Annotated in this window: 57 protein-coding genes and 1 tRNA gene (1 of these 58 running past the window's edge); 28 read left to right on the forward strand and 30 right to left on the reverse strand. The window is 72.5% G+C overall.

The features are described from left to right. Positions 1–144: 144 nt before the first annotated feature. From DRV84_RS07455 to DRV84_RS07505, 11 genes are all read right to left on the reverse strand, one after another. Positions 145–810 carry a hypothetical protein gene (locus DRV84_RS07455; protein ID WP_115979266.1) on the reverse strand — a complete coding sequence of 222 codons (666 nt, stop codon included), beginning with the start codon at positions 808–810 and terminating at the stop codon, positions 145–147. A gap of 348 nt (positions 811–1,158) precedes the next feature. Next, positions 1,159–1,476 carry a DUF6538 domain-containing protein gene (locus DRV84_RS16230; protein WP_420852969.1) on the reverse strand — a complete coding sequence of 106 codons (318 nt, stop codon included), beginning with the start codon at positions 1,474–1,476 and terminating at the stop codon, positions 1,159–1,161. Between the two features lie 65 nt (positions 1,477–1,541). Then, a tRNA-Thr gene (locus tag DRV84_RS07465) sits at positions 1,542–1,617 on the reverse strand. Between the two features lie 122 nt (positions 1,618–1,739). After that, positions 1,740–1,868: a cytochrome bd-I oxidase subunit CydX gene (gene cydX, locus DRV84_RS07470; protein WP_115979268.1), complete on the reverse strand. Its 129-nt coding sequence runs from the start codon at positions 1,866–1,868 to the stop codon at positions 1,740–1,742. 12 nt (positions 1,869–1,880) lie between these two features. Continuing rightward, positions 1,881–3,041 carry a cytochrome d ubiquinol oxidase subunit II gene (cydB, locus tag DRV84_RS07475; protein WP_115979269.1) on the reverse strand — a complete coding sequence of 387 codons (1,161 nt, stop codon included), beginning with the start codon at positions 3,039–3,041 and terminating at the stop codon, positions 1,881–1,883. A gap of 5 nt (positions 3,042–3,046) precedes the next feature. Next, the gene (locus DRV84_RS07480) at positions 3,047–4,657 is read right to left on the reverse strand and encodes a cytochrome ubiquinol oxidase subunit I (protein WP_115979270.1); all 1,611 of its coding nucleotides are present in this window, start codon (positions 4,655–4,657) and stop codon (positions 3,047–3,049) included. A 59-nt stretch (positions 4,658–4,716) separates the two neighbouring features. Next, complete coding sequence (locus DRV84_RS07485) at positions 4,717–6,426, reverse strand: amino acid ABC transporter ATP-binding/permease protein (RefSeq protein WP_115979271.1); 1,710 nt, start codon at positions 6,424–6,426, stop codon at positions 4,717–4,719. After that, positions 6,423–8,078 carry an ABC transporter ATP-binding protein/permease gene (locus DRV84_RS07490; protein WP_115979272.1) on the reverse strand — a complete coding sequence of 552 codons (1,656 nt, stop codon included), beginning with the start codon at positions 8,076–8,078 and terminating at the stop codon, positions 6,423–6,425. The genes DRV84_RS07485 and DRV84_RS07490 overlap by 4 nt, the downstream gene beginning before the upstream one ends. Before the next feature lie 229 nt (positions 8,079–8,307). Further along, complete coding sequence (locus tag DRV84_RS07495) at positions 8,308–9,102, reverse strand: metal ABC transporter permease (protein ID WP_115979273.1); 795 nt, start codon at positions 9,100–9,102, stop codon at positions 8,308–8,310. Continuing rightward, positions 9,084–9,842: an ATP-binding cassette domain-containing protein gene (locus DRV84_RS07500; RefSeq protein WP_115979274.1), complete on the reverse strand. Its 759-nt coding sequence runs from the start codon at positions 9,840–9,842 to the stop codon at positions 9,084–9,086. Before DRV84_RS07500 ends, DRV84_RS07495 begins: the two co-directional genes overlap by 19 nt. Next, the gene (locus DRV84_RS07505; RefSeq protein WP_115979275.1) at positions 9,839–10,315 is read right to left on the reverse strand and encodes a transcriptional repressor; all 477 of its coding nucleotides are present in this window, start codon (positions 10,313–10,315) and stop codon (positions 9,839–9,841) included. Before DRV84_RS07505 ends, DRV84_RS07500 begins: the two co-directional genes overlap by 4 nt. Positions 10,316–10,410: 95 nt before the next feature. Between DRV84_RS07505 and DRV84_RS07510 the strand changes: the two genes are divergently transcribed. The 3 genes from DRV84_RS07510 to DRV84_RS07520 all read left to right on the forward strand — a co-directional run bounded on the left by DRV84_RS07510 (position 10,411) and on the right by DRV84_RS07520 (position 12,905). Continuing rightward, the gene (locus tag DRV84_RS07510) at positions 10,411–11,547 is read left to right on the forward strand and encodes a zinc ABC transporter substrate-binding protein (protein ID WP_115979276.1); all 1,137 of its coding nucleotides are present in this window, start codon (positions 10,411–10,413) and stop codon (positions 11,545–11,547) included. Positions 11,548–11,850: 303 nt separating this feature from the next. After that, positions 11,851–12,336 carry a hypothetical protein gene (locus DRV84_RS07515; protein WP_115979277.1) on the forward strand — a complete coding sequence of 162 codons (486 nt, stop codon included), beginning with the start codon at positions 11,851–11,853 and terminating at the stop codon, positions 12,334–12,336. 23 nt (positions 12,337–12,359) lie between these two features. Continuing rightward, on the forward strand, positions 12,360–12,905 hold the full coding sequence (locus DRV84_RS07520; protein WP_115979278.1) for a hypothetical protein: 546 nt from the start codon (positions 12,360–12,362) through the stop codon (positions 12,903–12,905). 12 nt (positions 12,906–12,917) lie between these two features. Here the strand turns inward: DRV84_RS07520 and DRV84_RS07525 are convergent, their stop codons facing one another. Together DRV84_RS07525 and DRV84_RS07530 are read right to left on the reverse strand one after the other, a co-directional pair. After that, the gene (locus DRV84_RS07525; protein ID WP_239995017.1) at positions 12,918–13,607 is read right to left on the reverse strand and encodes a vWA domain-containing protein; all 690 of its coding nucleotides are present in this window, start codon (positions 13,605–13,607) and stop codon (positions 12,918–12,920) included. A gap of 46 nt (positions 13,608–13,653) precedes the next feature. Then, the gene (locus tag DRV84_RS07530; RefSeq protein WP_239995018.1) at positions 13,654–15,270 is read right to left on the reverse strand and encodes an ABC transporter substrate-binding protein; all 1,617 of its coding nucleotides are present in this window, start codon (positions 15,268–15,270) and stop codon (positions 13,654–13,656) included. 288 nt (positions 15,271–15,558) lie between these two features. Between DRV84_RS07530 and DRV84_RS07535 the strand changes: the two genes are divergently transcribed. The 3 genes from DRV84_RS07535 (at position 15,559) to DRV84_RS07545 (ending at position 18,325) form a co-directional block, all read left to right on the forward strand. Further along, positions 15,559–16,029 carry a c-type cytochrome gene (locus DRV84_RS07535; RefSeq protein WP_115979280.1) on the forward strand — a complete coding sequence of 157 codons (471 nt, stop codon included), beginning with the start codon at positions 15,559–15,561 and terminating at the stop codon, positions 16,027–16,029. 61 nt (positions 16,030–16,090) lie between these two features. After that, a complete protein-coding gene (locus DRV84_RS07540; RefSeq protein WP_115979281.1) occupies positions 16,091–17,410 on the forward strand; it encodes a glycine cleavage T C-terminal barrel domain-containing protein in 1,320 nt (439 codons plus the stop codon). Between the two features lie 3 nt (positions 17,411–17,413). Next, entirely contained in the window at positions 17,414–18,325 is a 912-nt protein-coding gene (locus tag DRV84_RS07545) for a methylenetetrahydrofolate reductase (RefSeq protein ID WP_115979282.1), read from the forward strand. A gap of 18 nt (positions 18,326–18,343) precedes the next feature. Here the strand turns inward: DRV84_RS07545 and DRV84_RS07550 are convergent, their stop codons facing one another. The 9 genes from DRV84_RS07550 to DRV84_RS07590 form a co-directional block, all read right to left on the reverse strand. Next, positions 18,344–19,138: a creatininase family protein gene (locus DRV84_RS07550; protein ID WP_115979283.1), complete on the reverse strand. Its 795-nt coding sequence runs from the start codon at positions 19,136–19,138 to the stop codon at positions 18,344–18,346. After that, positions 19,135–20,058 (reverse strand): isopenicillin N synthase family dioxygenase, encoded by a 924-nt coding sequence (locus DRV84_RS07555; protein WP_115979284.1) that lies wholly within the window; start codon positions 20,056–20,058, stop codon positions 19,135–19,137. The genes DRV84_RS07550 and DRV84_RS07555 overlap by 4 nt, the downstream gene beginning before the upstream one ends. Next, complete coding sequence (locus DRV84_RS07560) at positions 20,055–20,684, reverse strand: NAD(P)H-dependent oxidoreductase (RefSeq protein WP_115979285.1); 630 nt, start codon at positions 20,682–20,684, stop codon at positions 20,055–20,057. The genes DRV84_RS07555 and DRV84_RS07560 overlap by 4 nt, the downstream gene beginning before the upstream one ends. Continuing rightward, positions 20,685–21,266 (reverse strand): NAD(P)H-dependent oxidoreductase, encoded by a 582-nt coding sequence (locus tag DRV84_RS07565; protein WP_115979286.1) that lies wholly within the window; start codon positions 21,264–21,266, stop codon positions 20,685–20,687. A gap of 358 nt (positions 21,267–21,624) precedes the next feature. After that, positions 21,625–23,025: an FAD-binding oxidoreductase gene (locus DRV84_RS07570; protein WP_115979287.1), complete on the reverse strand. Its 1,401-nt coding sequence runs from the start codon at positions 23,023–23,025 to the stop codon at positions 21,625–21,627. Further along, entirely contained in the window at positions 23,022–24,287 is a 1,266-nt protein-coding gene (locus tag DRV84_RS07575) for a cytosine deaminase (RefSeq protein ID WP_115979288.1), read from the reverse strand. The genes DRV84_RS07570 and DRV84_RS07575 overlap by 4 nt, the downstream gene beginning before the upstream one ends. Then, positions 24,288–25,154 carry an ABC transporter permease gene (locus tag DRV84_RS07580; protein ID WP_115979289.1) on the reverse strand — a complete coding sequence of 289 codons (867 nt, stop codon included), beginning with the start codon at positions 25,152–25,154 and terminating at the stop codon, positions 24,288–24,290. Next, positions 25,151–25,888, reverse strand: a complete 738-nt coding sequence (locus DRV84_RS07585; RefSeq protein WP_115979290.1) for an ABC transporter ATP-binding protein — start codon at positions 25,886–25,888, stop codon at positions 25,151–25,153. Before DRV84_RS07585 ends, DRV84_RS07580 begins: the two co-directional genes overlap by 4 nt. 124 nt (positions 25,889–26,012) lie before the next feature. Then, positions 26,013–27,014 carry an ABC transporter substrate-binding protein gene (locus tag DRV84_RS07590; RefSeq protein ID WP_115979291.1) on the reverse strand — a complete coding sequence of 334 codons (1,002 nt, stop codon included), beginning with the start codon at positions 27,012–27,014 and terminating at the stop codon, positions 26,013–26,015. A gap of 206 nt (positions 27,015–27,220) precedes the next feature. On the opposite strand from DRV84_RS07590, the gene DRV84_RS07595 reads away from it, so the two are divergent. After that, the gene (locus DRV84_RS07595) at positions 27,221–27,613 is read left to right on the forward strand and encodes a RidA family protein (RefSeq protein WP_115979292.1); all 393 of its coding nucleotides are present in this window, start codon (positions 27,221–27,223) and stop codon (positions 27,611–27,613) included. Positions 27,614–27,640: 27 nt separating this feature from the next. Here DRV84_RS07595 and DRV84_RS07600 read toward each other — a convergent pair whose 3' ends face one another. Next, positions 27,641–28,363: an endonuclease/exonuclease/phosphatase family protein gene (locus DRV84_RS07600; RefSeq protein ID WP_115979293.1), complete on the reverse strand. Its 723-nt coding sequence runs from the start codon at positions 28,361–28,363 to the stop codon at positions 27,641–27,643. An 89-nt stretch (positions 28,364–28,452) separates the two neighbouring features. Between DRV84_RS07600 and DRV84_RS07605 the strand changes: the two genes are divergently transcribed. Further along, positions 28,453–29,895, forward strand: a complete 1,443-nt coding sequence (locus DRV84_RS07605) for an alkaline phosphatase D family protein (RefSeq protein ID WP_239995019.1) — start codon at positions 28,453–28,455, stop codon at positions 29,893–29,895. A gap of 8 nt (positions 29,896–29,903) precedes the next feature. Here DRV84_RS07605 and DRV84_RS07610 read toward each other — a convergent pair whose 3' ends face one another. Together DRV84_RS07610 and DRV84_RS16150 are read right to left on the reverse strand one after the other, a co-directional pair. Beyond that, entirely contained in the window at positions 29,904–30,128 is a 225-nt protein-coding gene (locus tag DRV84_RS07610; RefSeq protein WP_115979294.1) for a DUF1127 domain-containing protein, read from the reverse strand. Positions 30,129–30,279: 151 nt separating this feature from the next. Next, positions 30,280–30,654 carry a hypothetical protein gene (locus DRV84_RS16150; protein ID WP_192881406.1) on the reverse strand — a complete coding sequence of 125 codons (375 nt, stop codon included), beginning with the start codon at positions 30,652–30,654 and terminating at the stop codon, positions 30,280–30,282. Positions 30,655–30,995: 341 nt separating this feature from the next. On the opposite strand from DRV84_RS16150, the gene DRV84_RS07620 reads away from it, so the two are divergent. Then, on the forward strand, positions 30,996–32,318 hold the full coding sequence (locus tag DRV84_RS07620) for an NAD(P)-dependent oxidoreductase (protein ID WP_115979295.1): 1,323 nt from the start codon (positions 30,996–30,998) through the stop codon (positions 32,316–32,318). Positions 32,319–32,350: 32 nt separating this feature from the next. After that, positions 32,351–33,652, forward strand: coding sequence for an NAD-dependent dihydropyrimidine dehydrogenase subunit PreA (gene preA / locus DRV84_RS07625; RefSeq protein WP_115979296.1), 1,302 nt, complete (start codon positions 32,351–32,353; stop codon positions 33,650–33,652). Between the two features lie 111 nt (positions 33,653–33,763). Here the strand turns inward: preA and DRV84_RS07630 are convergent, their stop codons facing one another. After that, the gene (locus DRV84_RS07630) at positions 33,764–34,000 is read right to left on the reverse strand and encodes a hypothetical protein (protein WP_115979297.1); all 237 of its coding nucleotides are present in this window, start codon (positions 33,998–34,000) and stop codon (positions 33,764–33,766) included. A gap of 35 nt (positions 34,001–34,035) precedes the next feature. Next, positions 34,036–34,668: a TetR family transcriptional regulator C-terminal domain-containing protein gene (locus tag DRV84_RS07635; RefSeq protein WP_115979298.1), complete on the reverse strand. Its 633-nt coding sequence runs from the start codon at positions 34,666–34,668 to the stop codon at positions 34,036–34,038. 173 nt (positions 34,669–34,841) lie between these two features. Between DRV84_RS07635 and DRV84_RS07640 the strand changes: the two genes are divergently transcribed. From DRV84_RS07640 to DRV84_RS07690, 11 genes are all read left to right on the forward strand, one after another. Beyond that, positions 34,842–36,092, forward strand: coding sequence for a Zn-dependent hydrolase (locus DRV84_RS07640; RefSeq protein WP_115979299.1), 1,251 nt, complete (start codon positions 34,842–34,844; stop codon positions 36,090–36,092). 91 nt (positions 36,093–36,183) lie between these two features. Then, positions 36,184–37,635, forward strand: a complete 1,452-nt coding sequence (gene hydA / locus DRV84_RS07645) for a dihydropyrimidinase (RefSeq protein ID WP_115979300.1) — start codon at positions 36,184–36,186, stop codon at positions 37,633–37,635. A gap of 38 nt (positions 37,636–37,673) precedes the next feature. Then, positions 37,674–38,465, forward strand: coding sequence for an ABC transporter ATP-binding protein (locus tag DRV84_RS07650; RefSeq protein ID WP_115979301.1), 792 nt, complete (start codon positions 37,674–37,676; stop codon positions 38,463–38,465). A 148-nt stretch (positions 38,466–38,613) separates the two neighbouring features. Further along, complete coding sequence (locus tag DRV84_RS07655; RefSeq protein ID WP_115979302.1) at positions 38,614–39,606, forward strand: ABC transporter permease; 993 nt, start codon at positions 38,614–38,616, stop codon at positions 39,604–39,606. Then, the gene (locus tag DRV84_RS07660; protein WP_115979303.1) at positions 39,603–40,523 is read left to right on the forward strand and encodes an ABC transporter permease; all 921 of its coding nucleotides are present in this window, start codon (positions 39,603–39,605) and stop codon (positions 40,521–40,523) included. The genes DRV84_RS07655 and DRV84_RS07660 overlap by 4 nt, the downstream gene beginning before the upstream one ends. A 37-nt stretch (positions 40,524–40,560) precedes the next feature. After that, positions 40,561–41,559: an ABC transporter substrate-binding protein gene (locus DRV84_RS07665; RefSeq protein ID WP_115979367.1), complete on the forward strand. Its 999-nt coding sequence runs from the start codon at positions 40,561–40,563 to the stop codon at positions 41,557–41,559. A gap of 162 nt (positions 41,560–41,721) precedes the next feature. Next, positions 41,722–42,522: a phosphonate ABC transporter ATP-binding protein gene (gene phnC / locus DRV84_RS07670; protein ID WP_115979304.1), complete on the forward strand. Its 801-nt coding sequence runs from the start codon at positions 41,722–41,724 to the stop codon at positions 42,520–42,522. Between the two features lie 74 nt (positions 42,523–42,596). Beyond that, positions 42,597–43,499, forward strand: a complete 903-nt coding sequence (gene phnD / locus DRV84_RS07675; protein ID WP_115979305.1) for a phosphonate ABC transporter substrate-binding protein — start codon at positions 42,597–42,599, stop codon at positions 43,497–43,499. A gap of 67 nt (positions 43,500–43,566) precedes the next feature. Further along, on the forward strand, positions 43,567–44,442 hold the full coding sequence (phnE, locus tag DRV84_RS07680) for a phosphonate ABC transporter, permease protein PhnE (protein ID WP_115979306.1): 876 nt from the start codon (positions 43,567–43,569) through the stop codon (positions 44,440–44,442). Next, positions 44,439–45,773, forward strand: a complete 1,335-nt coding sequence (gene phnE / locus DRV84_RS07685) for a phosphonate ABC transporter, permease protein PhnE (RefSeq protein WP_115979307.1) — start codon at positions 44,439–44,441, stop codon at positions 45,771–45,773. The genes phnE (DRV84_RS07680) and phnE (DRV84_RS07685) overlap by 4 nt, the downstream gene beginning before the upstream one ends. A 50-nt stretch (positions 45,774–45,823) precedes the next feature. Beyond that, the gene (locus DRV84_RS07690; protein WP_115979308.1) at positions 45,824–46,441 is read left to right on the forward strand and encodes an LbetaH domain-containing protein; all 618 of its coding nucleotides are present in this window, start codon (positions 45,824–45,826) and stop codon (positions 46,439–46,441) included. A 128-nt stretch (positions 46,442–46,569) separates the two neighbouring features. On the opposite strand, the gene DRV84_RS07695 is transcribed toward DRV84_RS07690, so the two are convergent. Beyond that, positions 46,570–47,754 carry an alpha-D-ribose 1-methylphosphonate 5-triphosphate diphosphatase gene (locus tag DRV84_RS07695; RefSeq protein ID WP_115979309.1) on the reverse strand — a complete coding sequence of 395 codons (1,185 nt, stop codon included), beginning with the start codon at positions 47,752–47,754 and terminating at the stop codon, positions 46,570–46,572. 77 nt (positions 47,755–47,831) lie between these two features. After that, complete coding sequence (gene phnF, locus DRV84_RS07700) at positions 47,832–48,593, reverse strand: phosphonate metabolism transcriptional regulator PhnF (RefSeq protein ID WP_115979310.1); 762 nt, start codon at positions 48,591–48,593, stop codon at positions 47,832–47,834. Positions 48,594–48,693: 100 nt separating this feature from the next. On the opposite strand from phnF, the gene phnG reads away from it, so the two are divergent. Genes phnG through DRV84_RS07715 form a run of 3 tightly spaced genes read left to right on the forward strand, consistent with a single transcriptional unit; the run spans position 48,694 to position 50,797 of the window. Continuing rightward, positions 48,694–49,155 (forward strand): phosphonate C-P lyase system protein PhnG, encoded by a 462-nt coding sequence (gene phnG, locus DRV84_RS07705; RefSeq protein ID WP_115979311.1) that lies wholly within the window; start codon positions 48,694–48,696, stop codon positions 49,153–49,155. Beyond that, positions 49,152–49,709, forward strand: a complete 558-nt coding sequence (phnH, locus tag DRV84_RS07710; RefSeq protein ID WP_115979312.1) for a phosphonate C-P lyase system protein PhnH — start codon at positions 49,152–49,154, stop codon at positions 49,707–49,709. Before phnG ends, phnH begins: the two co-directional genes overlap by 4 nt. Then, positions 49,709–50,797 (forward strand): carbon-phosphorus lyase complex subunit, encoded by a 1,089-nt coding sequence (locus DRV84_RS07715; RefSeq protein WP_115979313.1) that lies wholly within the window; start codon positions 49,709–49,711, stop codon positions 50,795–50,797. The genes phnH and DRV84_RS07715 overlap by 1 nt, the downstream gene beginning before the upstream one ends. Before the next feature lie 2 nt (positions 50,798–50,799). Here DRV84_RS07715 and DRV84_RS16155 read toward each other — a convergent pair whose 3' ends face one another. After that, positions 50,800–50,925 carry a hypothetical protein gene (locus DRV84_RS16155; protein WP_275668737.1) on the reverse strand — a complete coding sequence of 42 codons (126 nt, stop codon included), beginning with the start codon at positions 50,923–50,925 and terminating at the stop codon, positions 50,800–50,802. Between the two features lie 137 nt (positions 50,926–51,062). Here DRV84_RS16155 and DRV84_RS07720 point away from each other — a divergent pair, with 137 nt between their 5' ends. The 4 genes in view from DRV84_RS07720 to phnL are tightly spaced (each overlapping or abutting the next) and all read left to right on the forward strand, a layout consistent with a single transcriptional unit that may run on beyond the window. Next, positions 51,063–51,914 carry an alpha-D-ribose 1-methylphosphonate 5-phosphate C-P-lyase PhnJ gene (locus tag DRV84_RS07720; protein ID WP_115979314.1) on the forward strand — a complete coding sequence of 284 codons (852 nt, stop codon included), beginning with the start codon at positions 51,063–51,065 and terminating at the stop codon, positions 51,912–51,914. Continuing rightward, the gene (phnK, locus tag DRV84_RS07725) at positions 51,911–52,738 is read left to right on the forward strand and encodes a phosphonate C-P lyase system protein PhnK (RefSeq protein ID WP_115979315.1); all 828 of its coding nucleotides are present in this window, start codon (positions 51,911–51,913) and stop codon (positions 52,736–52,738) included. The genes DRV84_RS07720 and phnK overlap by 4 nt, the downstream gene beginning before the upstream one ends. Beyond that, complete coding sequence (locus DRV84_RS07730) at positions 52,735–53,181, forward strand: hypothetical protein (protein ID WP_147298842.1); 447 nt, start codon at positions 52,735–52,737, stop codon at positions 53,179–53,181. Before phnK ends, DRV84_RS07730 begins: the two co-directional genes overlap by 4 nt. Continuing rightward, positions 53,181–53,543, forward strand: the 5' portion of a protein-coding gene (gene phnL / locus DRV84_RS07735) for a phosphonate C-P lyase system protein PhnL (protein ID WP_420852970.1). Its footprint extends 327 nt past the window's final position; only the first 363 of its 690 coding nucleotides appear in the window; it begins with the start codon at positions 53,181–53,183; its stop codon lies off the right edge, out of view. Before DRV84_RS07730 ends, phnL begins: the two co-directional genes overlap by 1 nt.

Here is a 53,543-nt window from a genome sequence, read left to right on the forward strand (position 1 = left end):
GCTGCGTTCGAACTTCGTCTTTGCCATCGCTTGTCAGGCGCCTCGCGGTTCGGGGGCCTCGGCCGGCCCGGGTTGCATATCGCGCGCTCCAATATTGAGTCGTCGCGGGAAAATCAAGCCGAAGAAACGGCCGGACGCGGCGTCTCAGCCCGCCGTCCCGGCGGCGCCCGGCGCCGCGCCGTCGAGCTCCGCTGGCCGGGCCTGCGGCGCGGCCTCCGCCGGCGCCCCGTCCCCCGACGCGGGGGCCTCCGGCCCGGGGCCGTTCGCGGCGCGCCCGCCGAACCAGCCCTCCCAGCGGTTCTGCCGGACAAGCCAGCGCTCGATCTCCTTCGCCGCCGAGATCGCGAGGTTCTCCATCTGCGTCTCGCGGTCCTGGGTGAGGCCCGATCCGATCACCGTCTGCGGCGAGGGCGCCTCCGTCACGGTCACGGTGCGCGGCTCGGGGTTGAGCTTCTCCCCCGCCGCGTCGTCCCAGACCGTCAGCCGCAGGATCAGCGCCGAGCGCGGGCTCGCCACCAGCGGCAGGCCCGGCTGCGCGAGGACGTAGCCCTCCACGCTGATGCCGAAGTGATAGTAGCGCGGGCCCTCGTAGCGCCCGAAGCGATCCTCGACCGCCGCGCGGACGACGGCGGTCCATTCGTCGACGTCGGCCTCGCGCGAGAGCGGCCCCTTCGTCAGGTTCGGCGCGACGACGACCGTGTGACCGAGGCGGAAGTCCCCGAGCGGCACCGGCGCCTCGTCGAGATCGGCCGCCGTGCCGCAGGCGGCGAGCAGGGCGCAGAGCGCGAGCGAGGCGACGAGACGGCGCATGAGACCCTCCGGACCGGCGTGTTCCGGAGCGATAGCCGCCCAGACGCGGCGGCGCAATCGCGGCGCGCGCCGAACGCGCTCGCAAGATGCGCCGGGACAGGCGAACACTCGCGCCGCGGCTCGCCCGCGGACGCGGCGAGCTCAACGAGGGTCCGCGCAATCTTCGACGTCGTCATCCCCCTCGGCAAGGATCACGCGGGCCGGGACGCCGCCATCGCCTCCGCGCTGGCGCAGGACCACCTCGTCTCGCCGCAGGCATCGATGACGTAGCCACACGACCGCTCTCCGGCCCTGTGGAAGGTCGCAGGTTGTTGCCCTTGAGCCGGAGGTACAGCGCAACAGCTTCACTCAGGGTGCGTACAGGCTCGTCTGCAGCTTGCGGCCGGGAAACCCCGATCGGCACCGCCGCTGGTGTCTGCGGCCCGATGCGGCGCATGTGCTGACCCGGCAAGTCCATGATCTCCATGCGCAGGACGTGCCAGCGTTCATCGAGTGGCTGCGGAAGCCCTGGCCGCCCTTGCCCGCGCCACGACCGACATCCCGTGTCCGCAGCGAGACCGAAATCCTGCCGCTCGTGTCGTGGTCACGGAGGTCGTTCGGGACCTTCCTCGCGAAGTCGTAGATCCCCTGCTCCACAAATGTGACGGCGACAGCGTGGTACTCCATCCGACACTACGCCTCTGCTCAGCCAAAGAAAAGCTGATGCAGAGCAGGAGGTTACCTGAGAGCGATGGTGCCGGCAGAGGGACTCGAACCCCCGGCCCTCTGATTACAAATCAGATGCTCTACCAGCTGAGCTATACCGGCGCGCCACGCGAGAAGGGGTAGTCGTTTCGCCGCGGGCAGGCAAGTCGTGCGCGACCGCGGCCAAGGGACGAGCGACCGCGGCCGGGTCCGGCCCGGCCGCGGCGCGCGTCCGCCGGGGAGGCTCAGGCGATGCCGTCCTCCTCGCCGTCCTCGGTGAGCTTCGAGTCCTCGCGGAGCTCGAGCCACATCGCGTTCAGCACGGCGAACATGGCGGCGAGCGGCAGGCCGAGGAGCCAGGCGAAATACCACATGGCGCGTCTCCTTCAGTAGCTGTGGCCGGGGCCGGTGACGTCCTCTTCGGTCACCTTGCCCCAGAGAACCTTGTAGACCCACGCCGTGTAGGCGAGGATCAGCGGCATGAAGATCGCCGTCGCCACCAGCATCACGAAAAGCGTCAGGTGCGACGACGAGCTGTCCCAGACGGTGAGCGAGCTCGACGGGTTCACGGTCGAGGGCAGGATGAAGGGAAACATCGTCAGCCCCACCGAGGCGATGATCCCGGTGATCGCCATCTTCGACCAGAGAAGCGTCGAGACCTCGCGCCCGGCGCGCAGCCCCGCGACGGCGAGGAGGATGCCGAGAAAGCCCATCACCGGCGCCACGACGATCCAGGGCCGCTCGGCATAGGCGGCGAGCCAGCTGCCCCCGCGCTCGACCTCGGAGAAGAGGGGATTGGAGGGGCCGTCGCGCACGACCTCGCCCACCATCCGGTAGCCCTCGACCCCGAAGGCGAGCCAGACGCCGGCGGCGGCGTAGCCCGCGAGCGCGACCAGCCCCGCGACCGTGCCGTAGCGCCGCGCTCGCGCCGCCACCGCGCCCTCGGCCTTGAGCGAGAGCCACGCCGCGCCGTGCATCAGGAGCATGGCGAGCGAGACCACCCCCGCGAGCAGCGCGAAGGGCCGCAGCAGGCCGAGGAACTTGCCGTAGAAGCTGCCGTCGTAGACCGAGAAGAGATCCTCGGTCAGGTAGAAGGGCACGCCGAGCAGCACGTTGCCCACGGCCACGCCGAAGAGAAGCGCCGGCACCGCGCCGCCCACGAAGAGCGCCCAGTCCCAGCCCCGGCGCCAGCGCGCGTCCGCGCGCTTGGAGCGGTACTTGAAGGCCACGGGCCGCAGGATGAGCGCGGCGAGCACCGCGAACATCGCCAGGTAGAAGCCCGAGAAGCTCACGGCGTAGAGCGGCGGCCAGGCGGCGAAGATCGCGCCGCCGCCGAGGATGAACCAGACCTGGTTGCCCTCCCAGACGGGGCCGACCGTGTTGATGGCGACGCGCCGCTCGGTGTCGGTCCGGGCGACGAAGGGCAGGAGCGCACCCACCCCCATGTCGAAGCCGTCGGTGAGCGCGAAGCCGATCAGCAGCACGCCGAGAAGCGCCCACCAGATCACGCGCAGGATCTCGAAATCGATCAGTTCATGCAGGATCATGGCCGTCACTCCGCAGGGGTCGCGAACGGGCCCTTGCCGTCATGCGTGCGCAGACGGTGGGTGTGCCGTTCCATCCATTTCTCGGTTTCCTCCACGTCCTCGACCGGGCCGCGGCGGATGTATTTCACCATCAGGGCCATCTCGATCACGAAGAGGACCGAGTAGAAGAGCACGAAGCCCGCGAGCGTGATGAGCAGGTCCTGAACGCTGAGGTGGCTGACCGAGAGCGCGGTGGGCAGCACCCCGTCCACGGTCCACGGCTGGCGGCCGTATTCCGCCACGAACCATCCGAGCTCCGCCGCGATCCAAGGAGTCGGGATGATCGCCACCGCGAGCCAGAGCGCCGGCCGCGGGAAGCGCATGCCGCGGAAGTTGGCCTGCACGAAGAAGTAGGCCATCACCCCGATGAAGGCGAAGCCGAGCGCGACCATCCCGCGGAACGCCCAGAAGAGCGGCGCGACGCCCGGGATCGTGTCCTCGGCGGCCATGGCGATCTGCGCGTCGGTCGCCTCGCGCGGGTCCTCGACGTATTGCTTCAGGAGGAAGGCGTAGCCGAGGTCGTCGGAATGCGCCTCGAACCGCTCGCGCAGCTCCGGAGTGACCGCGCCGCGGTTCTCGCGGATCTCCATCAGCGCGTCGTAGGCGATCAGCCCCTCGCGGATGCGGTCGGCGGATTCGGCCTCCAGCTCGTTGATGCCGGGGATCTCGTGCGTCAGCGAGCGCGTGCCGATCAGCCCCATCGCCCAGGGGATCTCGACCTTGTAGTGCGTCTCGCGCGCCTCCTGGTCGGGCAGGCCGACGGCGGTGAAGGGCGCGGGCGCCTCGTGGGTCTCCCACATCGCCTCCATCGCGGCGAGCTTCATCTTCTGGGTGTGGGTGGCCGAGTAGCCCGATTCGTCGCCGAGCACGACGACCGAGAGCGCCGCGGCGAGGCCGAAGGACGCCGCCACGGTGATCGAGCGCCGGGCGAGCTCCACGTGCCGGCCCTTCAGCAGATACCACGCCGAGACGCCGAGCACGAAAACCGCCGCGGTGACGTAGCCCGCCGAGACGGTGTGCACGAACTTCGCCTGCGCGACCTCGTTGAAGACGACGTCGAAGAAGCTCGTCATCTCCATGCGCATCGTCTCGGGGTTGAAGGCGGCGCCCACCGGGTTCTGCATCCAGCCGTTGGCGATCAGGATCCAGAGCGCCGAGAAGTTGGAGCCGAGCGCGACGAGCCACGCGACGACCATGTGCTGCACCTTCGACAGCTTGTCCCAGCCGAAGAAGAAGAGCCCCACGAAGGTCGCCTCGAGGAAGAAGGCCATCAGCCCCTCGACCGCGAGCGGCGCGCCGAAGATGTCGCCGACGTAGTGGCTGTAGTAGCTCCAGTTCATCCCGAACTGGAACTCCATCGTGATGCCCGTGGCCACGCCGAGCACGAAGTTGATGCCGAAGAGCGTGCCCCAGAACTTGGTCATCTGCCGCCAGATGGGACGGTTCGTCATCACGTAGACCGTCTCCATGATGGCCACGATGATCGACAGGCCCAGCGTCAGGGGCACGAAGAGAAAGTGGAACATGGCCGTCGCCGCGAACTGCAGGCGCGAAAGCTCCACCACATCGAGTTCCATCGCCGACTCCTCTTTGCTGTCGCGGGAAAGCTCTCCCGCAGATGCCGGTTACGGATGAGCTACACCCGGGCCGCGAGTCGCCGGTTTGATGTGGGGCAAACGGATGCTGTTTTTGAGATGTATATTCCAAGATCGAGGGTGCGGTGTGCTGTCGCAAGCTCCTCGGCGCGGTGCGAGGCGGTGAGGATCGCCGCCTCGGGCAGCATTGCGCGCAGGCCGCGCAGCGCCTCCTCCGCGCGCGGGCCGTCGAGCCCCTCGGTCGGCTCGTCGAGCAGCAGCACCGCGGGCCGGCGCAGCGCCGCCCGCGCCAGCGCCAGCCGCCGTGCCTCGCCGCCCGAAAGGCCCGCGCCCCCCTCCCCGAGCGTCGCGTCGAGCCCGCCCTTCGCCGCGATCACGGGCCAGAGGGCGACGGCCTCGAGCGCCGCGCGCATCTCGGCGTCCCCGGCCCCGGGGGCCGCGAGGGCGAGGTTGTCGCGGATCGTGCCCGCCACCAGCGCCGCGCGCTGCAGGACCAGCGTCAGCCGCGCGCGCAGCGCCGCCTCCGGCCAATCGTCCACCGGGTGCCCGTCGAGCAGGACGCGCCCCGCCTCCGGCGCCGCGAGTCCCGCCGCCACGGCGAGGAGCGTGGACTTGCCCGAGCCGGACGGTCCGGAGAGCGCCACCGTCTCTCCCGGCGCCACGCGCAGGTCGAGCCCGGCGAGAAGCGGCGCGCCGCCCCCCGGCCGCGCCACCGCGACGCCCTCGAAGGTGAGCCCCCGCGGCGCCTCCGGCCGGGGCGCCGGCCCGTCGCGGCGGCCCGCGGCAGGCTCGGTCGCCATCACGCGGCCCGCGGCGTCGTGCATCCGCCCGATCTCGGCCAGCCCCTTGCGCAGCGGCAGCACCGTTTCTGAAAGCGCGAGCGCCACGAAGAAGCCGATCGCTGCCGGCGCGGGCGCCACCGCGTCCCCCGCGACCAGCCAGCCGCCGAGGGCGAGCGCCGCGCCCGCCACCCCGGCCACGACCGCGGCGAGGGCGAAGCCCGACGCCCGGTCGATCCGGTCGAGCCGGTCCTCCGCCCGCCGCGCGCGGGTCTCGAGCGCCGCGAGCTCGGCGAGCCGCGCGCCCATGCGCCCCTGCACCAGCAGGTCGCGCTGCCCGCGGAAGGCGTCGATCACGCCGCGGCGCAGCTCCTGCGTCGCCGCCTCCGCCTCGGCCGAGGGCGCGCGGCTGACCGCCGCCACCCGCGCGAGGATCGCCGCCGCGCCCAGGAGGTAACCCGCCGCCACCGCCGCCGCGACCGCCGGCGCCACCAGCCACCAGAGCGCCGCGAAGGCCGCGGCGTGCGTCACGCCCCCCGCGAGCACCGGCAGCGCGAGGCGCAGCACCACCCCGTCGAGCGCGTCCACGTCCGCCGTGATCCGGGTGAGCTCCGGCCCACCGCGCAGCCGTTGCAGCGCCGCCACCGGCCGCGCCGCCAGCCGCCGCATCAGGTCGAGGCGCAGCGCCGCCAGCGCCCGCAGCGTCGCGTCGTGGGTGAGCAGCCGCTCGCCGTAGCGGCTCGCCGCGCGGCCGAGGGCGAGGAAGCGGATGCCGGCCGAGGGGCGGAACACGTCGAAGGCGATGCCGATCCCTGCGAGCCCGGCGAGGCCCGTCGCCACGATGAACCACCCCGAAAGGCCGAGGAGCGCGACCCCCATCGCGAGCACCGCGACCGAAAGCGCCGCGCCGCGCCACATCGCCCAGGGCGCCGCGCCCCAGGTCAGGCGAAGAACCGCGATCAGCCGCCTCATGCCGCGCCCTCCGCCGCCCGGCCGGGCATCTCCACGACCCGGTCCATCGCCGCGATCAGCCGCGGGTCGTGCGTCGCCACCAGAAGCGTCGCGCCGCGCGCGGCGAGCGCTTGAAGCCCCGCGATCACCTGCCGCGCCGTGTCCGTGTCGAGATCGGCCGTCGGCTCGTCGGCGAGCACCACGTCCGCGCCCGAGAGGATCGCCCGCGCGACGAGCAGCCGCCGCGCCTCGCCGCCCGAGACGCCGGCGCCGGTCTCGCCGAGGCGCGTGTCGAGCCCCTCGGGCAGGCGCGCAACCACGCCCTCGGCCCCCGCGGCGGCGAGCGCCGGGGCCGGGTCGCCCCCCTGCCCCGCCGGGTCGAGGAAGGCGCGCAGCGTCACGTCCGGCACATGCACCGCCTGCGGCACCAGCGCGACGCGCGCGCGCCAGGCGTCGGCGGTGGCGGCGTCGAGCGTCCGGCCCGCGACCTCGATCCGCCCGGCCTCGACCGGCAGGAGCCCCGCCGCCGCCATCAGGGCCGACGACTTCCCCGCGCCCGACGGCCCGGTGAGCGCCACTGCCTCGCCCGGCGCGACCGCGAGATCGGGCAGCGCCACCGGCGCGCCGCCGCGCGCCACCGCCGCGCCCTCGAGCCGCAGCGTCGCCGGCCCGTCGAGCGGCGCGGCCGCCTCGCCCCGGCCGAGGATCGCGGGGCGCGGATCCTCCTCCAGCGCGGCGAGTTCGCCCGCCACCGCCCGGGCCGAGGCGCGATCGTGCCAGGCGGCGGCCATGTCGCGCAGCGGCTGGAAGAACTCCGGCGCGAGCAGCAGCACGAAGAGCCCGCCCGCGAGCGTCAGATCGCCCCAGTGGCCGATCCCGATCTCGCCCAGCAGCGTGAAGCCGACGTAGACCGCGACCAGCGCGACGCCCAGCGCCGAGAAGAGCTCGAGGATCGTGGACGACAGGAAGGCCACGCGTAGCACGGCCATCGTCCGGGCGCGCAGCCCCTCGGCGCGGGCGGCGAAATCCGCCTCGGCCCGCGCCGTGGCGTCCAGCAGGCGGATGTCCGGCAGCGCGGCGATGCGGTCGATCAGGAGCGCGTTCATGTCGCCGATCTCGGCCATCTGCTTCTCGCTCGCCTCGCGCGCGGCCATGCCGACGAGCGCCATGAAGACCGGGATCAGCGGCCCCGCGACGAAGAGGACGAGCGCCACCGCCCAGGAGACCGAGAGGCTCGCGGCGAGGATCAGCGGCGGGATCAGCCGCACCCGCAGCATCGCGGGCTTGTAGCGCGTCAGATACGGCGTGAGCGCGGCGAGCTTCTGCGTGGCGAGCGCCGCCACCTCGGCCGAGGCCGGCCCGCCCTCGGGCCGCCGCGCCTCCCGCTCGAGAAGCGCGGCGCGCTCCGCGGCCACGGCGCGGTCGGCGGCGCGATGAACGAGCCCGCCGCCCGCGTGCTCGAGCCCCGCGCGCAGGAGCCCGGCGCCCACGAACCCCGCGGCCCAGCCGAGCCCGGCGCCGCCCGCGCCCCCGATCCACGCGGCGACGGCCTGCGCCGCGGCGAAGGCCTGCACCAACCAGAGCGCACCGGCCACGGCGAGGAGCCACCCCCCGCCCCTGAGCGGCGCGCCCGCCCGCACCTCCAGTCGCTGCAACCTGTCGCCGTCCGCCATCGTCCGCACCTGCCAGTCCGTCCCGCGCAGGTAGCGCCCCGGACCGGGGCTGTGCAATGCGACGGGCGCCCGCAAGGCGGCCCGATGGCGCGATCCGGGGACCGGCGTCCGGTCGGGGCGCCTCCCGCGCGCGACGCCGGCCGGACAGCGCGGGGCGCCCTGCGCCACTCGGCAGCATCGCATCCCCGCGCGCTTCGAAGCCGCCGAGGCGCCCGACCGCCGGCGCGCCTCACACCCGTCCGACGACCCGCGACACGCTCGTGGCGCCGACGAACATCGCCGCCGCCACGCTCACGATGGTCGGGCCGGTGGGCGTGTCGAGATGATAGGAGGCCGCGAGCCCGCCGAGCGCCGCGGTCGCGCCGATCCCGGCGGCGAGCGCCGCCATCCCCTCGGGCGTGCGGGCGAAGGGCCGGGCGGTCGCCGCCGGGATGATCAGGAGCGCCGTGATCAGCAGCACGCCGACCACCTTGATCGCCACCGCGACCACCACCGCGAGCGCGAGCGTCAGCACGAGTTCCTCCCGCCGCGGGTCGAGGCCCGCGGCCCGCGCCAGATCGGGGTTCAGCGTCGTGGTCAAAAGCGCCTGCCAGCGCCACGCCACCAGCGCCACCACGAGCGCCGCGCCGCCCCAGATCACCGCGAGATCGGCGCGCGACACGGCGAGGATGTCGCCGAAGAGATAGGCCATCAGGTCGAGCTGGATGCTCTCGAGGAACGACACCGCCACGAGCCCCACGGCGAGCGCCGCATGCGCCATCACGCCGAGCAGCGTGTCCATCGCGTAGCCCTGCCCCGAGAGCGCCGTCACCGCGCCCGCCATGACGAGCGCGACGACGAGCGCGCCGGCGAAGATCGGCAGCGCCAGCGCGAGCGAGAGCGCGACGCCGAGGATCGCGGCATGCGCCGTCGCGTCGCCGAAATAGGCCATGCGCCGCCAGACCACGAAACAGCCGAGCGGCGCGGCGGCGAGCGCCGTGCCCACGCCGCCGAGCGCCGCGCGGGTCAGGAAGTCGTCGAGCATGGCGCCGCCTCGTCGATGGTCTCGGGCTCGTGCCGGTGGTCGTGGTGGTGCTGATAAAGCGCGAGCGTGCCCGCCGTCCCCTCGCCGAAGAGCGCGCGATAGTCCGGCGCGGCGGCCACCACCTGCGGCGTGCCTTCGCAGCAGACGTGCCCGTTCAGGCAGACCACCCGGTCCGAGGCCGCCATCACCACGTGCAGGTCATGGCTCACCATCAGCACCGCGCAGCCCGTCTCGGCCCGGAGCGTCTCGATCCGGCGATAGAAGGCCGCCGCCCCCGGCTGGTCGAGGCCGGAGGTCGGCTCGTCGAGGATCAGGAGGTCGGGGTCCTCCAGAAGCGCGCGCGCCAGCAGCACGCGCTGGAACTGCCCGCCCGAGAGCGCGGCCATCTGCCGGCGCTCGAGCCCCGGCACGCCCGCCTGCTCGAGCGCGGCGCGCGTCGCCGCGGGCGCCACCCGGCGCGGCAGCGACAAAAAGCGCGCCACGGTCATCGGCAGCGTGGGGTCGAGGACGAGCTTCTGCGGCACGTAGCCGATGCGCAGCCCCGGCGCGCGGCGCACCCGCCCCGCGTCGGGCGCGAGCCCACCGATCAGCGCGCGCAGGAGCGTGGACTTGCCCGAGCCGTTCGGTCCGACCACGGTGACGATCTCGCCCCGGTCGATGTGGAAATCGACATGCTCGAGCACGCGCGTCGCGCCGTAGCCGACGCTCAGCCCCTCGGTGGAAAGGAGCGCCGCGCTCATGCCGGGCCGGCCCCGGCGCAGGCGGGGCAGAGGCCCACCGCCTCGCGCACCGTGCGCTCGATGGTGAAGCCGGCGGCCTCCGCCGCGCGGCCGAGCTCGCCGGCTGTGGGCGCGACCTCCGCCTCGGTCACCCGGTCGCAAGCGCGGCAGATCAGGAAGGCCGGCGCATGCCGGTCCTGCGCGTGCGTGCAGGCGACGAAGGCGTTCAGCCGCTCGATCCGGTGCGCGAAGCCGTGCGTCGTCAGGAACTCGAGAGCGCGATAGGCCACAGGGGGCTGCGCGCCGCGCCCCTCGGCGCGCAGGCGGTCGAGGATCTCGTAGGCGCCCATCGCGCGGTGCTCTTCGAGCAGGATCTCGAGCACGCGGCGCCGCGCCGGCGTGAGCCGCAGGCCCTGCGCCGCGCAATAGCGCTCCGCCTGCGCGAGGCCGCGCGCGATGCAGTCGCCGTGATCATGCGTCTCGAAGCCGGTCATGGGCGTGGTCCTCGCACGGTCCGATATCGGGTTGCAATGATATAGTGTTTCATTTATGTGCCTTTCAGAGTGTTACATAGTTACAGGAGTCACCCATGTCCATCCGTGCCGTGACGCTCGCCCTCGCGGGGGCCGCCTCCCTCGCCGCGCTGCCGGCGCGGGCCGAGCCGCCGAAGGTCGCCGCCGACATCGCGCCGGTCCACTCGCTCGTCGCGCAGGTGATGGCGGGCGTGGGCAAGCCCGAGCTGATCGTGCGCCCCGGCGCCTCGCCGCACGGCTACGCGCTGCGCCCCTCAGAGGCGGGGGCGCTGCAGGACGCCGATCTCGTCGTCTGGATCGGGCCGGAGCTGACGCCGTGGCTCGACCGCTCCCTCGACACGCTCGCGCCGGAGGCGGCGCGGCTCGCGCTCCTCGCGCAGGACGAGACGCGCACGCGCCCCTTCCGCACCGGCGCGACCTTCGCGGCCCATTACCACGGCACGGGGGAGGACGCGCACGGGCATGAGCACGAGGACCACGAGCAGGAGCACGAGAGCGGAGAGCACGGGCACGAGGATCACGCGGGCGGAGAGCACGCGCACGGAGACCACGAGGACGCGGACCACGGGCACGACGATGATGCCCATGACGACCATGCCCACGACGAGGACCATGCGCACGACGAGGAGCATGCCCACGACGAGGAGCATGCCCACGACGAGGGGCACGCCCACGATCACACCGGGACGGACCCGCACGCCTGGCTCGACCCGGCGAACGGCAAGGCGTGGCTCGACGTGATCGCGGCGGAGCTGTCGCGGGCCGATCCGGGGAACGCGGGCACCTATCTCTCCAACGCCGCCGACGCCAAGGCGGAGATCGACGCCACGGTGGCCGACATCGAGGCGCGGCTCGACGGCATGGGCGATCTCTCCTTCGTCGTCTTTCACGACGCCTACCAGTACTTCGAGGCGCGCTTCGGCCTGAGCGCCGCGGGGGCGATCTCGCTCAGCGACGCGACGGACCCGAGCCCCGCGCGAATCGCCGAGCTCCGCGAGATGGTCGCCGCGCGCGGCATCGACTGCGCCTTCGCCGAGCCGCAGTTCGCGCCTGGCGTCCTCGAGGCGGTGTTTTCCGGGACCGAGGCCGAGATCTCGGTGATCGACCCGATGGGCACCGAGATCGCCCCCGGCCCGGACTTCTACCCGGCGCTGCTGCGCTCTGTCGCGGACTCCGTCGCGCGCTGCGGGTGAGTGCGGCGCGGCGGGCGGGCCGTCCCGCCCGCCCGCGGACGCCGCGGCCTTCGCTCCGCGGGCCGGGCGACCGAAGGCCCAACGCCGTGTCGGCAGGGCCCCGCCGCGCGGTCCCTTCGGGGCTGCGCGGAGCGGCGCCCGGGGCGCGCGGGGCGCGCGGGAGCGCCCCGCCACATCGGGGTTGATTTTTTCGACTGAATTAGTCAGGAATGGTGTCAGGCCCAGCCGACGCCGTCTCGCCAGGTCGATCCCCCTCCGGCGCCGCATCGGCGCCCGGACCGCGACCGAGAGGAGACGCCGGCGATGCCGCACGACACCCCATCCTGTTCCCCGGCCGAGCGCGGCACGCCCGTCGCCGCCCTCGGGCTCGACGCCCCGGAGCGCGCCGTGCTCGACATCCTGCGCCACTACTGCGTGAGCTTCGCCGCCCCGGCGCGCGAGGGCTGGGTCACGGCGATCCGCGCCGCGCTCGACGCCTTCGGCGAGGCGCGCGGCCCGCATGTCGCCGTCGCCGCGCTCGCCGCGCTGCAGGTGCTGCGCCGCACGCGCGCCTCGGGCTTTCGCTTCAACACGCCGGACTGCCCGGACTGCGCCGAGGCTGTCACCGGGCACGAGCGGCTGCTGATCGCCGCCCTGCGCGCAGCCGCCGCCGGCCGGGACGAGGCCGCGCGCGCCCATGCCGATCTGCTCTGCGAGGGCAACGGCGGCGGCCGGGTGGCCGCCGCGCTCTCCGTGCTCGCCGAGACGGCGCGCCTCCGCGCGCCGGCGCCCGTTTCCGATCCCGCCTGACGCCCGCGCCGAGGAGCCCGCCGATGACCACCCATACCGACCCTCGCGCCGCCGATCCCCGGCCCGCCACGCCCGTCTTCGTCCGGGTGACCGAGGATGCGACCGCCGCGCCGGTCGAAAGCCTCGGCCTCGACGGTTTCGAGACCGGGGTGCTCGCCGTGCTGCGCCACGTCTGCCTGAGCTTCGCCGCGCCCGAAGGGCAGTCGTGGCGCCACGCCTTCGCCATCGCGACCGAGCGCTGGGGCCCGGCGCGCGGGCCGGAGGTGGTCACCGGGCTGCTTCCGGTGCTCGACGCGCTGGCCGAGACGCGGCGCGCGCCCTTCGCGGTGATGGATCCGCTGTCGCTGGCCGTGCGCGGGCGCGTGACCGCGGACGAGGCGGGGCTCATGCGGCTCATCGCGGCGATGCGGCGCGAGCGCACCGGCGCCGCGCGCGGCGAGATCGCCGGGCTCGCCGAGGGGCGCGCCGACCCGGGGCTGATCGCCGCCGCCCTCGCCTTCGCCGCGCGCCACCGCGCGGCCGAGGGCCAGGCCGCCCGCGCCCCCGCACCGGTTCGAGTGCTGCACTGAGCGGGCCGGCCCTCAGCCCCGCCGCCGCGCCTCCACCGCGCCGATGACCGGGCAGCCGAGCGTGCGCTCGAGCGCGCGCACCAGCTCGTCGACCGTGCGGGTCGAGACGTAGAGCCCCCCGGTCGCGTCGGCGAGGCACTTGGCGACGGTGGGGCCGGCGTAGCCCTCCGCCTCGGGGCTGTTCCAGCGGAAGATGTCGTCCACGATGCGGAAGCCGATGACGTGCACCTGCAGGTCGGCGCCCGTGGCCGCGAGCCGCGCGCCGAGCGCGCAGGGCCGCCCGCCGCAGGTCTCGTCCCCGTCGGTGACGAGCACGACGACGCCCGGCCGCGCGCGGTAGTCGAGCGCCTCTGCCGCACGTTCGACCGAGGCCGCGAGGGGCGTGAGGCCGCCGGGCTCCAGCGCCTCCACCGCCGCGATCACCGCGCCGGCGGTCCGTGGCCCGGGCGGGACGCGGAGCGCGATGCCGGTGCAGGAATCGGCCCCGCCCGGCCCGTAGGTGAGAAGCCCGACGTCGCGCACCGCGGCGATGCCGGGCAGCGCCCGGCGCAGGGCGGCGCGCGCCTCCTCGATGCGGGGCGCCTCGGTGATGTCGTAGGCGACCTCGGCCATGCTCGCCGAGCCGTCGAAGACGAGCATGGCGTCGGCCGCGCAGCCCGGCGCGGCCGCGGGCGGCGACCCGCCCGCGATCAGGCCGGCCACGGCCCCCGCGAGGACGGCGCGGGCGCGCGGCCGGCCGGTGCGGCGCTCAGGCCGCGAGCCCCAGCTTGTAGACATGGATCTCGAAGGTGGGGTGCTGTTCGGCGCCGATCACCCCCTCGCGGTAATGGCGGAAGGTCGAGCGCCAGTAGGGCTGGATGACGACGCCCTCGTCGCGCAGGATCGTCTCGAGCCGCGCCATCACCTCGCGCCGGGCGTCGGCGTCGGCGATCGAGAGCGCCTCGGCGAGCGCCGCGTCGAACTCCGGGTTGGAGAAGCCCGTCTCGTTCCAGGGCTCGCCCGAGCGATAGGCGAGGCCGAGCACCTGCACGCCGAGCGGGCGCTGCGCCCAGTCCGTCGCCGAGAAGGGATACTGCGCCCAGTCGTTCCAGAAGGTCGAGCCGGGCAGGATCGTGCGCCGGACCTGAATCCCTGCGTCGCGGAGCTGCGCCGCCGCCGCGTCGGAGGTGTTGCGCCGCCAGTCGTCGTCGATCGAGATGAGCTCGTGCTCGAAGTCGGCCATCCCGGCCTCCTCCATGAGCGCGCGCGCCGCCTGCGGGTCGAACTCGGACGGGCCGATGTCGGCGTATTCCGGGTGGATCGGGCAGACGTGGTGGTTCTCCGCCACGGTACCCCGGTCCGAATAGCCCAGCGACAGGCAGACCGAATTGTCCACGGCGAGCGCGAGCGCGCGGCGCACACGCCGGTCGGCGTAGGGCGTCACGCCGTCCACGACCGCGGTCTGGTTGGTGCGGATGACGAGGGTGTTCGCCGTCACCGCCTCGGATTTCACCCAGCCGATGCCGTCGAGGATCTCGATGAACTCGCCGAGGCTCTCGTAGAGCATGTCCACCTCGCCCGAGTCGGCCGCGGCGACGATCGCCGCCTGATCGGTGCCGAAGTCGATGTACTCGATCCGGTCGAGCGCGGCCTCGCCGATCACGCCCTCGCCCCACCAGTCGTGGTCCGGGTTCTTCACCAGAACGGCGCGCACGCCCACCTGGAACTCGCCGGGCAGGTAGGGGCCAGTGCCGACGGGGCTCTCCAGCGGGTCGCCCGAGAAGCCCTGCGGCACGATGGCGGCCGGGAAGTCGGAGAAGCCGGCGATGAGCGTGATGTCGGGCTGATTGAGCGACAGGCGCACCGTCAGGTCGTCCACCACCGCGATCGCGCCCTCGCGCGCCACGCCGGTCTCGTCGTCGATCAGCGAGGACACCCGGCTCGCCATGGAGTTGCCCTCAACCTCGCGCTCGGCCCAGCGGCGGATGTTGTAGGCCACGTCCTCGGCGGTGAAGGGCCGCCCGTCGTTCCAGGTCACGCCGGGGCGGACGTTGAGCGTGTATTCGGTGGCGTCGTCGTTGACCTCCCACGATTCGAGCAGGATGCCCCGGAAGCTGCCGTCGCGGTTGTACTCGACGAGATACTCGAGCCAGCCGCGGGTGAAATTCGACATCTGCGGCCAGTCGTAGCTACGCGGGTCCTTGAGGGCCTTGACCGTGCTCTCGATGCGCAGCGTGCCGCCCTGCCGCTTGGCGGGCTGCGCGGCGGCGGGCGCGTCGAGGCCGATCAGCGCGTAGGCGGTGGGCGCCGCGACGCCGAGCGCGGTGGCCCGCGTCAGGAACTCCCGCCGGGAGAGGCGGCCCTCGGCGACTTCGCGGGCGTGCATTTCGGCGGCGGGGTGAACGAAGCCGCGGCGGGACTCGGGGGACGTCATTCGGGGAGGGTCTCCGGTGTCGTGGGAAATGGCGCCTCGGGCGCCGGCGGGCCGCGTGTGCTCTCGTGTCTGCGGACCGGGTCTCTGCCGGCCGATCGCGGCGTGGACCATTAAATAATGCGTAACAGCGTGAGGCAACCGTCGCCTCGCCCCTGTTGCCCGGCGTCAATGCTGCGGCGCCGGGGCTCCGCGATCTTCGGGGACGGCCGGGCCGTCCGGCCGCGACCGAGGGAGGCGGAGATGATCGCACCAAGGACAACCCGCGCCGCGGCGCTTCTCGCGGCGCTCGGCGCGCCGGCGGCGGCGCAGGGGCCGCAGGAACGCCCCGAGCCGATGCGGCCTGTGGTGGTCGAGCCCAGCGCGCGGGAATACCTGAACTCCTGCGCGTCGTGCCACGGCGCGGACGGCACGGGCGCGGGCTTTCTCACGCGGGTGTTCCGCGGCGTCGATCCCGGCGACCTGACGCAGCTCGCCGCGCGCAACGGCGGGGTCTTTCCGCTCGAGCACGTCTTCGCGGTGATCGACGGGCGCGAGGAGGTCGCCGCGCACGGGCCACGCCGGATGCCCGTCTGGGGCGAGCGCTACATGATCGAGGAGCTGACCGAGCGCGGGCCGGACGAGCTGAACAGCCTGCGCGTCAGAAACCGGGTTTACGCGCTGGTGCACTATCTGCAATCGATACAGGAGAGGGAGGACGCCGCGACGGACTGACGGCGCTCCGCGCGCCACGACCGCCACCGCGCCCGCCCGCGACCTGAGCGGAGACGAGGCCATGACACCCACGGCGCGCCAGCACCCGAACGTTCCCGACGTCGATCAGTCCGACCGGCTGATCCCGGTCAACCTGCGACAGTCGGGACCGACCCCGGTGCAGATGCTGATCTCGACCCGGGTGCGCAAATCGCCCTTCTGGCACCTGTCGATCGAGGCGGGGTGCTGGCGGGCGACCGTCTACAACCGGATGTATCATCCGCGCGGCTACATCCGCCCCGAGGACGGCGGCGCGATGGCGGAATACGACGCGCTGGTGAACCGCGTCACGCTCTGGAACGTCGCGGTGGAGCGTCAGATCCGCGTGCGCGGCCCCGACGCCGAGGCCTTCGTCGATCGCGTCATCACCCGCGACGCCACGAAGATCGCGCCGATGCACGGCAAATACGTGATCCTCTGCAACGAGGCGGGCGGCATCCTGAACGATCCCGTCCTCCTGCGCCTCGATCACGACGAGTTCTGGTTCTCCGCCTCCGACAGCGACCTCCTGCTCTGGCTGCAGGGGGTGAACGTCGGGCTCGGCTACGACGTGGACATCGCCGAGCTCGACGTGGCGCCGCTGCAGGTGCAGGGACCGCTCTCGGAGGAGTTCATGGCCGACCTCTTCGGCGCGGCGATCCGCGAGATGCCCTATTACGGGCTGATGGAGGCCGAGCTCGCCGGCTGCCCCGTCGTCGTCAGCCAGACAGGGTTTTCCGGAGAGAAGGGCTACGAGATCTTCGTGCGCGACGCGACGCTGAACGCCGAGGCGGTGTGGTACGCCCTGCGCGGGCAGGGCGCGCGCTACGGCCTGCGTGTCATCGCGCCGGCGCATCACCGGCGCATCGCGGCCGGGATCCTGTCGTGGGGGCAGGACATGGACGTGGAGACCTCGCCCTTTCAGGTGAACCTCGCCTATCAGGTGCCGCGCAAGAAGGAGGCCGACTACATCGGCCGCGCCGCGCTCGAGGCGCAGCGCGCCGAGATCGACGCGGGGCGCTATCCCTTCAGCCTGAAGCTCGTCGGGCTCGCCATGGGCGGCCAGCCGATCACCGACTACGCGCCCGACTTCTGGCTCATCGCCACGCCCGAGGGCGCGCGGGTGGGCTACGTCACCTCGCCGTGGTGGTCGCCCGAGCTCGGCCACAACATCGCGCTCGGCTACGTGCCATGGGCGCTCTCGGGGCTCGGTACGGACCTGCGGGTGGAACTGCCCGACCGCTACACCGACACCTCCGGTGAGGCGGTGCCGGCGCAGGTGGTGCCGGTGCCCTTCCGCCCCTCGGCGCATCCCAGCGCGCGCGAACAGGCGCGCGAGCACGGCCGCGACTGGTCGGTCTGAAACATGGCCGAGGATCAGGCGCCCGCCGCGCGCGCGTCGCAGCCGACCGACGCGCTTCTCCGGCGGCTCGCGGAGTCGGGCGGCGCCGTGCCGCTCAGCTTCGAGTTTTTCCCGCCCCGCACCGAGGCGCGCCGCACCGCCGTCCTCGAGGCGGCGGATCACCTCGCGCCGCTGGCCGAGCACGGCTTTTCGGTGACCATGGGCGCCGGCGGCACCACGCGCACCGGCACCCACGACACCGCCGTCGCCGTGGCCGAGCGCACCGGCCGCCCGGTCACCGCGCATCTGACGGCGCTCGGGCTTTCCAAGGCGCAGGCGCTCGAGACCGCCGACCGGCTCCGGCAGGCCGGCATCCGGCGCATCCTAGCGCTCCGGGGGGACCGGCCGCGGGCGGTGCAGGGGCCGTTGCCGCCGGGCTTTCCGCATGCCTCCGACCTCGTGGCGGCCCTCAGCGCGCGCCACGACTTCGAGATCTCGGTGGCCGCGCACCCCGAAACCCACCCCGAGGCGACCTCGCCCGAGGCCGACATCGACCACCTCAAGCGCAAGCTCGACGCCGGGGCCTCCGTCGCCTACTGCCAGTTCGTACTGGACCCGGCGCTCTACGGGCGCTTCCTCGACGCCTGCGCGCGCCGCGGGATCGACGCGCCGATCGTGCCGGGGCTGATGCCGCTCGAGGGCTGGACCCGCGTGCGCAGCTTCGCGCGCGCCAACGGCGCCACGGTGCCCGACTGGCTCGACCGGCTCTTCCGCGAGGGCGAGGCGCAGCCGGAGGTCGCCCCCGCGCTCGCCGCCGCGGCGACGCTCGAACAGGCGCGCCGCCTGATCGCCTACGGGGCGCCCGCGCTCCACGTCTACACCATGAACCGCTGGCCGCTCCCCGTGGCGATCGCCCGGCTTCTGGGCCACGGGTGAGGGGGGCGCGGGCGCCGGTCAGCCCGCCGGCGCGTCGCCCGGCCCCTCGAAGAGCGGCGCCGCCGCGACCTCGCGCAGGAGATCGATGACCCCCGCGACCTGATGCTCGGCGGTCGCGCGGCCCTTCTCCGCCGTGGCGGCGGCGGCGTTCCCCACGGTGCCTGCCGGGTTCAGGTCCGAGGCGATCCAGCCGTAGCTCACCGGCCCCACCGGCGGGATCGCGCCGCCCTCCGCGCTGGAGCGGAAATCCCGCGCGGCGGCCATGTCCACCGTGTGCGGCGCGAAGGCGAGCATCAGCGAGGTCTCGACGTCGCCGCCGTGGATGCCGTGGGCGAGCTCGTGCGCGGGATACATCCCCTCCGGCGTGCCGAAGGCGCCCCACTGGCACTTCACGGCGAGCATCCCGGCGCGCACCCGAAGCTCCCGCGCGAGGATCGAGACGAGGTCGAGGTTGCCGCCGTGGCTGTTGACGAGCACGATCTTGCGCACCCCCGCCCGCGCCACGGACAGCCCGATCTCGCGCCACGCGGCCAGCGCCGTCTCCGCCGGGAGCGTCAGCGTCCCCCGCGCCCAGAGATGCTCGTTCGACTTGCCCACCGCCTGCACCGGCAGGAGGCGCAGGTCGAGATCCTCGGGGCAGGTCGCGCGCAGCCGGTCGAGCATCCCCTCCGCGATCATCGTGTCGGTGCCGAGCGGCAGATGCGGGCCGTGCTGTTCCACCGCCGCCGTGGGCAGCACGGCGATGGTGCGCATGGGATCGATCGCCGCGAGCTCCGGCGCGCGCATCTCGGTCCAGTCGAGGCGGCGGCTCATGCCGGCCCCTCCGCCCCGTAGGTCGCCGCGAGCCGCCCGCGCAGGTAGTCCGCCCCCGTGACCGGCGGGTATTTCGGCACGCCGGTTCCCGGCAGCGGCGCGATACAGGCGTCCGGGTCAGGATCGAGAAAGAAGGCGACCGAGCGCCGCGCCCGCTCGGGCGGCAGCACCCGGTGCGGCGTCGAGACGTAGGTGTCGTTCGTCCAGCGCATGAGACAATCCCCGATGTTGACGACGAAGGCGCCGGGCACATGCGCCACGTCGGTCCAGTCGCCGCCGCGCGGGCGGATCTGCAGCCCCGGCGCCCCGTCCGTCGCCAGAAGCGTGACCGAGCCGTAATCGGTGTGCGCGCCCGCGCCGATCTCTCCGGGCGTGCCCTTGGCCGGCGGATAGGACAGGAGCCGCAGCGTCGCCATCGGCGCCGAGAACCGCGGCGCGAACCAGTCCTCCGGCAGCCCGAGATCGCGCGCGAAGGCCCGGTGCAGATCGACCCCGAGCGCGAGGACCGCGTCGTAGTAGCGCAGCATCGCCGCGCGGAAGCCCGGCTGATCCGGCCAGAGGTTCACGCCGCGAAAGGGCGCCCCTGCCGCCACGCGCGGGTCGTCGGCAGCCAGGTCGAGACCGATGTTGAAGGCCTCCTTGCGGTCGGCCTGCCCCGAGGCCGGGTCCAGCGCCTCCGCGCCCTCGGCCGCCCAGCCCCGGTTGTGCGGGCTGTTCAGGATCGAGAGCGGCGCCTTCGCGGCCTCGGGAAGGGCGAAGAACCGCGCCGCCTGCGCGAAGACCTCGTCGACGAGCGATGGCGCGATCCCGTGCCCCGTCAACAGGAAGACCCCCGGGCCGCGGCAGGCGGCGCCGATCTCGCGCGCGACGCCCTCCGGGTCGGCCGCGTAGCGCGCCCAGTCGATCACCGGCGGCGTCATGCGGCCCGCGCCTCCGCGCCCCGGGCCGCGCCGCCGGTCATCCGGTCCACCCGCCGCGCCACGCGCGCGAGATGCCGCGCCCGGCTTTCGGCTGTGGAACTGTCCATCAGGTAATGCGCCGCGAAGGCGGTCCGGCAGCCCCGCGCGCAGAGCGCGCGCACGCCCCGCAGAATCGTCCGCTTGCCCGGCGCGCCGATCAGGGCGGTCAGCCACCGGCTCGCCCCGCAGGTGGTGAAGACAGCGAGGCGCCGGACATGGGTCAGCCCGGGGCGGATCGTCTCGCCCTCGCCCTCGGGCAGGACGAAGGCCGACCCGGGCAGGAGCACCCGGTCGAGCCAGCCCTTCAGCATGGCGGGCAGCCCGTACCACCACGTCGGATAGACGAAGATCAGCGTGTCGCACCACTCCAGATGCGCCACATGGGCCTCCACGCCCGCCCGGTTCTCCGGCACGCGCGCGTAGCCCGCGTGCTCGCCCGGTCCGAGCACAGGGTCGAACGCCTCGGCGTAAAGGTCGATCAGCCGCACCTCCGCGCCGGCCGCGTGCAGCCGCCCGATCACCGTGTCGCGCACGGCGGCCGTGAAGCTTCCCTGGCGCGGATGGCAGTGGACGACGAGCGCACGCATTCAGAGAGCCTCCATGGCGCGGCCGACACGGTCGAGAAAGGCCCGCCGCCGCCCCGCGTCCGCGCGGTTCATGTCGTACAGCGCGAGATACCGCGTCCGCCGCGGGCGACAGGCGTGCCGAACCGCCCGCGTCACCACCCGGCGCGGCGGATCCCCCGCGAGCGCCGCGCGCAGGCGCGTGCCGCCATACGTCGCCACCGCCGCGAGCCGCCGGACATTGGTGAGCGCCGGCCGGACCCGCCCCGCCTCGAGCCGGAAGGACACGCCCGGCAGGAACACCCGGTCCAGAAACCCCTTGAGAATCGCCGGAAAGCCGAAGTTCCAGACGGGAAACACCATGACCAGCGCCTCCGCCGCCCGGAGACGGTCGACCTGCCCCCGGACCGACGCGACGTTGGCGCCGGCGTCGTGATACGCGCGCCGCTCTGCGCGGGACAGCACGGGGTCGAAGCCCTCGGCATAGAGGTCGCAGGCGTCCACCTCCCATCCCCGCGCGTCGAGCGCCGCACGAACCCGCGCGTCGAGCGCGGCCGAGAAGCTCTCAGGACAGGGATGCGCGAAGAGCACGAGCGCCCGCGTCATGTGCCGCGCCCCGCCGCCGGCCCCGCGCGCACGGCACCGGCGGGTGCCTCCGGCGGGAGTATTTTCGCCAAGATGATGGGCCGGTAACGTCCGATTAACCGCGGCGCTGTATCCTGCGCGGTGCGGTACAGGCTGGAGAGCCGATGACCGCCCAAGGTGATGGGCCGTAGCCAGGTCGGCCTGGACCGGCACACGCCGTCCCCGCTCCGCTGCCAGCGTCCGGGCGACGCTGCGGCGGGGCGGGGCATCCCGTCTCCATCATCTTGGCGGAAATACTCTCGGGGGGTGAATGGCGCGCGTACGCGCGCCAGAGGGGGGCAGACAGCCCCCCTCGGCCGGTCGATGCGGGCGCCCCGGCTCATTCGGCCGCCCTCAGCCCGGGATAGGCGTACATCCGCTCGTAGGACCAGTCGGGGTCGTCCCAGGCGATCATCTTTCCCGGGTTCAGGAGGCCCTTGGGGTCCGCCTCCCGCTTGAAGGCGAGCTGGCGGTCGTCGACGCTTTGCCGGCCACCTTCCTCGAGCGTGTATCGGTGCGGGTTGAAGATCATCGCGCCGGCGTCCTCGTGGGCGCGCACGATCTCGTCGAGGCGGTCCTCGGTGGTGAACTTCACGAGGCTGAGGCCCGCGAACATCGCCTTGCCGTTCTCGCGCAGCACCTCGAGGTGCTGGAGCACCTCGGGCGAGAATTGCGCCCGGATGCGTTCGACAAGGGCCTTGTGGTCGGGGAAGCCGTAGCGCACCTGCAGGTAGGTGATCGACGGGTCCACCTTGAGCGCGCGCAGCGTCGTGTGGTTCCAAGTGTATTCGAAGATGCGCCCGGGCGCCTTCTCCCAGTCCGACGCGTCGGAGCGATAGACGATCCGCGCGCCGGGCGTGCGCGCGGTGAAGGTCAGGAGGCCGTCCATCGACTGCGGCGCGACCATGAGCGCGACGAGGCTCTGCCCCTCGGCGACGTGCGGGCGCACGCGCTGGAAATAGTCATGCGCGATCGGCGCCTCGAAGACCGTGGCGAGCTTGAGGAGGATCCCGTCCTCGTTGCCGAGGCCCTCGGCGTAGTCCATCGCCGGGGCGAAGTCGTCGAAGGCGACGAAGAGCTCGACCCAGTCGTAGGCCGGCGCGAGCGGCATCTCGATCTCGGTGATGATGCCGTTCGTGCCGTAGGCGTGGCTCACGCGGGCGAGCTCCTCGCCGCGGAACTCCAGCACGCGGGGCGTCTCCTCCATGGTCACGACGCGCAGGCGGATGATGTTGCCGAGGTCGCGCAGGCTCCCCCAGGTGCAGGAGCCGACGCCGCCCGACCCGCCGGCGACGAAGCCGCCGATGGTGGCGGTCGCCCAGGTGGAGGAGAACATGCGGATCTCCTGGCCCGAGTGCGCGCGGCAGTGCGCGTCGAGGTCCTTGAGCAGGATGCCGGGCTCGCAGATCACGCGGCCGGGCTGCACGTCCCGGACCCGGTTCATGTTCTGGAGGTGCATGACGCAGCCCCCGGCGAGCGGCATCGCCTGCCCGTAGTTGCCGGTGCCCGCGCCGCGGGTGGTCACGGGCACGTCGTGGGCGTAGCAGGTCGCGAGCACCTCGATCACCTCGGCCTCGTCGCGCGGCGCGACGACGAAATCGGCCTCAACGTGGTCGAGACGGGCCTTCAGGACGGGGGAGTACCAGAAGAAGTCCCGGCTCTTGGCGCGGATGGCGCTCGGGCTTTTCTCGATGTCGAGATGCGAGAGCGCCGCTTTCGCGGCGGCGACGTTGGGTTTCATGCGGTCCTCGTCAGGTGGTCCAGCTCGGAATAATCGGGCAGGCGGCGGTCGATCGCGCGCCCGTCGCGCAGCACGACGCGGTCGGCCTGCGGACGGGAGAAGAGCTCGATCCAGTCGCGCGCGCGGAAGATCACGAGATCGGCGGGCGCGCCGGGGGTGAGCGCGGGGGGCGCGATCCCCATCGCGCGGGCCGGGTGGCCGAGCACGCTTTCCACCCAGCCGGGGCCGGCGTGGTCGAGCTGGCCGATGCGCGTGGCCTCGCGCAGCACTTCCAGCATGTCGAGATCGCCGTAGGCGTAGAAGGGGTCGCGCGTGTTGTCGGAGGCGACGCTCACCCCGATGCCGCGCGCGCGCATCTCGTGCAGGAGCGTGACGCCGCGCCAGCGCGGGGTGCGCCCGGCCTGCCGGTCCTGCAGGTAGAGGTTGCACATGGGTAGGCTGACGACATGGATGCCGGCCTTCGCCACGAGGTCCAGCGTCTCGAGCGCGAAGGCCTCGTCCTGCACGGCCAGCGAACAGCAATGGCCCACCGTCACCGGTGCGTCGAAGCCGGTCTCGAGCACGGTCTCGGCGATGGTGCGCAGCGTGCCGGGGCCGGGGTCGCCGTTCTCGTCCACGTGGAAGTCGACGGCGAGGCCACGGTCGCGCGCCATGGCGAGAACCCCCTCCAGCCGCGCGCGGAACTCCGGCACCGGGTAGGTGACCATGCCGAGCACGCCCTCCGCGTCGGCCACGATGTCGGCGGTGCGCGCGAAGGGCCCCTCGGGATCGGCCCGGTCCACCGGCACGAGGCAGACGCCCTGCAGCGCGATCCGGTCCGCCCACTCCGCGCGCATCTCGCGGAAGACGGGCCAGGTGATCGCGTCCTGCGGCGGCAGGCTGTCGAGATGCGTGCGGATGGCGCGGGTGCCGTGGGCATGGGCGCAGCGCAGCGCGAAATCCATCCGCGCGCGCACGTCCCCGGCGGTCCAGCGCGCCTCGCGGTCGGCGGCGACGGCGGCGAGGGCGGAGCGAAAGGTGCCGTCCGGGTTGGGCGCGCGGTTCCAGATGTGGCCCTTGTCGAGATGGGTGTGCATGTCCACGAAGCAGGGCAGGACCATCGCGCCGCCCATCTCGACCGGCGTGCCGCCCTCGGCGACGATCCGCCCGCCGGCGATGGAGAGATCGGTGCGCGACAGGTCCTCCGCCCGCCCGAGGAGGCAGCCGGGCACGGTGACGTCGCGGAGGGTGATCGGCCCCTCTGGGAGCTGCATGAAGTCCATTCAGCGCTCCCGCGTCATCGCGCTTTCGTGCCACTTGCGCAGCATCAGGTGGCTGAGGAGCGACAGCGCCGCGAAGATCAGGACGCCGGTCGCGGCGATCAGGATCAGCGCGGCGAACATGCGGGGGATGTTCAGCCGGTAGCCCGCCTCGAGGATGCGGAAGGCGAGGCCCGAGCCGATTCCGCCGGTGCCGGCGACGTATTCCGCGACCACCGCGCCGATCAGGCTCAATCCCCCGGCGATGCGCAGCCCGCCGAGGAAGTAGGGCAGCGCCGAGGGCAACTGCAGGAAGCGCAGCCGCTGCCAGCGCGTCGCGCCGTAGATGCGGAAGAGGTCGCGCAGGTTGTGATCGGCCGAGTTGAGGCCCAGCGTCGTGTTCGACAGCACCGGGAAGAAGGCCACCAGCCACGCGCAGATCAGGAGCCCCGCGATGCGGCTGTCCACGTAGATGAAGATCAGCGGCGCGATGGCGACCACCGGCGTGACCTGCAAGATCACCGCGTAGGGATAGAAGGACATCTCCATCCAGCGGCTCTGCGTGAAGAGCACCGCGAGGCCCACGCCGCCCAGCACCGCGACGAGGAGCGCGAGCAGCGTGATCTGGAGCGTCACCAGAAGCGCGTCGAAGAGGATCGCCCAGTCCTCGATCAGCGTCCGGAAAACGAGCCCGGGGCCCGGCAGCGTGTAGTGCGGGATATCGTTCCAGACCACGATCCGGTCCCAGGCGAGCAGCGCCAGGGCCATGACCAGCACGGGCAGCACCCATTTGCCCACCCGCTCCAGCCGTCGCGCGCGGCGGCGCGCGCGCTCGTCGGCGTCGATCGTCGGGGGGGAGGCGGCGCTTTCGTCGCGTTCGGCGAGGGTCATGCAGCGTCTCCCATCGCGGCGTGCAGGGCGTCCGAGGCGTCACGGCAGTAGGCGGCGTATTCGGCCGAGGTGCGGAAGGCGTCGGTGCGCGGATAGGGCGCGTCCACCGCGAGCTCGCGGATCACGCGCCCCGGCCGCGCCGCCATCACCACGATCCGGTCCGAGAGAAAGACGCTCTCGAAGACCGAATGGGTGACGAAGACCACCGTGCAGCCGATCTTGTCCCGAAGCGCGAGCAGGTCGTCGTTGAGACGGAAGCGCGTGATCTCGTCGAGCGCGGCGAAGGGCTCGTCCATCAGCACGAGCCGCGGCCGGGTCACCAGCGCCCGCGCGATGGAGACCCGCATCTTCATGCCGCCCGACAACTCGCGCGGATAGGCGGTCTGGAACTTCTCCAGCCCGACGAGGCGCAGCGCCTCGAGCACCTCGTCCTTGACGGCGGCGTAGCTTTTCCCGCGCAGGCGCAGCGGCAGCCAGATGTTCTGCGCCACGGTCGCCCAGGGCATCAGCGTCGGCTCCTGGAAGACGACGCCGAGGTCGCCCTCCTCCTGCCCGCCGTCCCAGGCGATGCGCCCGCGCGAGGGATGCGAGAGCCCGGCGAGCAGGCGCAGCGCCGTGGACTTGCCGCAGCCCGACGGCCCGAGCAGCGAGATGAAGTCGCCCTCGCGCACGTCGAGGGACATGCCCTTCAGCGCGACGACGTCGCCGTTGAAGACCTTGTCCACGCCCTGCATGCGCAGGAGCGGGGGGCGCGCGGCGGCGGCCCCGGACGGGGCGGGCGCGGCCTGTCTGGCTGGCTCGGACGGCACGATAGTCCTCCGGTCGGGCCGGGGCGGCGCGCCGCCCCGGCGCAGGGTCTCAGTTCGAGGGCTTGAGCTCCATGCCCACGCCCCGGTTGACGAACTCGGTGGTGTAGGCCGCCTCGATGTCGAGGCCCGCCTCGATCACGCCGGCCTCCACCATCTTGTCGTAGAAGTCCGCGATCATCGCCGGGTCCATCGCCATGATCCCGTCCTCGAGCGCCTGCCCGCTGTCCACGATGCCCCATTCCTTCATCTTGGCGCGGGCGTAGGCGAGCTTGTCCGGCGTCATGTCCGGGTTGTCGGCGAGGATCAGCTCGTTCGCCGCGGAGGGATCGCCGTACAGGTAGGTGTACCAGCCCTTCGCCGAGCCCTCGACGAAGCATTCGACCACCTCGGGCCGCTCCTCGATCGTGTCGGCCATGGTCTCGATCGTGGTGGCGTAGCTCGTGAAGCCCGCGTCCGCGATCAGGAAGACCTCCGGCTCGATGCCGGCTTCCTTCTCGACCATGTAGGGCTCGGAGGAGAGATAGCCCTGCATCCCCTTGGTCTCGTCCGCGATGAAGGGCGCGGGGTTGAAGGTGTAGGGCTCGCGCTGCTCGGAGGTGAAGCCGTATTCCGAGATCATCCACTGGTAGTAGCTGGTGAAGCCGTTGTCGCCGATGAGCAGCGTCAGGTCCTTCAGGTCCTCGAAGGTCTCGGCCTTGCCCGGATGCGCGAGGATGACCTGCGGGTGCTTCTGGAAGGTGGCGCCGACGACCGTGACGGGGATGTCCTGCGCGACCGCGTTGAAGGCCTGCAGCATGTCGCCGCCCATGTGGAAATCCATCTTGCCGGCGAGCATCAGCGCGCGGTTGTTCACCTGCGGGCCGCCCGGCATGATCTCGACGTCGAGCCCGCAGGCCTCGTAGGTGCCGTCGGCCACCGACTGGTAGAAGCCGCCGTGCTCGGCCTGCGCGAGCCAGTTGGTGCCGAAGACGACCGTCTCGCTTTCCGCGCCGGCCGCGCCCGCGGCGAGCGCGAGCGCCGCGGCGCCGGCTGCTGTTCGCGTCAGTTCCATCGCGCCCTCCTCTGTTGGACGACCCCACCGTCACGAGCGCGCCGGGGTCACGAAAGGGCGCGCCCCACGCCGCGGGGGGCGCGCCCGGAAGCGACGCCCATCTTTTGTGCGGCGCGCGTCCATTTGCCGCGTTTTTGCGCGACCGGACTTCCCGTTCGGCCGCCGCGCGGTGCAGCGTGCCCCCGAGACACCACGCGGAGGCCCTCATGCAGACCCTCGATCCCACGGGAATCGCCCCGCCCTTCGCCCGCTACGCGCACGGGGTCGTCGCGGACCCCGGCGCGCGGGTGATCGCCCTCAGCGGGCAGCTCGGCCTCGCACCGGACGGCACCGTGCCCGAAGGCGCGGAGGCGCAGGCGCGCATCTGTTTCGCCAACCTCGACGCGATCCTCGCCGAGGCGGGCGCGACGCGCGGGCACGTCCTGCGGCTGACCGCTTATGTCACCGCGCGCGATCACATGTCCGGCTACATGGCCGCGCGCGACGCCTGGCTCGCCGATCTGGCGCAGGTGCCGGCCTCGACGCTCCTGATCATCGCCGGCTTCACGCGGCCGGAGTTCGTGGTGGAGGTGGAGGCCCTCGCGGCGCTGCCGGGATAGGCCGGGCGCCCCGCGGGCGGCCCCGGGCTACTCCGCACCCAGCGACGCCACCACGGGGAAGTGATCCGAGGCGATGCGCGCGGCCGCGCTCTGGTGGACATGCGCCGCGCCCCCGAGGCCGGGCGAAAGGATGAAGCGATCGAGCGCGAAGCGCGGCATCCGCGTGTGGAAGCTGAGCCCCGCGCCGAGGATGCGCGCGCCCTCGGCGAAGGGGGCGAGGGTGCCCACCTCGCGCGGCTCGTTCAGGTCGCCCGCGATCACCCAGCGCGTCGCGCCCTCGGCCCGGATCGCCTCCACCAGACGGGCGACCGCCACCCGGCGGAAGGTCGCCACCAGCGGCAGGTGACAGCCCACGAGGAAGAGCTCCCCGTCCGGCAGCCCGAGCCGGGCGAGCACCGCGCCGCGCGGCTCGAGCCCCGGCAGGTCGATCGCGTCCAGATCCAGCAGCGCGACATGCGGCGCGAGCGCGATGGTGTTGCCGTGAAAGCCCGTCCGCCCCAGCCCGACGCTCGGATCGAGCAGTCGCAGGCCCGCGTGCGCCTCCATCGAGGCCTGCGAGAGGACGGCGCGGCGGGGCGGCACGCGGGTGTCCACCTCCTGCAGCACGGCGACGTCCGGCGCGATCTCGGCCAGCACCTCGACGATGCGCGCCGGGTCGCGGCGCCGGTCGAGGCCGACGGCCTTGCGGATGTTGTAGCTGGCGAGGCGGAAACGGGCGGGCCGCTCCGGCAGGGCGGGGGTCATGGACATGCCCCAGAGGCTATAACAGGCACACCGTCCCGCAGGCCAGCGCCGGAAAGACGTTGCAATCGGCGCGTGTCTGGCCTTTGTCCGGACGGGTGCGCGATACGACGGACATCCCGGAGGCGCCGGACCGGATCGGCCCCGTGCTCGTGCTGCGGCGCGTCGCCGGCGGGCGGGCAGAGCTCGCGGCGCTGGTGCTGCGGCCCGAGGGCGAGACGCCCGGGCCGATCACGGCGGAGGGCGCGACCGTCGCGCCGCGCCGGCGCGCCGCCTGCGACGGGGTGGCGGCCTATCGCTACGACCTCTCGCTGCCGGTGGACAGCGCGACCGGCTACCGCTTCGAGGGGCGCGATTACCCGGTCTCCACGGATGTGTCGGGCGAGATGCGGATCGCCTTCGTCTCCTGCAACGGGGAGGAGCACGGCGACCTTTCCCGCGCCCCGGCCGAACGCGACGCGATGTGGGCGCGCCTCGGCGCGCGCCACCGGGCGGCGCCCTTCAGCCTGCTCCTGCACGGGGGCGATCAGCTCTACGCCGACGAGGTGACCGGGGCGCATCCCGCCACCCGGGACTGGCCGCGCGCGGCGCGGCGCGCGCTGGCGCCGGAGACCCTCGCGGAGGCGGCCGATGCGCTGCGGCGCGCCTACTGGGCGCGCTACCGCGATGCGCTGGCGCGGCCGGACGTCGCGTGGCTCGCCGCGCGGGTGCCCTCGCTCGCCATCTGGGACGACCACGACATCTGCGACGGCTGGGGCTCGCTCCTGCACGGGGAGGAGCGCACGCCGCTCGGCCGGGCGCTCTTCGCCGCCGCGCGCGAGGCTTATCTGCTGTTCCAGCACGCCACGGTCGCGGGCGACCTGCCGCCGGGCCGCCTCGATCCCACGGGCGCGCAACTCGGCTGGCGGGTGGATCTGCCCGGGCTCACGCTGATCGCGCCGGACCTGCGCAGCGAGCGCACGCGCCGCCGCATCATGTCGCCGGAGGCGCGCGGCGCGCTGCGCGCCTCGCTCGCCGCGGGCGCGGCGGAGCGGGTGCTCCTGATCTCCAGCGTGCCGCTTCTGGGCCCCCGGCTCTCGCTCGTGGAGCGGGCGATGCGGCTGACGCCGTGGATGGAGAAATACGAGGACGACCTGCGCGACCAGTGGCAGAGCTACGCCCACCGCGCCGAGTGGCGGCGGATGCTGCGCGCCTTGGCCCGGCTGCACGAGGCGGGCCACGCCGTCACGGTGCTTTCGGGCGAGATCCACCTCGCGACGCGGGCCGAGATGGCGACCGCGGCGGGGCCGCTCCATCAGCTGGTGGCCTCCGGCGTCGCGCATCGCGCGCCGCCCCGGGCCTATGCCGACGTGCTCGGCACGCTGGCCCGCTTCGGCGAGACGCCCGTGCCCGGCCACCCGATCCGCCTGGGCCCGCTGCCGGGCGCGCGGCGGATCTACACCGCGGAGCGCAACGTCCTGATCCTGCGCAGGGCCAGCGGCGCATGGCGCGCCGCCTGGGACCTCGAGGCGAGCGGGGAGACCCCGGAGCTCACCCTCTGAGCCAAGGCTCAGACGTAGTAGGTGTCGCGGAAGACGTGGTGCACGATCTCCTCGCGGCGGATGCCACGCTCGGCCAGTTCGGCGTCGGTCAGCGACTGCAGGTAGTCCACCTGCCGCAGCCGGCGGTCCGAGGCCGCGACCGTGGTGAAGAATTCTCCGATCGCGGCGAAGAGGGCAGAAAGCCCGCGGCGCGGCGCGGCGGAAGCATTGGAATGTGCGGCGATGTCAGCCATTGTCGGAAACTCCGTCAGGGTTGTGACCGTTTCCTCCCTTGGCCCATGACATAGAGCCCCCCCGCCCGCAGAACCACAGGCGGTGCCGCATACCCGGCCCGCATCCGGTGCAGGGCTCGCCGCTCAGCTCTCGCCCGTCAGCTCTCGCCCATCAGGTCTCGTCGGTGCCGGTGGCGGGCATCGCCGGCGGCGTGGAGGGCTGGCGCCGCGCCCTCGAGGGCGCCGGCGCGTCGCTGCTCGCCACGAGGCGGGGCTTGGCCGGGGCGGTCGGCTTCGCCGCCGGTTTCGCGGCCGGTTTGGCGGCCGGCTTGCGCCGCGGCGCGCCCGTGCGCGCGGTCTTTCGCGCCGGCTTCGGTTCGCGCTCGGCCGCGGCCGCCGGCTGCGCCGCGGCCGCGGCGTGGGCGCTGGCGAACTCCATCATGCTGCGCGCGAAGACGGTGGCGCAGTGCATCTGCATCGCCACGGCGTAGCCCGAGGCCCGCATCATGGCGAAGCTCAGCGTGAAGGGATCGTTGTACGGTTTCATGACGCCTCCCGGTCTGGACGCGCTCGGCCCTGTGTGCGGCGGTGCAGGCGAAGGCGCACGACCGCGGCGGCTGATTCGCGCGTGTGTCGAAAGATACCGCAGCGATGCGTCAGGGCCATGACGGCGCACCGCGGTACACGCGATCTTTATCGCACGGCGGCCCTCCGCGACCCAAGACCTTCGCCCGTCGGCCCGCCGTGGCCGCGCCAGTTGCCCGAATTTTCCGCACTCATGCCCCGGACGCCCGGCGCGGGACGCTGCCAATATTTTACCGATTGATAAAAAAAGAGGGCTGTGAGAGCGTTTCCCCAACGACAACGACGCAACAGCGGAGGCCCGGAATGAAACCGAACGCGCTGGCCGAGGGGGTCCGCCCCGGCCGCCTCGATCCCTCCTCGCTCGCCGAGGGGTTCTGCGACGTCCACCCACCCCTCACCCCGCACGAGGCCGCGGTGGCCGCGGATCGCTGCTATTTCTGCCACGACGCGCCCTGCATCGCGGCCTGCCCGACCGAGATCGACATCCCGCTCTTCATCCGCCAGATCGCGACCGGCACGCCCGAGGCGGCGGCGAAGACCATCTTCGAGCAGAACATCCTCGGCGGCATGTGCGCGCGCGTCTGCCCGGTCGAGACGCTCTGCGAGCAGGCCTGCGTGCGCGAGACCGCCGAGCACGAGCCGGTCGAGATCGGCCGGCTTCAGCGCTACGCCACCGACACGCTGATGGCGGCGGACGTCCACCCCTTCGAGCGCGCGGCGGCCACGGGCAAGCGTATCGCCGTGGTCGGCGCCGGGCCCGCCGGGCTCGCCTGCGCGCATCGCCTCGCGATGAAAGGCCACGACGTGGTGATCTACGACGCGCGGGAGAAGCCGGGCGGGCTCAACGAATACGGCATCGCCGCCTACAAGACGGTGGACGGCTTCGCCGAGCGCGAGGTCGCGTGGCTCCTGCAGATCGGCGGCATCCGGCTGGAGCAGGGGCGCGCGCTCGGCCGCGACGTGACGCTCGAGGAGCTGCGCGCGGATCACGACGCGGTCTTTCTCGGCACGGGGCTCGGGGCCGTGAACGCCCTCGGCCTCGACGGGGAGGACCGGGACGGCGTGGAGGACGCCGTGGATTTCATCGCCGAGCTGCGCCAGGCCGAGGACCTCGCCGCGCTGCCCATCGGGCGCGACGTGGTGGTGATCGGCGGCGGCATGACGGCCGTGGACGCGGCGGTGCAGGCGAAGCTCCTCGGCGCGCTCAACGTGACCATGGTCTATCGCCGCGGGCGCGACCGCATGAACGCGAGCCGCAAGGAACAGGACCACGCCACGACGCGGGGCGTGCGGATCGTCACCAACGCGGTGCCCGTCGCGGTGCACGGCAACGGCGCGGTGCGCGAGGTGGAGTTCGAGTTCGTCGAGGATGACCTGACGCCGACCGGCGAGCGCTTCCGCCTGACCGCCGATCAGGTGTTCAAGGCGATCGGCCAGCGCCTCGACGGCGCGGCGCTGCCCGCGACCGAGCGCGGCAAGATCGCCGTGACCGACGCGGGCCGCACCAGCGTCGACGGCGTCTGGGCCGGCGGCGACTGCGCGGCGGGGGGCGACGACCTGACCGTGACGGCGGTGGCCGAGGGCCGCGACGCCGCCGAGGACATCCACGCGGCGCTCACGCGCTGACGCGCGCGCCGACCGACAGGGAGACAAGCAGAATGGCCAATCTCGCCACGGATTTCGTCGGGATCAAATCCCCCAACCCCTTCTGGCTGGCCTCCGCACCGCCCACGGACAAGGAATACAACGTCCGCCGCGCCTTCGAGGCGGGCTGGGGCGGCGTCGTCTGGAAGACGCTCGGCCTGGACCCGCACATCGTGAACGTCAACGGCCCGCGCTACGGCGCGGTCTGGGGGCCGGACCGGCGGCTTCTGGGGATGAACAACATCGAGCTCATCACCGACCGCCCGCTCGAGACCAACCTCGAGGAGATCAAGGCGGTCAAGCGCGACTACCCCGACCGCGCGATGATCGTCTCGCTCATGGTCCCCTGCGAGGAGGAGCCCTGGGCCTGGATCCTGAAGAAGGTCGAGGAGACCGGCGCCGACGGGGTGGAGCTCAACTTCGGCTGCCCGCACGGCATGAGCGAGCGCGGCATGGGCTCGGCCGTGGGGCAGGTGCCGGAGTACATCGAGATGGTCACCCGCTGGTGCAAGGCGAACACCCGGATGCCGGTGATCGTGAAGCTCACGCCCAATGTCGCCGACATCCGCAAGCCCGCCGCCGCCGCGCACGCCGGCGGCGCGGACGCGGTGAGCCTGATCAACACGGTGAACTCGATCACCGGGGTGGACCTCGACCTCTTCGCGCCGGAGCCGACGATCGACGGCAAGGGCGCGCACGGCGGCTACTGCGGCCCGGCCGTGAAGCCCATCGCGCTCAACATGGTGGCCGAGATCAAGCGCACCGCGGAGATCGGCCGCCTGCCGGTCAGCGGCATCGGCGGCGTCACCACATGGCGCGACGCGGCGGAGTTCCTCGCCCTCGGCGCGGGCAACGTGCAGGTCTGCACCGCGGCGATGACCTACGGCTTCAAGGTCGTCGAGGAGATGATCTCGGGCCTGTCGCAGTATCTCGACGAGAAGGAGATGGACTCGGTCCGGGATCTCGTCGGGCGCGCGGTGCCGAACGTGGTCGACTGGCAGGATCTGAACCTCAACTACGTCACCAAGGCGCGCATCGATCAGGACGCCTGCATCAAGTGCGGCCGCTGCTTCGCCGCCTGCGAGGACACGAGCCATCAGGCGATCACCATGTCGCCCGACCGCGTCTTCGAGGTGAACGACGCGGAATGCGTGGCCTGCAACCTCTGCGTCAACGTCTGCCCGGTGGAGGACTGCATCACCATGGTCCGCCTGCCCGCGGGCGAGACCGACCCGCGCACCGGCGCGGTGGTGCGCGACGACTACGCCAACTGGACGACGCATCCCAACAACCCGGCCGCCAAGGCCGCGGAGTGAGCCCGGCGCTGCCATTTTTCGTACGAAAAATGGCAGCGCCCCCGCCGAGCTGCGGATGCGCCCGGGGCATCGGAGATTTTTCGTACGAAAAATCTCCCCCGCGGCGCGCTTTCAGCAGACGACGCGCATGTGGCCCGGGTTGCAGATGATGACGAACTGCCCCCCGCATTCGATCAGGTGAAAGCCGCGGGCGCGCACGGCTGCGACGAAGGCGTCGCGCCCGACCTCGCGCTCCACGTCGCGGACCGCGCGGCGCAGCACGCCGCCGCGCCGGGCGGTCTTCGCCTCGAAGAGCCGGCGCAGCCACGCCGCGTTGCACCCCTGCGGGAGAGAGCCGTCGTCCAACATGCCGCGCAGTCTGCCGCAGCAGGGTAAAGGCGGCCTTAACCGCCCTCCGGCGCGAGGAGCTTGCGGAACATCCCCTCGACATGCGCCGCCGCGTCGTCCCAGACGTCGCCCTCGGGCATCAGCACGGCGATCTGCGCCTCGAAATCGGCGTAGTGCTGCGTCGTCGCCCAGATCGACATGATCAGGTGGCGCGGCTCCACCGGCGCGAGGCGCCCCTCGGCGACCCAGCGCGCGATCAGCGCCGCCTTCTCGTCCACCAGCGGCTTGAGCCCGTGCTCGAGGTGCGGGCGCATGCGCGGCGCGCCCTGCACGATCTCGTTGGCGAAAAGCCGGCTCTCACGCGGGTATTCCCGGCTCATCTCCAGCTTGCGGCGGATGTAGCGCAGGAGCTCCTCGAGCGGCTCGCCCTCCGGGTCGAGGCGGCGCAGCGGCTCGACCCAGGTCTCCATCATCGCGTTCAGGAGGGTGACGTGGATCGCCTCCTTCCCGTCGAAGTAATAGAGGATGTTGGGTTTCGAGAGCCCCGACGCCTGCGCGATCTGGTCGAGCGTCGCGCCGCGGTAGCCTTCCACCGAGAACACGTCGAGCGCCGCCTCGAGGATGCGCCGGCGGTTCCGGGCCTGGATGCGGCTCGGCTTCTTGGCGGAGGTGTCGGCGGGTGTCTGCATGCCTGTGACGGCGCCTTGTGCAGGGATCGATCCGCTGTCGTCTCGCCCGCCCCGCGGCCGCCGTCAATCCTTGACAGGGTGGGGGGGCGTTGCAATCGTGGCTTTACCAAACGGTAAAAAGCCGGAGCCGCCGCGCCGCGCGCGGGCGGCCAGCCAACGGGGAGAGCACGACCATGGCCGCACCGGGCGAGAACCTGCGGATCGACGCGGACCGTCTCTGGGACAGCCTCATGGAGATGGCGCGGATCGGGCCCGGCGTCGCCGGCGGCAACAACCGGCAGACCCTGACCGACGCCGACGCCGAGGGGCGGACGCTCTTTCAGCGCTGGTGCGAGGAGGCGGGCCTCTCGATGGGGCTCGACAGCATGGGCAACATGTTCGCCCGGCGCGAGGGCGCCGATCCGGAGGCGCTGCCGGTCTACGTGGGCTCGCACCTCGACACGCAGCCCACGGGCGGCAAGTACGACGGGGTGCTGGGCGTGCTCGGCGGGCTCGAGGTCATCCGCACGATGAACGATCTCGGCATCCGCACGAAGCACCCGATCGTGGTGACCAACTGGACCAACGAGGAGGGCACCCGCTTCGCGCCCGCGATGCTGTCCTCCGGGGTTTTCGCCGGGGTACATGACGAGGCATGGGCCTACGATCGCACCGACGCCGAGGGCAAGCGCTTCGGCGACGAGCTGGCGCGCATCGGCTGGCAGGGCGAGGAGCCCGTGGGCGCGCGCAGGATGCACGCCTTCTTCGAGTTGCACATCGAACAGGGCCCCATCCTCGAGGCCGAGGGCAAGGAGGTTGGCGTCGTCACCCATGGGCAGGGGCTGTCGTGGACGCAGGTGACCATCACCGGCAAGGACGCGCACACCGGCTCCACCCCGATGCCGATGCGCCGGAACGCGGGCCTCGGCATGGCGCGGGTGCTTGAGCTGGTGGAGGAAATCGCCCTCTCGCACGCGCCGCATGCCGTTGGCGCGGCGGGGCACATCGACGTCTATCCGAACTCGCGCAACGTGATCCCGGGCAAGGCCGTCTTCACGGTCGATTTCCGCTCGCCCGAGCTGGCCGTGATCCGCGACATGGAGGAACGCCTCCGCGCGGGGGCGGAAAAGATCTGCGCCGACATGGGGCTCGAGGTCGCCTTCGAGAAGGTGGGGGGCTTCGACCCGGTGGAATTCGACGCGGAGTGCGTGCAGGCGGTGCGCGACGCGGCCGAACGGCTCGGCTATTCGCACCGCGAGATCGTCTCGGGCGCCGGGCACGACGCCTGCTGGATCAACCGCGTGGCGCCGACGGCGATGGTCATGTGTCCCTGCGTGGACGGCCTGTCGCACAACGAGGCCGAGGAGATCAGCAAGGACTGGGCGCGCGCAGGCGCCGACGTGCTGATGCACGCGGTGCTCGAGACCGCCGAGATCGTGGAGTGAGCCACGCCCGCGCCCGGCCCGCGCGACGGGCCGGACCGCCGGCGTGCCGGCCCGGACAGGGCCACGACAAAACAACAGGGAGACGACGCCAATGAGCAAGGTCATCAAGGGCGGCACCATCGTGACGGCCGATCTGGTCTACGAGGCCGACGTTCTGGTCGAGAACGGCCGCATCGCCGAGATCGGCAAGAACCTGAAGGGCGACGAGGTGCTCGACGCCACCGGCTGCTACGTGATGCCGGGCGGGATCGACCCGCACACCCACATGGAGATGCCCTTCATGGGCACCTATTCCGCCGAGAACTTCGAGAGCGGCACGCGCGCGGCCCTCGCCGGCGGCACCACGATGATCGTGGACTTCGCCCTGCCGCAGCCCGGGCAGGGGCTGCTCGACGCGATCCGGATGTGGGACAACAAGTCCACCGCGGCGAACTGCGACTACTCCTTCCACATGGCGGTGACCTGGTGGGGCGAGCAGGTCTTCGACGAGATGAAGGACGTCACCGCGCGCGGCATCAACACCTTCAAGCACTTCATGGCCTACAAGGGTGCGCTGATGGTGAACGACGACGAGCTCTTCGCCTCCTTCCAGCGCGTCAAGGAACTGGGCGGCATCCCGCTCGTGCATGCCGAGAACGGCGACGTGGTGGCCGACCTGCAGCAGAAATACCTCGCCGAGGGCAACACCGGCCCCGAGGCGCACGCCTATTCGCGCCCGCCCGAGGTGGAGGGGGAGGCCGCGAACCGCGCCATCATGATCGCCGACATGGCGGGCGTGCCGCTCTACATCGTGCACGTCTCCTGCGAGCAGGCGCACGAGGCGATCCGCCGCGCGCGGATGCAGGGCAAGCGCGTCTGGGGCGAGCCGCTGATCCAACACCTGACGCTGGACGAGAGCGAATACTTCGACAAGGACTGGGACCACGCCGCGCGGCGCGTGATGTCGCCACCCTTCCGCGACCAGCACCACCAGGACAGCCTGTGGAACGGGCTGGCGAGCGGCTCGCTCTCGGTCGTGGCCACCGATCACTGCGCCTTCACCACCGACCAGAAGCGCTACGGCGTCGGCGATTTCACCAAGATCCCGAACGGCACCGGCGGGCTCGAGGACCGGATGCCGATGCTCTGGACCCACGGGGTGAGCACCGGGCGGCTGACCATGCAGGAGTTCGTGGCCGTCACCTCGACCAACATCGCGAAGATCCTGAACGTCTATCCCCGGAAGGGCGCGATCCTCGAGGGCGCCGACGCCGACATCGTCGTCTGGGACCCGGAGAAGGAAAAGACGATCAGCGTCGACACGCAGCAATCGATCATCGACTACAACGTCTTCGAGGGCAAGCACGTGAAGGGCCTGCCGCGCTTCACCCTCACCCGCGGCAAGGTGGCCGTGCACGACGGCGAGATGCGCACCGAGCCCGGCCACGGCGACTTCGTGAAGCGCCCGCCCAACGGCCCGGTGAACACGGCGCTCTCCACCTGGAAGGAGCTCACCGCGCCGCGCAAGGTGGAGCGCAGCGGCATCCCGGCGAGCGGGGTGTGAGCGACACGACGGAGGCACAGCGAGGGGGCGCGACGGCGATGAAGGACACCCGCGCGACCGAGGCCGCGATCGCCGCGGCGGACCTGAACCTCGTCTTCCAGACCGGGGACGGCGCGGTTCAGGCGCTCAAGGACGTGAACCTGACCGTCGGGCGCGGCGAGTTCGTGAGCTTCATCGGCCCCTCGGGCTGCGGCAAGACCACGCTTCTGCGCGTGATCGCCGCGCTCGAGACGCCGACCTCGGGCAGCATGTCCGTCAACGGCATGACGCCCGACGCGGCGCGCCGCGCCCGCGCCTACGGCTACGTCTTTCAGGCGGCGGGGCTCTACCCGTGGCGCACGATCGGCGGCAACGTGCGCCTGCCGCTCGAGATCATGGGCTATCCGAAGGCCGAGCAGGCCGAGCGCACGGCCCGGGTGCTGGAGCTCGTGGACCTCGCCGGCTTCGAGAAGAAGTATCCATGGCAACTGTCGGGGGGCATGCAGCAGCGCGCCTCGATCGCCCGCGCGCTGGCCTTCGATGCCGACATCCTGCTGATGGACGAGCCCTTCGGCGCGCTCGACGAGATCGTGCGCGACCGGCTGAACGAGGAGCTTCTCGCGCTCTGGGGACGGACGGGCAAGACCATCGCCTTCGTCACCCATTCGATCCCGGAGGCGGTCTATCTCTCGACGAAGATCGTCGTGATGTCGCCGCGTCCGGGCCGGATCAGCGACGTGATCGAGAGCCCGCTGCCCGCCGAGCGTCCGCTCGAGATCCGCGACACGCCGGAGTTCATCGAGATCGCCCACCGCGTCCGCGAGGGGCTGCACGCGGGGCACGCGGCATGACCGCCGCGCGGCCGCGGATCCCGTCGCGCGCGGCGGCGCCGCGCAGGGGGGCTGTCTGCCCCCCTCTGGCGCGCATGCGCGCGCCATTCACCCCCCGAGGATATTTCTCCCCAAGAAGAAGGGCGGACGCCGTCGTGGAGGGACGGGCATGACATCGGTCGCCGACATCGCCGCGCCGGGGGCGGGCGCGGGGCGCACGGGGGCGCGGGCCCGGCGCTGGCTGCGGCTCCGGGCGGCGCCGGTGCTCGCCGTGGTGCTCGGCATCGTGGCGCTCTGGTACGCGGCCTGCGTGCCGATGAACGTGAAGGAGACGCTGACCTTCGCCGAGCGCGCGGGCGCGGAGGTCACGCCGGCCTCGCCCTCGGAGCGCCGCGCCATGGGGCGCTGGGCGCTGGTGGCGGCCAATCCCGGGCACCTCGGCGGGAGCTTCGCGCTCGACCGGCCGCGGCTGCCGGCGCCGCATCAGGTGGTGGCGGAACTCTGGACGACGACCGTCGAGACGGCGCCCACGTCGAAGCGGAGCCTCGTCTGGCACGGCTGGGTGACGCTGTCGGCGACACTTCTGGGCTTCGGGATCGGCACGGCGCTGGGCGTGCTGCTGGCGGTGGGGATCGTGCACGACCGGGCGATGGACATGAGCGTGCTGCCCTGGGCCATCGCGAGCCAGACGATCCCGATCCTCGCCATCGCGCCGATGATCATCGTGGTGCTCAATTCCATCGGGCTGCAGGGGCTGATTCCGAAGGCGCTGATCTCGGCCTACCTGAGCTTCTTTCCCGTCGTGGTCAGCATGGTCGCGGGGCTCCGCAGCCCGGCGGCGAGCCAGATGGACCTGATGCAAACCTATTCGGCGACGCCGGCCCAGGTCTTCTGGACGCTGCGGCTGCCCGCCTCGGTGCCCTATCTCTTCGCCGCGCTGAAGGTGGGGATCGCGGCCGCGCTGATCGGGGCGATCGTGGGCGAGCTGCCCACCGGGGCCTCGGAAGGGCTGGGCGCGCGGCTCTTGGCGGGGAGCTATTACGGGCAGACGGTGCAGATCTGGTCGGCGCTCTTCGCCGCGGCGATCCTCGCGGCGGCGATGGTGGGGACCATCGGCGCGCTGGAACGGGCGACGCTGCGGCGCATGGGGTTCGCGCGATGACCGCGGCGCTCGGGCGGATCGGGCCGCTTCTGGCGGCGCAGATCGCGGCGGTGGCCGTGGCGCTCGCGCTCGCGCCGCGGGCGGCGCTGGTGCTCGCCGTGTGGTTCGCGGCGTGGCAGGCGAACATCCGCCTGTCGGAGAGCGCGCTCGCGCGGGGGCGCGCGGGGCGGAGCCTCGTGGCGGCGGTCTTCGGGGTGACGGTGCTGATCCTCTGGGAGATGACCGTGCGGCTCTTCGGGGTGCCGCCGGTGATCCTGCCGCCGCCGACGGAGATCGCCGTGACGCTCGCGGCGAACGGGACGCTTCTCTGGGGCGACTTCGTGCAGACCGTGGTGAAGGGCGCGCTGACGGGCTACGTCATCGGCTGCGCCGCGGCGGTCGGCATGGCGGTGGCGGTGGACCGCTCGCCCTTCCTGCAGCGCGGGCTCCTGCCGGTGGGCAGCTTCATGGCCGCGCTGCCGATCATCGGCACGGCGCCGATCCTCGTGATGTGGTTCGGCTTCGGCTGGCAGTCGAAGGCGGCGGTCGTGGTGCTGATGGTCTTCTTTCCGATGCTGGTGAACGCGGTCGCCGGGCTGAAGTCGGCCGACCGGATGCAGCGCGACCTGATGGAGACCTACGCCGCGAGCTACTGGCAGTCGCTCGTCAAGCTGCGGCTGCCGGCGGCGATGCCGCTCATCTTCAATGGGCTCAAGATCGCCTCCACACTGGCGCTGATCGGCGCGATCGTGGCGGAGTTCTTCGGCTCGCCGACGCGGGGGCTCGGCTTCCGGATCTCGACCTCGGTGGGCCAGCTTCAGCTCGGCATGGTCTGGGCGGGCATCACGGTGGCCGCGCTCGCCGGGTCGGCCTTCTATTTCGCCGTCGCATGGGCGGAACGGCGGGTGACCTTCTGGCACCCGTCGCAAAGACCCTGAGCAACAGGGGAACGACAGCAAAAACGGAGGTATGACGATGAAAGACCTGACCAGGACGGCGCTCGGGCTGGCGCTGGCGGGGGGCCTCGCCGGGGGCGCGCAGGCCGCCGACGAGGTGACCCTGCAGCTCAAGTGGGTGACGCAGGCGCAGTTCGCGGGCTACTACGTCGCCGAGGCCAAGGGCTTCTACGATGAGGCCGATCTCGACGTGACGATCCGGCCGGGCGGGCCGGACATCGCGCCGCCGCAGGTGATCGCGGGCGGCGGCGCCGACGTGATCGTGGAGTGGATGCCCGCCGCGCTCGCCGCGCGGGAGAACGGCCTGCCGCTCGTCAACATCGCGCAGCCCTTCAAGTCGTCGGGCATGATGATGACCTGCTGGGCCGACACGGGCATCGAGGCGCCCGAGGACCTCGCGAACCGCACGCTCGGCGTCTGGTTCTTCGGCAACGAGTTTCCCTTCCTGAGCTGGATGGCGAAGCTCGGCATCGACACCGACGGCAAGAGCGAGAGCGGCGTCGAGGTGCTCAAGCAGGGCTTCAACGTCGATCCCCTGCTGCAGCGGCAGGCGGACTGCATCTCGACGATGACCTACAACGAGTACTGGCAGGTGATCGACGCGGGCGTGAGCCCCGAGGAACTCGTGACCTTCAAGTACGAGGATCAGGGCGTCGCCACACTGGAGGACGGGCTCTGGACGCTCGAGGAGAACCTCGAGGACCCGGCCTTCGTGGACAAGATGGCGCGCTTCGTCGACGCCTCCATGCGCGGCTGGAAATACGCCGAGGAGAACCCGGACGAGGCGGCGATGATCGTGCTGGAGAACGACGCCACCGGCGCGCAGACCGAAAAGCACCAGAAGCGGATGATGGGCGAGGTCGCGAAGCTCACCGCGGGCTCGGACGGCACGCTGGACCCGGCGGATTACGAGCGCACGGTCGAGACGCTGCTTTCGGGCGGCTCGACGCCGGTGATCACCGAGCACCCGGGCGACGGCGCGTGGACGCACGCGGTGACCGACGCGGCGCTGAACTGATCCGGAGCGCCTGACGCGCGGGAGGGGCCGGCCGGCGGGCCGGCCCCTTTTCGTTGCGACGCCCGGCGCGGGCCGGGCGTTTTACAAAACCTTCAGGAAACCGACACACGCGTTTCGCGCGCCCCGCGTAACCGGGCCCAAACCAGCCTTGGGGGGCGCGACGTGCTGCACATCGACGGACTGACGAAGCGGTTCGGCGCGAACACCGCCGTGGACGCCGCGACGATCGAGGTGGACCGCGCGATGATGGTGGGCATCATCGGCGCCTCGGGCGCGGGGAAGTCCACCCTCCTGCGGATGCTCAACCGCCTGACCGACGCGACCGGGGGCGCGGCGCATTTCGACGGCACCGAGATCACCGCGCTCGAGGGCGCGGCGAAGCGGCGCTGGCAGTCGGACTGCGCGATGATCTTCCAGCAGTTCAACCTCGTGCCGCGGATGGACGTGGTGGCGAACGTGCTGCACGGCACGCTCAACCGCCGCTCGACGCTGGCGACGCTCTTCAGCCTCTACCCGGAGGCCGACATTCACCGCGCCATCGACATCCTCGAGCGGCTCGGGATCGCCGAGCACGCGCCCAAGCGCGCCGAGGCGCTCTCGGGCGGGCAGCAGCAGCGCGTCGCCATCGCGCGCGCGCTGATGCAGGACCCGAGGATGATCCTCGCCGACGAGCCGATCGCGAGCCTCGACCCGATGAACGCGCAGATCGTGATGGACACGCTGCGCCGAATTCACGACGAGGACGGGCGCATGGTCGTCTGCAACCTGCACACGCTGGATACCGCGCGGCGCTACTGCGACCGGGTGATCGGCATGCGGCAGGGGCGGATCGTCTTCGACGGCACGCCCGAGCAGCTGACCACCGGCGTCGCGCGCGACATCTACGGCGCCGACGCGAGCTTCTCCGAGTCCGCCACCTCGACCGAGATCCGCGAGCACGCCCCCGCGCCCGTGCCCGCCTGAGCCCTTCCGCCGCCCCGCTCGCCCGAGGGGCGGCGCGGGGCACCCCACGCCTGACCAGACATGAGGGATCGACCATGAAGAAAGCACTTGCCGCCGCCCTGGCGACCACCGCCCTCGCCGCCCCGGCGATGGCGCAGGAGATCGACGAGTTCCGCATCGGCCTGCTGGGCGGCGAGAACGCGCAGGACCGCCTCGCCTCCAACCAGTGCCTCGCCGATTACGCCGAGGAGGCGCTCGGCGTGCCGACGCGGCTCTTCGCGCCGGCCGACTACAACGGCGTGATCCAGGGCCTGCTCGGCGGCTCGATCGACATGGCCTGGCTCGGCGCGTCGGGCTACGCGGCCACGCATATCGCCGACCCGGACGCGGTCGAGCCGGTGCTCGTCAAGACCAACCTCGACGGCTCCTTCTCCTATCACTCGATCGGCTTCGCCCGCGCCGACAGCGGCATCGCCTCGCTCGAGGACATGGAAGGCAAGGTCTTCGGCTTCGGCGACCCGAACTCCACCTCGGGCTACCTGATCCCCTCGGTCGAGGTCCCGCAGGAGACCGGCGCCTCGATGGAGCCGGGCGACTACTTCGGCGACGTCGTCTTCACCGGCGGGCACGAGCAGACCATCGTCGCGGTCGCCAACGGCGACATCGACGCCGGCGTGACCTGGGCCGACGGCCTCGGCGCGTGGGAGGACGGCTACAACTCCGGCGCGCTGCGCAAGGCCTCGGACGCGGGCCTCGTGGACATGAACGAGCTCGTCGAGATCTGGAAGTCCAAGCCGATCCCGGAAGGTCCGATCGTCCTCAGCACCTCGCTGCCCGAGGACGTGAAGGAGACCATGGTCGAGCTCGTCTCCAACCTGCACGAGACCGACGAGGAATGCGCCTACGGCGTCGCCGCCGGCGAGACGGCGGGCTTCGAGCCGATCGGCCACGAGGCCTACGAGACCATCATCGAAGTGCGCAAGCGCGAGATGAACTGAAGGCGCTTCGCCTGACACGGGGTCCCGGTCCGTGCGGCCGGGACCCGCTTCGTATCCGGGACACCGCATGGCCGACCTCGCCGCCCCCGCCGACCGAGAGCCCGACGCCCGCGGCGCCTATCTGGCGCTGACGCGGCGCCGGCGGCTCTACAGCGGGCTGACGCTCCTGATCTTCGTCGTGCTCATGGCGAGCGGCTTCGCCGTCGCCGACGGGCGCAACGCCGGCTCCTTCGTGGACGGCTGGCGCAACATGCTGGACTTCCCGGCCGACGTGGTGGCCGAGGCCTGGGAGAAGCGCGCCGAGATGCCGGCGCTTCTCTGGCGCTACGTGCCGGCCCTGATCGAGACGCTGAACATCGCGGCGCTCGCCTCGCTGCTGGGCTTCTTCGGGGGGCTCGGGCTGTCCCTCGTCTCGACGCAGGGCCTCGCGCCCTTCCCGCGGCTGATCCCGGTCTTCCGCCGCATCATGGACGTGCTGCGCGCGTTGCCGGAGATCGTCGTCGCTCTGGTGTTGATCTTCATCATGGGCAGCGGCCCGGTGCCCGCCATGATCGCCATCGCGCTGCACACCGCGGGCGCGCTGGGCAAGCTCTATTCCGAGGTGAACGAGAATGCCGACCTGAAGCCGGTCGAGGGCCTGCAATCGGTCGGCGCGAGCTGGGGCCAGCGCATGGCCTACGGCGTGATCCCGCAGGTGGCGCCCAACTACCTGAGCTACGGCCTCCTGCGGTTCGAGATCAACATCCGCGCCTCGGCGATCCTCGGCTTCGTGGGCGCGGGCGGCATCGGCTACGAGCTGCGCAACTCGATGACCTTCGGGCTGGGCAAGTTCGACGAGGCGGCGGCGATCTTCGTGATGCTCTTCCTGACGATCGTCGTGGTGGACCAGCTCTCGAGCCAGCTCCGCAACCGTCTGACGCAAGGCAGGGAGATCGCGCCGTGACCGACGCCGCCCTCGAGACGCCCGGCGCGCGCCACGCCGCCGCGGTCCGCCGCATCGCCGCGAAGCGCCGTGTCGCCCTCGCCGTGCCGGCGGCGATCCTCGCCTATCTCGTCTACGTCTTCTTCGCCTTCGACATTCCGGGCCTCGCCGAGCGCGCGCGCCTCGACAACGCCGCGACGCTGGTGGCCGACAGTTACAGCCACAAGGTCCACGTCACGCGCGACAACCGCTCGGGCGAGATCACGGTGGCCAAGGAAGGCGAGCGCAAGGGCACCTTCCCGCCGGAGATGGAGCCCGACTGGATCGCGCGGGACGACGGCGGCGCGCGCGTCGCGCTCGAGGACGGGCACGAGGTGATCTTCGGCCCGGACAACACGGCCGTCTACCTCCACCCCGAGGTCGGCCGCATCGAGGCGCGGGCGAGCCGCGCGGACGGCGTCGAGATCGGCCGCGCGCCCGAGACGCTGCCCGACTGGGTGAGCTATTCCTCCGCGCGGCTCGACATCCGCACCGACGCGGGCCGGCTGACGATGACCCGCAGCCGGACGGAGGCCTACCGCTACTTCTTCGGCTGGGAGCTCTTCTGGTTCACGCTGGACAGCCCCTACTACGACCGCACGCCGGCCGAGATCCTCTTCGGCCCCCGGCTGGACGAGGCGCGGCCGAACCTCGTCGGCGCATGGGCCGACTTCTGGGGCAACAATGTCTGGCGGCACGCCGACGTCGCCTGGGCGATGCTCGAGACGATCCTGATGGCCTTCCTCGGCACCTTTGGCGCCGCCGTGGTGGCGCTGCCGCTCGGCTTCGTCGCCGCGAAGAACTTCACGCCGCTGATGACGCTGCGCTTCGGGGCGCGGCGGGTCTTCGACTTCCTGCGGGGGGTGGACGCGCTGATCTGGACGATCGTGCTCTCGCGGGCCTTCGGGCCCGGGCCGCTGACCGGCGCGCTGGCGATCCTCTTCACCGACACCGGGAGCTTCGGCAAGATCTTCTCCGAGGCGCTCGAGAACGTGGACGACAAGCAGATCGAGGGCGTCTCCTCGACCGGCGCGCGGCCGGTGCAGCGCTACCGTTTCGGGGTGATCCCGCAGGTGATGCCCGTGCTGCTGAGCCAGGTGCTCTACTTCTTCGAATCGAACACCCGCTCCGCGACGGTCATCGGCGCGATCACCGGGGGCGGCATCGGGTTGCTGATCACGCAGGCGATCATCACCCAGAAGGACTGGGAAGAGGTGACCTATTACATCATCCTCATCGTGCTGACGGTGATGGCGATGGACTGGCTCTCCGGCATCCTGCGCCGGCGGCTGATCAAGGGCGACGCGGGCTGAGCCCGCCGCCCGGCATCCATGAAACCGAGCGAGACGACAGGAGGCGCGCGATGGCGCGACTGACGGCGGAGGGCGCCTTCCTCCACCCGGATTGCGAGATCACCGAGGCGACCTTCGGCGCCTATACCGAGGTCGGCCGGGGCACGCGCGTCGCGCAGTCCGTCTTCGGGGATTATTCCTACTGCGACCGTTACTGCGACATCGCCAACGCCGAGGTGGGCCGCTTCGCCAACATCGCGAGCTTCGTGCGCATCGGCGCGACGGACCACCCGCTGGACCGGGCGAGCCTGCATCACTTCATGTACCGCTCGGCGAGCTACTGGGACGACGCGGAGGACGACGCCGACTGGTTCGCGCGGCGCAAGGCGCGGCGCGCGCGGATCGGGCACGACACCTGGATCGGGCACGCGGCGCAGATCAAGCCGGAGGCCACGGTGGGCCACGGCGCGGTGGTGGCCTCCGGCGCGGTCGTGACGAAGGATGTGGCGCCCTACACCATCGTCGCGGGCCTCCCCGCACGGCCCGTGCGCGCGCGCCAGCCCGCCGGGATCGCCGAGCGGCTGATCGCGCTCGCGTGGTGGGACTGGGACCACGACCGCCTGCGCGCCGCACTGCCCGATTTCCGCGCGCTCGGCGCCGAGGCGTTTCTCGAGAAATACGGCGGCTGACCGCGAAATCCGGGCGGCCCCGCGGGGCCGCCCGGGATACGTTCAGTATGCACGCTGAAATCCGGGGACGGTGAATTCGTCGACCAATGCGGTTTGCCTAGCCGGCCCGCGTAACGCGCGCGTGACGCTCACTCCGCCGCGAGGGCGAGCGCCTCGCCCCCGGCGGCGAGGAAGCGCGCCGCCGCCCCGCCCGACAGATGGGCGAGACGCCCCCCGGCGATGGTCGCCTCCACCGCGCGGTTGCGCGGGTCGATCACCGTCAGATCGGCGCGGCGGCCGTAGTCGATGCGGCCCCGGTCGGCGAGGCCCATGATCTCGGCCGGGCGCTCCGAGATCATCGCCCAGGCCCGCGGCAGATCGGCGAGCCCCTCGTCCACGAGGCGGAAGGCGGCGGCGGCGAGCGAGGGATAGTGATAATCCGACACCAGCGCGTCGCAGAGCCCCGCGCGGATCAGGTCGCGCGCCGCGACGTTGCCCGCCTGCGAGCCGCCGCGCACCACGTTGGGCGCGCCCATCAGCACCGGGTCGCCCACCGCCCGCGCGAGCGCGGCGGCCGCGCGGCGCTGCGGGAACTCGCAGATCTTCGCGCCGATCATGGAAAACGTCTCGCGCGTTTCGCCGTCGGGGTCGTCGTGGCTGCCGTAGCGCACGCCCAGCGCGTCGAAGGCCTCCGCGAGGCGGCAGAGGTAACGCGGCACGTCGCGTGCCTGCGCCTGCGCCCGCGCGACGGCGCGCAGGTGAGCGTCCGGGGTGCCCCCGGCGCTGCGCGCCCAGTGCGCCAGCGCGTCGCGGTCGCTCTCGGCCAGCGCGGCGGCCTCGGAGAGGTGATTGTTGAACACCACGTAGTCGATCCGGTGCCGGCGCACCGTGTCGAGCAGGCGGTCGAACGTGTCCACCGTATGCGTCTCGCAGCGCAGTTGCACGCGCAGGTCGCTCGCCGCGCGCGGGCCGTGCTCCTCCAGCGCGCGCAGCAGGAGCTCCGCCTGATCGGGTCCGCGCCGGCCGCCCTCCCACGACCAGCCCTGCGCGAGCCAGGCGGTGGTCACGCCGTTGGCGGCCGCCTCGCGGTCGGTGGCGCGCAGCGCCATCTCCAGCGGCAGCTCGGCCGTCGGGCGCGGGGCGAGCTGACGCTCGAAGGCATCGCCGTGCAGATCGACGATCCCCGGCAGCACGAGATACCCCGAGAGGTCCACCGCCGGCAGCGGCCCCTTGGTGATGCGCCCCTCGGCGACGGCGACGGACCGCTCCTGAAGGGCGCCGTCGCGCAGGACGGTCGCGCCGGTGAGGCGAAGGGAAAGGGGCGCGGTGGACACGGGGCGATCCGTCTGTGGATAATTTGCGGATTACGTAACATCCCTTTGTGTCGCGGCGGTGACAAAAGTGCGGGATGTCAGGCGTCTGCCGGATCGTCGGCCTGCTCGCCCCCCTCGTCCGGCCCCTCGCCCGGCTCCGAGACGGTGAGCGTCACGCGGTCGCCCGCGAACCAGGTCGTGCCGAACTCGACCGGCGTGCCCTCCGGGTCGGTGTTGACGGCGACGCTGCGCAGGAGCGGCGCGCCCTCGGGCACGCGGAGCTGCGCAGCCTGCGTCGCGGTGGCCGCGCGGGCCGTCACGCGCGTGACGCGGCGCGTGTAGTCCGGCACCCCCGCCCGCGCGAGCGCCGCGGTGACCGAGGAAAGCTCGCGCAGCGCGGGTTCCAGCCCCGGCAGCCGCGCGGCGGGAAAGACGCTGCGGAAGAGCGCGAGCGGCTGGTTGTCGGCGAGCGAGCGCCCCTCGCAGACGAGCGCGGGGTCGCCCGGCGCGAGGTTCAGCGCCTCGGCCTCGCGCGCGTCGGCCGCCCGCGTCTCCAGCAGCCGGATCTCGCGCGCGGGCAGGCGCCCGGCGGCGGCGAGGTTGCGGTGAAACCGCGTGCGCCGGCCGATGGGATACTCCGTCGGGGCATGCTGCACGAAGACGCCGGCGCCGCGGCGCGCGTGCACGAGGCCCGCCTCGGCCAGCGCGGCGAGCGCGCGGCGCACGGTGTGGCGGTTCACGCCGAAGCGCGCGGCCAGCGCCGCCTCGCTCGGCAGCCGGTCGCCGGAGGCGTAGCGCCCCTCGGCGATGTCCTCGGTGAGGGCGGTCTCGATGGCGGTCCAGAGCGGCGTGCGGGGCATGTCACGGAAACTTCACGGAGGGCGGGATTGCGCGGCGGGGCCACGGAGAGTATGGACCTGTCTAGTTGTATAGAAACAGACTCGGCGGAGCAAGCGCGCGATGAGCGGCATGGAACAGGCGATCGGGACGCGGCAGGGGTGGATGGGCCTTCTGGCGCGCGCGCCGGCGGGGGAGCTCGCCCGCCTCTGGGCCGACGCGGGCCTCGAGGCGCCCGCGCACGACTGGCTCCGCCCGCCCGAGACCGGCGCCGTGATGGTACGCGGCCGCGCCGGCGCGCAGGGCGCACCCTTCAACCTCGGCGAGATGACGGTGACGCGCTGCGCGCTGCGCCTCGCCGACGGGCGCGAGGGGCACGCCCACGTGCAGGGCCGCGACAAGGCGCATGCCCGCCGCGCGGCGCTCGCGGATGCGCTGATGCAGGGGGCCGAGGCCGCGACCGTGCGCGACCGCATCCTCGCCCCGCTGGCCGAGGCCGAGGCCGCGCGCCGCGCCGCCCGCGCCCGCCGCGCGGCGGCGACCCGGGTCGAGTTCTTCACCATGGCACGGGGAGAGAACGGATGAACGCGGTTCCCGGCGGCTTCGCCGATCCCCCGGTCGAGGCGGCGCAGGCCTTCCGCGCCGCGATGTCGGCGATGGCCCGCCCCGGCCGGATCGAGCGGGTGGGCGGCGTCGCGCCGCCCGCGCCGCTCTCGGTCGCGGCGGGGGTGCTGGTGCTCACGCTCTGCGACGCGGACACACCGCTCCACCTCGCCGGGCGCGCGGACAGCGAGGCGGTGCGCGCCTGGATCGCCTTTCACACCGGCGCGCCGCTCGTCGCGCGGGGCGCGGCCGCCTTCGCGCTCGGCGACTGGGCGGCGCTCCTGCCGCTGGAGAGCTACGCGCAGGGCGTGCCCGAATATCCCGACCGCTCCGCGACGCTGATCGTCGAGACGGAGCGGCTCGCGTCCGAGGGGGCGCGCCTCGCCGGGCCGGGCATCGAGACGGAGGCGCGGCTCGACCTGCCGGACCCGGAGGCGCTGCGCGCCAATCACGGGGCCTTTCCGCTGGGGCTCGATTTCTTCTTCACCTGCGGCGACCGCCTCGCGGCGGTGCCGCGCTCGACACGGGTGCTCTGATGTATGTCGCGGTCAAGGGCGGCGAGCGGGCGATCGACAACGCGCACGCCTGGCTCGCCGAAGCGCGGCGGGGCGATGCCTCAGTCGCCGGTCTGACGCTCGCGCAGATCCGCGAGCAGCTCGCGCTCGCCGTCGACCGGGTGATGGCGGAGGGCGCGCTCTACGACGCGGACCTCGCCGCGCTGGCGATCAAGCAGGCGCGCGGCGACATGATCGAGGCGATCTTCCTGATCCGCGCCTACAAGACGACGCTGCCGCGGCTCGGCTATTCGCGCCCCGTGGAGACGGCCGCGATGCGCGTGATCCGCCGCGTCTCGGCCACCTTCAAGGACGTGCCGGGCGGGCAGATCCTCGGGCCGACCTTCGACTACACGCACCGCCTTCTGGACTTCGTGCTCGCCGCCGAAGGCGAGACGCCCGAAGCGCCCGAGGCCGACGCGGCGCCGGACCCGGCGCCCCACGTTCTGGGGTATCTCGACCGCGAGGGCGTGATCCAGCCGGAGGCCGACGGCGACGCGACGCCGGGCGACCTGACCCGCGCGCCGCTGGAACTGCCCGCCGACCGGGCGCTGCGGCTGCAGGCGCTCGCGCGGGGGGACGAGGGCTTCCTGCTGAGCCTCGCCTATTCCTCGCAGCGCGGTTACGGCCGCAACCACCCCTTCGTGGGCGAGCTGCGCATCGGCGCCGTGGCGGTGGAGCTCGACATCCCCGAGCTCGGCTTCGCCGTCGAGATCGGCGAGGTGGAGCTCACCGAATGCGAGACGGTGAACCAGTTCACCGGGTCGAAGACCGAGCCCGCGCAGTTCACCCGCGGCTACGGCCTCGTCTTCGGGCAGTCGGAGCGCAAGGCGATCGCCATGGCGCTCGTGGATCGCGCGCTGCGCTGGAAGGAGCTCGGCGAGGAGGACACCGGCGCGCCGGTGCAGGACGAGGAGTTCGTCCTCTCGCACGCCGACAACATTCAGGCGACGGGGTTCCTCGAGCACATCAAGCTGCCCCACTACGTCGATTTCCAGTCCGAGCTGGAACTCGTCCGCCGGCTGCGCCGCGAGGCGGCCGCGGCCTCCGAAAGGGAGGCCGCGGAATGACCTCAGGCGCGATCTTTCTCCGGCGCCGCGGCGCGCAGACGCCGCAGCCTGAGCGCGGCGCCGGCGACGAGCGCGACCCCCGCGGCGAGGCCGAGCGGCCCCGTGGCCATGGTGGCGACGATATCCATTGTCCCGTCCTTTCAGCTGTCTCCGGGTCGTCCGGGGCCATCCTGACGCGGAAATGGGACGATTTCATGGTGAACGCGCGGGACGCCGCGGGCCGTCGCGCCCGTGCCACGAACCGCCCGGCGGCAGGAGGCGCGCGATGAGCGACTACAACTTCGCCTATCTCGACGAGCCGACGAAGCGGATGATCCGCCGCGCGATCCTCAAGGGGCTGGCGATCCCCGGCTATCAGGTGCCCTTCGCCAGCCGCGAGATGCCGATGCCCTACGGCTGGGGCACCGGCGGCGTGCAGGTGACCGCGGCCACGCTGACGCCCGACGACACGCTCAAGGTGATCGATCAGGGCGCGGACGACACGACCAACGCGGTCTCGATCCGGCGTTTCTTCCAGCGGGTGGCGGGCGTGGCCACCACCGAGCGCACGGCCGAGGCCAGCGTGATCCAGACCCGCCACCGCGTGCCCGAGACGCCGCTCACCGGGGACCAGATCCTCGTCTACCAGGTGCCGATCCCGGAGCCCCTGCGCTTTCTCGAGCCTTCGGAGGTGGAGACGCGCAAGATGCACGCGCTCGAGGATTACGGGCTGATGCACGTCAAGCTCTACGAGGACATCGCGCGCCACGGCGAGATCGCGACCTCCTACGCCTACCCGGCGCGGGCGGCGGGGCGCTACGTGATGGATCCGTCGCCGATCCCGAAGTTCGACAACCCCAAGCTCGAGAGCCCCGCGATCCAGCTCTTCGGCGCCGGGCGCGAGCAGCGCATCTACGCCCTGCCGCCCTGGACGCGGGTGGAGAGCCTCGACTTCGAGGATCACCCCTTCGACCCCTCGAAGGCGGAGCATCCCTGCGCGCTCTGCGGGGCGCGCGAAAGCTATCTCGACGAGGTGATCGTCGACGACGCGGGCGGGCGGATGTTCGTCTGCTCGGACACCGACTACTGCGCCGGCCGACGCGCGGCCGGCCACCGGGGCACGGAGGCGGCGGCATGAGCGACGGAAAATCCTTGCAAGGATTTTCCCAAGGCCTTTCCAAAGGCCTTGGGCCCGGCGGCCCCCTTCTCTCGGTCGAGGGGGTGACGAAGCACTACGGGGCCCGCCTCGGCTGCGCCGATGTCTCCTTCGATCTCTGGCCCGGCGAGGTCATGGGGATCGTGGGCGAATCCGGCTCGGGCAAATCCACCCTGCTCGGCTGCCTCTCGGGGCAGCTCGCGCCGGACGCGGGGCGCGTGCTCTACGAGATGAAGGACGGGCTGACCGACACGGCGGCGCTCGGCGAGGGGGCGCGGCGGCGGCTGATGCGCACCGACTGGGCCTTCGTCCACCAGAACCCGCGCGACGGGCTCAGGATGGGCGTCTCCGCCGGCGGCAACGTGGGCGAGCGCCTGATGGGCACCGGCGCGCAGCACTACGGGCGCATCCGCGGCGCCGCGCTCGACTGGCTCGGCCGGGTGGAGATCGCCGCCGACCGGATCGACGACCGGCCCTCGGCCTTCTCGGGCGGCATGCAGCAGCGGCTGCAGATCGCGCGCACGCTGGTCACGGGCCCGCGGCTCGTCTTCATGGACGAGCCCACCGGCGGGCTCGACGTGAGCGTGCAGGCGCGGCTTCTCGACCTCCTGCGCGGACTGGTGCGCGAGATGGGGCTCTCGGTGATCATCGTGACCCACGACCTCGCCGTGGTGCGGCTGCTCGCCGACCGGCTGATGGTGATGCAGGGCGGGCACGTGGTCGAACAGGGGCTGACGGATCAGGTCCTCGACGATCCGCAGCACGCCTACACCCAGCTTCTCGTCGCCTCGGTGCTGCAGGCATGATGCGGACCGGCCACCTCGTCGCGGGCGGGCGCGCCGAAGCGCGGGGCGTCGGCCCCGACCGCGTGGCGGCCGGTCAGCCGCTCGGCTGCGGCACGCCCGTGCCGGGCCGCCACGAGGGACCGCGGAAGCGCGCGCAGCGCGACGTGCGCCCTATCGCCGGGCAGGCGGGGGGCCTGTCGCGGGCGGCGGGAGCGCCGCGCGACGCGACGGGCGGGGGCGTCGCCTGCGAACGGGCGGCGAGCCTCGGGATCGTCGCGGCGGTCGCCATGCTCGTCCTGCCGCCGGCGCGGATCGCCTCGGGCCACGGCATGACCTTCGGCCCGATGCCGGAGACCGGCGGGCACCTCGGCGGTCCAATGGCGCCGGGGGTTGTGGCGGCGGGGCTGATGGCGGCCTCGGCGGTGGCGGCGCGCGTGATCGTCCGGCGCAAGGAGTGCATCTGATGGCGGTGATCGAGATCGAGGGCGCGTCGAAGGATTTCACGCTCCACAATCAGGGCGGCGCGGCGATCCCGGTGATGGCGGGCGCGCGGCTCGACGTGGGCGCGGGGGAGTGCGTCGCGCTCACCGGCGCCTCGGGCGCGGGCAAGTCCACGCTGATGCGCATGGTCTACGGCAACTACCTCGCCCGCGCCGGGCGGATCGGGGTCTGCGGCGTGGACGTGGCGCGGGCCGCGCCCCGCGAGATCCTCGCGCTGCGCCGCGACCGGCTGGGCTACGTCAGCCAGTTCCTGCGCGTCGTCCCGCGGGTGCCCACGCTCGAGGTGGTGGCCGAGCCGCTCCTGCGCGTCGGCACCGAGCGCGAC

Source organism: Rhodosalinus sediminis, assembly GCF_003385555.1.
Lineage (GTDB): Bacteria > Pseudomonadota > Alphaproteobacteria > Rhodobacterales > Rhodobacteraceae > Rhodosalinus > Rhodosalinus sediminis.

Bases quoted from the DNA above. Each gene is read 5' to 3' on its own strand.
- DRV84_RS07655 (WP_115979302.1), top strand. From the start codon at position 38,614: ATGACATCGGTCGCCGACATCGCCGCGCCGGGGGCGGGCGCGGGGCGC.
- DRV84_RS07575 (WP_115979288.1), bottom strand. From the start codon at position 24,287: ATGGACTTCATGCAGCTCCCAGAGGGGCCGATCACCCTCCGCGACGTC.
- DRV84_RS07550 (WP_115979283.1), bottom strand. From the start codon at position 19,138: ATGAGCCGCCGCCTCGACTGGACCGAGATGCGCGCGCCGGAGCTCGCG.
- DRV84_RS07495 (WP_115979273.1), bottom strand. From the start codon at position 9,102: ATGCTCGACGACTTCCTGACCCGCGCGGCGCTCGGCGGCGTGGGCACG.
- DRV84_RS07505 (WP_115979275.1), bottom strand. From the start codon at position 10,315: ATGACCGGCTTCGAGACGCATGATCACGGCGACTGCATCGCGCGCGGC.
- DRV84_RS07610 (WP_115979294.1), bottom strand. From the start codon at position 30,128: ATGGCTGACATCGCCGCACATTCCAATGCTTCCGCCGCGCCGCGCCGC.
- phnG (WP_115979311.1), top strand. From the start codon at position 48,694: ATGAGCGGCATGGAACAGGCGATCGGGACGCGGCAGGGGTGGATGGGC.
- phnD (WP_115979305.1), top strand. From the start codon at position 42,597: ATGAAGAAAGCACTTGCCGCCGCCCTGGCGACCACCGCCCTCGCCGCC.
- DRV84_RS07520 (WP_115979278.1), top strand. From the start codon at position 12,360: ATGACCACCCATACCGACCCTCGCGCCGCCGATCCCCGGCCCGCCACG.
- DRV84_RS07730 (WP_147298842.1), top strand. From the start codon at position 52,735: ATGATGCGGACCGGCCACCTCGTCGCGGGCGGGCGCGCCGAAGCGCGG.
- phnF (WP_115979310.1), bottom strand. From the start codon at position 48,593: ATGCCCCGCACGCCGCTCTGGACCGCCATCGAGACCGCCCTCACCGAG.
- DRV84_RS07515 (WP_115979277.1), top strand. From the start codon at position 11,851: ATGCCGCACGACACCCCATCCTGTTCCCCGGCCGAGCGCGGCACGCCC.
- DRV84_RS07665 (WP_115979367.1), top strand. From the start codon at position 40,561: ATGAAAGACCTGACCAGGACGGCGCTCGGGCTGGCGCTGGCGGGGGGC.
- DRV84_RS07510 (WP_115979276.1), top strand. From the start codon at position 10,411: ATGTCCATCCGTGCCGTGACGCTCGCCCTCGCGGGGGCCGCCTCCCTC.
- phnE (WP_115979306.1), top strand. From the start codon at position 43,567: ATGGCCGACCTCGCCGCCCCCGCCGACCGAGAGCCCGACGCCCGCGGC.
- DRV84_RS07555 (WP_115979284.1), bottom strand. From the start codon at position 20,058: ATGACGCCGCCGGTGATCGACTGGGCGCGCTACGCGGCCGACCCGGAG.
- DRV84_RS16155 (WP_275668737.1), bottom strand. From the start codon at position 50,925: ATGGATATCGTCGCCACCATGGCCACGGGGCCGCTCGGCCTCGCCGCG.
- DRV84_RS07650 (WP_115979301.1), top strand. From the start codon at position 37,674: ATGAAGGACACCCGCGCGACCGAGGCCGCGATCGCCGCGGCGGACCTG.
- phnK (WP_115979315.1), top strand. From the start codon at position 51,911: ATGAGCGACGGAAAATCCTTGCAAGGATTTTCCCAAGGCCTTTCCAAA.
- DRV84_RS07480 (WP_115979270.1), bottom strand. From the start codon at position 4,657: ATGGAACTCGATGTGGTGGAGCTTTCGCGCCTGCAGTTCGCGGCGACG.
- DRV84_RS07540 (WP_115979281.1), top strand. From the start codon at position 16,091: ATGACACCCACGGCGCGCCAGCACCCGAACGTTCCCGACGTCGATCAG.
- DRV84_RS07485 (WP_115979271.1), bottom strand. From the start codon at position 6,426: ATGAGGCGGCTGATCGCGGTTCTTCGCCTGACCTGGGGCGCGGCGCCC.
- cydX (WP_115979268.1), bottom strand. From the start codon at position 1,868: ATGTGGTATTTCGCCTGGCTCCTCGGCCTGCCGCTCGCCGCCATGTTC.
- DRV84_RS07640 (WP_115979299.1), top strand. From the start codon at position 34,842: ATGGCCGCACCGGGCGAGAACCTGCGGATCGACGCGGACCGTCTCTGG.
- DRV84_RS07590 (WP_115979291.1), bottom strand. From the start codon at position 27,014: ATGGAACTGACGCGAACAGCAGCCGGCGCCGCGGCGCTCGCGCTCGCC.
- DRV84_RS07595 (WP_115979292.1), top strand. From the start codon at position 27,221: ATGCAGACCCTCGATCCCACGGGAATCGCCCCGCCCTTCGCCCGCTAC.
- DRV84_RS16230 (WP_420852969.1), bottom strand. From the start codon at position 1,476: ATGGAGTACCACGCTGTCGCCGTCACATTTGTGGAGCAGGGGATCTAC.
- DRV84_RS07600 (WP_115979293.1), bottom strand. From the start codon at position 28,363: ATGTCCATGACCCCCGCCCTGCCGGAGCGGCCCGCCCGTTTCCGCCTC.
- DRV84_RS07580 (WP_115979289.1), bottom strand. From the start codon at position 25,154: ATGACCCTCGCCGAACGCGACGAAAGCGCCGCCTCCCCCCCGACGATC.
- DRV84_RS07720 (WP_115979314.1), top strand. From the start codon at position 51,063: ATGAGCGACTACAACTTCGCCTATCTCGACGAGCCGACGAAGCGGATG.
- DRV84_RS07535 (WP_115979280.1), top strand. From the start codon at position 15,559: ATGATCGCACCAAGGACAACCCGCGCCGCGGCGCTTCTCGCGGCGCTC.
- DRV84_RS07635 (WP_115979298.1), bottom strand. From the start codon at position 34,668: ATGCAGACACCCGCCGACACCTCCGCCAAGAAGCCGAGCCGCATCCAG.
- preA (WP_115979296.1), top strand. From the start codon at position 32,351: ATGGCCAATCTCGCCACGGATTTCGTCGGGATCAAATCCCCCAACCCC.
- DRV84_RS07545 (WP_115979282.1), top strand. From the start codon at position 17,414: ATGGCCGAGGATCAGGCGCCCGCCGCGCGCGCGTCGCAGCCGACCGAC.
- hydA (WP_115979300.1), top strand. From the start codon at position 36,184: ATGAGCAAGGTCATCAAGGGCGGCACCATCGTGACGGCCGATCTGGTC.
- DRV84_RS07565 (WP_115979286.1), bottom strand. From the start codon at position 21,266: ATGACGCGGGCGCTCGTGCTCTTCGCGCATCCCTGTCCTGAGAGCTTC.
- DRV84_RS07570 (WP_115979287.1), bottom strand. From the start codon at position 23,025: ATGAAACCCAACGTCGCCGCCGCGAAAGCGGCGCTCTCGCATCTCGAC.
- cydB (WP_115979269.1), bottom strand. From the start codon at position 3,041: ATGATCCTGCATGAACTGATCGATTTCGAGATCCTGCGCGTGATCTGG.
- DRV84_RS07620 (WP_115979295.1), top strand. From the start codon at position 30,996: ATGAAACCGAACGCGCTGGCCGAGGGGGTCCGCCCCGGCCGCCTCGAT.
- DRV84_RS07490 (WP_115979272.1), bottom strand. From the start codon at position 8,078: ATGGCGGACGGCGACAGGTTGCAGCGACTGGAGGTGCGGGCGGGCGCG.
- DRV84_RS07500 (WP_115979274.1), bottom strand. From the start codon at position 9,842: ATGAGCGCGGCGCTCCTTTCCACCGAGGGGCTGAGCGTCGGCTACGGC.
- DRV84_RS07455 (WP_115979266.1), bottom strand. From the start codon at position 810: ATGCGCCGTCTCGTCGCCTCGCTCGCGCTCTGCGCCCTGCTCGCCGCC.
- DRV84_RS07660 (WP_115979303.1), top strand. From the start codon at position 39,603: ATGACCGCGGCGCTCGGGCGGATCGGGCCGCTTCTGGCGGCGCAGATC.
- DRV84_RS07530 (WP_239995018.1), bottom strand. From the start codon at position 15,270: ATGCACGCCCGCGAAGTCGCCGAGGGCCGCCTCTCCCGGCGGGAGTTC.
- DRV84_RS07585 (WP_115979290.1), bottom strand. From the start codon at position 25,888: ATGCAGGGCGTGGACAAGGTCTTCAACGGCGACGTCGTCGCGCTGAAG.
- phnH (WP_115979312.1), top strand. From the start codon at position 49,152: ATGAACGCGGTTCCCGGCGGCTTCGCCGATCCCCCGGTCGAGGCGGCG.
- DRV84_RS07715 (WP_115979313.1), top strand. From the start codon at position 49,709: ATGTATGTCGCGGTCAAGGGCGGCGAGCGGGCGATCGACAACGCGCAC.
- DRV84_RS07560 (WP_115979285.1), bottom strand. From the start codon at position 20,684: ATGCGTGCGCTCGTCGTCCACTGCCATCCGCGCCAGGGAAGCTTCACG.
- DRV84_RS07690 (WP_115979308.1), top strand. From the start codon at position 45,824: ATGGCGCGACTGACGGCGGAGGGCGCCTTCCTCCACCCGGATTGCGAG.
- DRV84_RS07630 (WP_115979297.1), bottom strand. From the start codon at position 34,000: ATGTTGGACGACGGCTCTCTCCCGCAGGGGTGCAACGCGGCGTGGCTG.
- DRV84_RS16150 (WP_192881406.1), bottom strand. From the start codon at position 30,654: ATGAAACCGTACAACGATCCCTTCACGCTGAGCTTCGCCATGATGCGG.